The organism is Paranoxybacillus vitaminiphilus (assembly GCF_003259935.1).
GTDB classification, from domain to species: domain Bacteria; phylum Bacillota; class Bacilli; order Bacillales; family Anoxybacillaceae; genus Paranoxybacillus; species Paranoxybacillus vitaminiphilus.
Genome location: NZ_QLMH01000006.1, coordinates 1 through 57,671 on the forward strand (window position 1 = coordinate 1; position 57,671 = coordinate 57,671).

The window sequence follows — 57,671 nt, forward strand, 5'->3', positions numbered from 1 at the left end:
TTACACCCTGTTAAGCTGAATGTAGCTTAATGAAGAATAATGTTTAATAAAAAAATTTTAGTATGTTTGAATAAATTAAACATTATTCATAACCTACAGGCAAATTGAAAAGGGAGAACCTGTCATTGACAGTGAACGGCTAAATGTACGTTTAATTGAGAGATTAACCGTTTAAATAAATTGAGGTTTCCTTATAAGTGTCTGACCTTACGAGTAATCCCATAATAATCGTGTTCTTTATCCAATGTGATGTCCTATATATTATAGTTGTGGGGTCTGACCCTTGGCTTTTATACGAAAATGTCCCAAAAAGCCATCATAGTTATGTCCCTAAAAAGAAAACGGCCTGTGATACGCTTAATCATGAAGCAAGTCACAGCCCCATCCATTTTCATTCATCGTGGTGGCTGGTAAGTCATGGACGTTTGAGACATCCTCGTCAAAATAATAGAGCTCGTGATTGGCTTTGTTTCAAGCAGGCCGTTTTTTTCGGAAATGATGTTAATCAATTTACTTGACGTCTTTTATGATAGCGTATCTATTGACAGGTCTTCCCACTCCTCCGTATTGGATGTGGAGCTTAACCTGCTGGCATTTTTCCAGGTACTCTAAATAACGGCGGGCCGTTACCCTTGCAATGCCGACTCCTTCAGCTACTTCTTCGGCTGATACAGGGACGTTTTGTTGAATAAGGTAGTCGATAATGTTTTGCAGAGTGATGCTGTTTAATCCTTTCGGCAATTCGCCGTATGATTCTTGTTCATTTTGCAATAACAAAGAATCAAGCTCTGCTTGGGTAATTTTTTCTTTTGTTGTCAGCTTGCTTTGGAATGAGCGATAGTTTTCGAGCGATTGCTTCAATCGTTCAAATTTAAAAGGCTTCATAATATAATCAAAAGCCCCGTTTTGCAAAACACGGCGAACCGTCTCAATATCGCTTGCTGCTGTAATGGCAATCACATCAACAGAATGGCCTTCCATGCGGATTTGCTGCAATGTTTCCAATCCGTCCTGATTGGGCATGTAAATATCGATAATTACTAAATCAGGCTGAAGCGTTCTGATCATTTGAATGCCTTCCACACCATTTCCAGCTGTTCCAATAACCTTAAAGCCGCTTACGTTTTCAATAAACTGACGATTTACTTCTTGCACCATCGGGTCATCTTCAATCAGAAGAACATTGTATACCGCGTTCAATACTTACCCTCCCTCCTTACATATCGAAAGTAATAATAAATGTTGTTCCTTTATCCTTTTCAGATTGTATTTGAATCGTTCCATTGCCTTTTTCAACGATTTGTTTGACTAAATACAGTCCAATTCCGCGGTTGCTTGTGCTTTTCGTTGAAAATCCTTGTTCGAAAATAAAGGGTTTGTGCTGCTCGTCAATACCGCATCCGTTATCTTCTACGGAAAGAGATAAAATCTCATCATTTTGTTCAATACTTATGAACACTTCTTTATGAGGATTGTCTACATTTTTGAACGAATCAAACGCATTTTCAATTAAGTTTCCGAGAATAACAACAAAGTCGTGATGGTCCAAATGTTTAGGGAATTTTTTTAATTGGCTGTGTCGGTCAATGGTTACTTGGATGCCAAGTTCTTTACCGCGGCTAATCTTGCTTAAAAGAAGCCCCGAAATGCTTTCGTCTTTAATATTTTTGCTTAAAAAGCGAGTGATCTCCTCTTGTTCTTCTGTTACTTGAAAAACGTATTCGAGCGCTTTTTCTTTATGACCGAGCTGAATGAGACCGGCAATGGTATGCAATTTATTCATATGTTCGTGATTTTGGACACGCAAAGCGTTTACAAATGCTTTTACGCCGGTGAGCTCTTCAGCTAGTTTTTTTACTTCGGTGCGATCCTGGAAAATTGCCACGGCTCCAACCGTTTTATTGTTTACTTTAATAGGGATGCGGTTGCTGACAATATTTAAATTTCTCACTTGAAGTTCTTTGTTGTAAATCGGCTCATTAATTTGCAAGATCTCCGGCAAATGAGTATCCGGAATGACGGAACGAATGTTTTTTCCAATCACATCACCGTGAATACCGAGCATTTGTTTCGCTTTGTCATTAAAAATCGTAATTCGTTCTTCTGTATCGATGGCAATGACTCCTTCATGCATGGCGTTAAACGTTTCCGTGCGTTCCACTAAAAGTCTAGCAATTTCATGCGGTTCAAGATGAAACATTTGCCGTTTAATATGGGAGGCAAGGAGCCATGCACCCCATCCACCAAACAAAAACGAAAGACTAGCGGTAAGGATAATCTCTACTTTTAATGTAAGAAGCACCTCGATAAAATTCGGCAATTTATAGGCAGCGATGACAACGCCAATTTGTTTATGCTGCGGGCTCATAATCGGAGCAAAGGCACGAATGACTGTTCCGATTTCTCCTTTTGCTTTTGAAGTATATGTATGTTCAGCAAAAGCAGGCCCTTCGTCCGTCCCTTTCGATTTTAAACCGATCAACCGTTTAACAGGATGGGAGAGGCGCGTCCGCTCCATGTCAAGTACAACGATGTAATCAGCACCGTTAATGATCCGAATTCGTTCTACGACTTCGTTAATCGATTGCCGCTCCTTTTGTGTGCCGGTAATCCTTTTTTTAATTTCAGGCAATTCCGCAACGGTGCGGGCAGTAAGTAAGGAGCGCTGCTGCAGTTCTTCTTCTTTCGTATGAATGTAATTCCCGATTAAGATCATTCCGCCAATTAATAAAGAAAAGACGACAATAAAGAAAATAAGCGCAGAAATTTTCCAGCGAATCGATAATTGTTTCATTAGCAGAGATACCTCGTTTACTTGAAAAACTAGACTATAATTTTATTGTAATGATTTGATGAGAGATATGGTAGAATTTTCTTAAATCACAGAAAGAACGGTGTGGAATCAAGATGAAACGATGGTTTATCATAACGGGATTCATTGGTATCAGTGTTTTTCTTTACTTTGCAACTTATAAAAATGCTTCACAAACAAATATCGTCTTTGATGATGAACAAATAGGATTAGATGATCAAATTGTTATTTATTTCAGTCATGTCGTTGCAGAGAATACTCCAAAAGGATTAGCGGCGCAAAAGTTTGCCGAGCTTGTTGAAGAAAAAACAAATGGTCGTGTAAAGGTGGAAGTATTCCCAAATGGATTATTATATTCTGATGAAGAGGAAATGGATGCGCTTAGGCGCGGAGACGTGCAAATGATTGCACCATCTATTTCAAAAGTGACTAAATTGGTTGGTGAATGGAACGTTCTTGATTTGCCGTTTATATTTGAAAACTATGATGATGTTGAAAAAGTGTTTACAGGGAATACAGGGAAAGAATTATTATCCATGTTAGAGGGAACAGGAATTAAAGGATTGGCGTTTTGGAGCAATGGATTTAAGCAGATGATGAGCAACAGGCAGTTGCTGATTGAACCGAAAGATTTCAAAGGAATGCGATTTCGTATCATGCCAAGCAACGTGATTGAAAAACAGTTTCGCTTGCTGGGGGCAAAGCCGATTGTTGTTTCTTTTAATCATGTGTATCAGTCGCTGGAAAAACGAGAGTTTGATGGTCAAGAAAACACAATTTCGAATATTTATTCAAAGGGTTTTTATCAGTTTCAACCTTATATAACAGTTAGTAATCATGGCTATCTTGGTTATGTAGTATTAATGAACGAAAAATTTTGGAGAAGTTTACCTGAAGATATTCAAAAACAAATTGCTGCAGCTCTTAAAGAGACAATGTTATGGAATTTAAAACAATCCAAACAGCAGAATGAGCAACAGTTGATGGAGATGAAGAATAATCGCAACATACAAATTTATGAGCTAACGGATAAAGAGCGAAAGGAATGGAAAGAAAAGTTTGCGCCGTTATATAAGGAGTACGAAAAAAAGTTTGGCAGCAAGCTGTTGCAGCGAATTCAAGACGATAGAAGCTGAGGGGGCTCCCTTGGCTTTTTTTATTTTATAGGAGCTAAGCGAGCCGCCTTCGCTTTTCCTATGACCAAAATGAACAAAAAGACCATTATCACCATAATATTAAAATTTTCTTAATGTTCTATTAATATGGACTTTACAAAGGGGATATTTGAAAGCGTTATCAAGTGCAATAGAAAGGAGAGGGAGAAATGCGGATTAATTTTAAAAATTTGACAGTGCGAGTCATTATTGGAATTATTTTAGGGATTATTGTCGGGTTTTTATTTCCAGAGTTTGGAGCACAGCTGAAAGTGCTTGCCGATGTATTTATTAAATTAATTAAAATGGTGATTGCTCCAATTGTGTTCTTTACCGTTGTTATTGGTATTGGAAGCATGGGGGATTTGAAAAAAGTAGGCCGAATTGGCGGTAAAGCGTTACTTTATTTTGAAATTGTAACAACATTTGCTTTAGCGATTGGTATCGTTGTCGTCAACCTCGTTAAGCCGGGGGTGGGATTCAATACGAGTGCAGTAGAAGGGGGAGATATTTCGCAATATACGCAACAGGCGGAAGCAACGAATCATGGTGCCATTGAATTTTTAGTGAGCATTATTCCAGATAATATCGTTGCTGCGATGGCAAAAGGAGAGCTGCTGCCGATTCTATTCTTTGCTGTCTTATTCGGGTTAGCAACGGCAGCATTAGGTGAAAAAGCAAAACCGGTTATTCATCTATTTGAGCGTTTAACGGATATTTTCTTTGGTGTCGTTAATATGGTCATGAAGGTATCACCGATTGCCGCGTTTGGGGCAATGGCTTATACGATTGGTAAGTTTGGTCTTGGCTCTCTAGTTGCTCTTGGAAAACTAATGGCATCTGTCTACATTACGATGTTCCTCTTTATCGTGGTTGTTTTAGGCGCCATTGCCAAATATTATCGCTTTAACATCTTTAAATTTATCGCCTATATTAAAGAAGAAATCTTACTAGTATTAGGTACTTCTTCATCTGAATCAGCATTGCCGAAAATGATGGAGAAACTGGAAAAATACGGATGTTCAAAATCGGTTGTTGGTCTTGTCGTTCCAACAGGATATTCATTCAATCTTGATGGTACATCGATTTATCTTTCAATGGCAGCGATTTTTATTGCTCAGGCGTACGGTATCGATTTAACAATTTGGCAAGAACTAACATTATTAGGTGTGTTAATGTTAACGTCTAAAGGAGCAGCAGGTGTTACAGGTTCTGGTTTCATTACATTAGCGGCAACATTGGCAGCGTTTCCGATGATTCCGATTGAAGGACTTGCTTTGCTTCTTGGTGTTGACCGTTTTATGTCAGAGGCGCGCGCCATTACAAACTTGATTGGAAATGGTGTAGCAACTGTGGTCGTTTCAAAAATGGAAAATGAGTTCCATCCTTCAGTAGAAATGAAGTTACAGGAGACTAATATAACGGTGGCAAAATAAAGTGTAAAAACGGACAGCCGAAAAAAGCTGTCCGTTCTTTATGTTAAAACAAAAATCATCCTTAGAGGGATGTCACTTTAAAGAATGATAAATTTGACGTAGGCGTCAGATTTTTTCTTTAAAAAAGGTGTTGACAATTTTTTAGGTATAATCTAATATACCTATAGGGGTAATTACAAAAAGGTGGAATTTGATAATTTCTATTTAAGTTATATTTTTTGGAAACAATAATACCCTAATAGGTATAAAGAGAGGTGAGAAACGTGAAATAAATTTTTCCACAGCAAGTAGAGGAGTTACTTAAGCAAGGAAAAAATTTAAGCATTATTGATGTTCGCGGGGCGGAAGAGGTAGCTCATGGGAAAATTCCAAGTGCGCGTCATATCCCGCTCGGTCAATTAGAAAGCAGATTAAATGAAATTGAAAAAGATAAAGAACATATTATCGTGTGTCGTTCAGGCAACCGCAGCGGCATGGCTTGCGAGTTTTTAGCATCGCAAGGGTATGATGTCGTCAATATGATGGGCGGTATGCTTGAATGGACTGGAGAAATTGAATAATAAAGGGGGAAAAGGTATGCAAATCACAGTAAATAAAGTATTAGATGCAAAAGGATTATCATGTCCGATGCCAATTGTTAAAACAAAAAAAGCAATGGAAGAATTAGATCCGGGGCAAGTTCTTGAAGTACAGGCAACAGACAAAGGCTCCTTGGCAGATATTCAAGGATGGGCAAAAAATACGGGACATCAATACATCGGAACCATCGAAGAAGGAGATGTATTGAAACATTATCTTCGCAAAGCAGATGTTTCTGAAGCGGAAGAAGAAAAAAAGCATCCGTACGTGATTGATTTAAAAGAACTTGAGCGTAAATTAGAAAACGGCGAGAAGTTCGTAATTCTAGATGTACGCGAACAAGCTGAATATGCATTTGGACATATTCCGGGCGCCATCAATATTCCGCTTGGCGAGTTAGAAGCGCGTTTTACAGAGCTAAATAAGGATGACGAAATTTATGTCATTTGCCGCACGGGCAACCGCAGCGACTTAGCGGCACAGCAGCTTGCGGAAAAAGGTTTTACGAATGTTATCAATGTTGTTCCTGGCATGGTTGAATGGACAGGAGAAGTGGATAAATTTTAAAAATTGAAGGAGGAATTTTACAATGGCAAAAAAAGTAGCGATTATTGCGGCAAACGGAGGTTTATTTGATGCATATAAAGTATTCAACATTGCGACAGCTGCAGCAGCAACAGAAGCAGAGGTAGCGATTTTCTTCACATTTGAAGGTTTAAATTTAATTCATAAAGAAGCATATAAAAATCTTCCTCTTCCAGAAGGCAAAGAGCATTTCCAAGAAGGATTCCAAAAAGCAAACGTTCCTGCAATTCCAGAGCTTGTCGAAATGGCCAAAGAAATGGGGGTTAAAATGATTGCTTGCCAAATGACAATGGATGTGATGGGCTTAGAAAAAGAACATTTTGTTGATGGCATCGATGTAGGCGGAGCGGTAACGTTCCTGGACTTCGCAAAAGATGCAGATGTAACGTTAACATTTTAATAAATGATTAAAATGATGAAGGAGGAAAGCAACTAATGCAATCAGATAAAGTATTAGACGCGAAAGGATTAGCGTGTCCTATGCCAATTGTGCGCACAAAAAAGGCAATGGATGAGTTGGCATCCGGCCAAGTATTGGAGATTCACGTAACAGATAAAGGGGCGAAAAACGACCTTGCTGCCTGGGTGAAATCTGCTGGTCATGAAATGATTCAGTCAGCAGAGGAAGGGAATGTATTAAAGTTTTGGATTCGTAAAGGATAATTTTGCTTTACACAGGGTATCTACAGTGATTTAGATACCCTGTGTAGTATTAAAGGGGAGAAAAGGTATGGATTTCGGTTACATCATTACAATCTTTCTTATCGGCTTTATCGGTTCGTATATATCAGGCATGGTCGGAATTGGCGGTTCCATTATCAAATATCCGATGCTTTTATACGTTCCTCCTTTATTAGGATATACAGCACTCAGTGCACACGAGGTATCGGGAGTGAGTGCCGTTCAAGTATTTTTTGCGACGATCGGCGGAGTATGGGCTTACCGTAAAGGCGGCTACTTAAATAAGAAGCTCATTATTTATATGGGTACAAGCATTTTGCTTGGAAGTTTTATCGGCGGTTATGGTTCAAAACTTATGCCGGAAGAAACCATTCATATTATTTACGGAATTTTGGCAACGATTGCTGCCGTTATGATGTTTGTTCCGAAAAGAGGAGTTGACGATATTCCGCTCGAACAAGTGAAATTTAACAAATGGTTAGCAGCTCTGCTTGCTTTCGTTGTCGGTATTAGTTCTGGTATTGTCGGAGCGGCTGGGGCATTTATTCTTGTTCCGATTATGCTTGTTGTTTTAAAAATTCCAACCCGTATGACAATCGCTACTTCATTGGCGGTTACTTTTATTTCCTCAATCGGCTCAACAGTAGGAAAAATGACAACAGGTCAAGTTCCTCTTATTCCAGCGATGATTATGATTGTTGCCAGCATGATCGCTTCGCCGCTTGGCGCAAATTTTGGGAAAAAGGTAAATACAAAAGCATTGCAATGGATTTTAGCGCTGATTATTGTTGCGACATCCATTAAAATTTGGATAGATATTATCTTTTAAAATAATGGTTTGACACATAAAAATATTCGTGTTAATATACCTATAGGGGTATAAAATTCCGCGGATGAAGGAGGGAAATTCATGAAGCAAGTTACCGTCTATACAACAACGACTTGTCCATATTGCATCATGTTAAAAAATTATCTTAATGAACAAGGAATTCCGTTTAATGAAATTAACTTAAACTTTCATCCGGAAGCAGTGGAACGGGTAGTAAGAGCAACAGGACAGCTTGGTGTTCCACAAACGGAAATTGACGGCCGCTGGGTGATTGGCTTTAATCCAGAAGCAATTATGCAGCTATGGCGTTCTTAATAAATAAATTTTTTTTAAGATACAAAATACCCTATACAGTATATAAAGGAGGAAGAAAAATGGCTGTTTATGAAATGACTGCTGAAAAATTAAATGAAATGATTGTCAATAAGGAAGAATTTTTCTTATTTGATGTGCGCAATGAATCTGATTTCAACGATTGGAAAATTGAAGGTGAAAAAATCTCCTATTTAAATGTTCCTTATTTTGAATTAATCGATGGAGTAGAGCCGGTATTAGACAAAATTCCAACTGACAAAAAAGTTGTTGTCGTTTGTGCAAAAGAAGGTTCATCGAAAATGGTTGCAGAAATGTTATCCGAACATGGACGTGACGTGTTCTATCTAAAAGGCGGTATGAAAGCGTGGAGTGAATATCTTTACCCAGTAATTGTATACGAAGATGAAAACATGAAAGTATATCAATTCATCCGCGTAGGTAAAGGATGCTTATCTTACATGATTGTCTCAGGAAATGAAGCGTTGATCGTTGACCCATCCCGCTTTATCGATGTTTACAAAGATACGGCCAAGAAAGAAGGAGTAACGATTACACACATTGTTGATTCACATTTACATGCAGACCATATTTCCGGAGGTTATGAATTAGCAAAGCAAACAAACGCGAAATATTATCTCATGAAGAGCGAAGGGGCGGTATTTGAATTCGAACCGCTAGAAAACCATGACCGCATTGAATTTGAAAAAGTAAGCTTAGAAGTGTTGGCAATCAAAACACCTGGACATACACCAGGAAGCGTGTCGTTCTTTGTGAACAACAAATTGCTATTCTCAGGTGACACCATTTTTGTCAGCGGCTTAGGCCGCCCTGACCTTGGCGGCAAAGCGCGTGAGTGGGCAAAAGATCTTTATGATACAGTTTACAATAAAGTAGCAAAAATCGCTGATGATGTCATTGTATTGCCAGCACACTACGCGAACTTTGATGAAGAAGTGAACGAACGAGGTTATATCGGTAATCTGCTGGGAAACATTCGCGCAATGAATGAAGTCATGCAAGGCAAAAATGAAGAAGAATTCGTTGAGTATGTGGCGCAATCAGCTTCAACAGAAACACCGCCAAACTTTGAAGATATTATTGCGATTAACCGGGGTGTGAAAGAAGCAACTCCTGAGCAAAAACAAGAATTAGAAATTGGGCCGAACCGTTGTGCGGTTCATCACACTCATTAATAGTAAGAGTAGAGTTTAATTACAAAATGAGGCTGTCCTGCTATGTAATGAGACAGCCTCTTTCTAACGTCATAAAAATATGAAGAGGTGAAGGAAATGGCTGAGAAAAAAGATAAAACGACGATTATTCTTTTTAGCGGCGATTTAGATAAAGCGATGGCGGCATTTATTATTGCTAACGGTGCAGCTGCTTACGATCAAGAAGTAACGATGTTCTTCACTTTCTGGGGATTAAATGCTTTAAGGAAGGAAGAACATGTGCCCGTACAAAAAGGATTCCTTGAAAAAATGTTTGGCTGGATGATGCCAAGAGGCGCAAACAAATTAGGTTTGTCAAAAATGAATATGGCTGGATTAGGTCCAAAAATGATTAAGAATGTGATGAAAAAGCATAATGCACTTACATTGCCGCAATTAATTGAGATGGCAAAGGAACAAGGTGTGAAATTAGTCGCTTGTACAATGACAATGGATTTATTAGGCATTACGAAAGAAGAACTTATTGATGGCGTCGAATTAGGCGGTGTAGCTGCTTACTTAGGCGACGCCACAGAAGGAAAAGTGAATTTATTTATTTAACCTCGCTCAAAAAGCGGGGTTTTATTAATTATTTAGAAATGAAAGGTTGACATTTTTATAAATATTTATATATAATAAATCTTGAAATCGAGATTTATTATATAATTGTTTTTGTTCATATATCTCGATTCAGAGATTTATTAAATCATAATTTATGTTAAAAACCCATTTTAAGCAAGATACTAAATGTTTACATTTATTTTTAGGTGAAAGGAAGAAGAAATGATGATTGAAATATATCCAGCTGACGGACGCTATCATGCTGATCATGGCTGGTTAAAAAGCTATTTCAGTTTTTCGTTTGCCGAATATTTTGACCCAAGCAATATGAACTTTGGTCCCTTACGTGTATTGAATGATGATGTCGTAAAACCGCTGCGCGGATTTGGAGCGCATCCGCATCAAGAAATGGAAATTGTTTCGATTGTTCTTAGCGGCTATTTGCAGCATGAAGACAGCCTCGGAAATAAAGCGGTTACAACGTTTGGCGGTGTCCAGCGAATGTCGGCAGGCACAGGAATTGTTCACTCCGAAGTCAACCCTTCAGCGACAGAAGATGTGAATTTCTTGCAGATGTGGTTTTTGCCGGAAAAGAGCGGGTTAACGCCATCGTATGAGCAAACGAATTTCGCTGTTGCCAAGTTAAAAAATCAGCTGTTGCCCGTTGTTGCAAAAAATCCTGACTCTGAACAAATCGCTCATATTCATCAAGATTTGACGATCTATCTTTCCGATTTAGAAGCGGACAAAGAAATTGAATTCATCCAAGAAGAAGGACGTCGTATATTCCTTTTTGTCATTGAGGGAAGACTGGTGATCAATGGGGAGACTATATTAAATAAGCGCGATTCCGCCCGTATTACCCAGCTTCATAAATTAGCGTTGTCCACAGATTCAGGTTCACGTTTTATGCTCATCGATTTGCCGTAAGCGGCAATCGCTGAGTTCTATATAAAAAATGAACATAAAGGAGAGTGTGATTGATGGCAAATGTAAATTTAGCAATTATTTATTACAGCTCAACAGGAACAAACTATAAAATGGCAAAATGGGCTGAAGAAGCAGCAAAAGAGGCAGGGGCAGAAGTAAGGGTATTAAAAGTTCCTGAGCTTGCTCCGCAGGAAGCGATTGAGTCAAATCCGGCATGGAAAGCTCATGTAGAAGCGACAAAGGATGTTCCAACAGTAACGCACGATGATTTAGAGTGGGCAGATGCGATTATTTTCAGCGTACCAACACGTTTTGGCAATGTTCCGTCACAATTGAAGCAATTTTTAGATACAACAGGCGGATTATGGTTCCAAGGAAAGCTTGCCAATAAAGTTGTAAGCGCAATGGCTTCGGCAAGCAATGCACATGGCGGTCAAGAACAAACCATTCTGCAGTTATATACAACAATGTACCATTGGGGAGCGATTGTAGCTGCACCTGGTTACACAGATCCATCTATTTTTGCAGCGGGCGGCAATCCGTATGGCACTAGTGTAACAGTTGATCAAAATGGAAACATTGTTGAGAACGCAGAAGCAGCGGTGAAACACCAAGCAAAACGTACTGTTCAAGTAGCACAATGGGTAAAAGCCGGCTTGGCGCAATAATCGAGTTTCAGAAGAGGCTGACTCAAACACAAAGTGTCATACTTCATAACACAATATATAGGGAATGAATGGACTACTGTATATTGTGAAATGCACATGAGGTTAGACACTTATGGGTCGGCCTCTTCGTTTTTATATATTTTTTGCTTTTTGATGCGAATGCAAAGATAATAGAATTATACAACTTTGGAAAGGAGTGTTCGGATGAAAAGTATACAAGATTACGCCATTTTACATAATGGTGTTAAAATGCCGTGGCTTGGGTTAGGCGTTTACAAAGTAAAAAATGGCGATGAAGTTATTAATGCGGTCAAAACAGCACTTGAAGCAGGGTATCGCCACGTTGACACGGCCGCGTTTTATGACAATGAAGAGGGAGTCGGGCAGGCAATTAAAGAATCAGGAGTGCCGCGGGAACAAATATTTATTACCACAAAAGTTTGGAATTCTGATCAAGGCTATGAAACGACGTTAAAAGCGTTTGAAACAAGCTTAAAAAAAATAGGACTGGATTATATTGATTTATATTTAGTACATTGGCCTGTAAAAGGAAAATATAAAGAAACATATAAGGCGCTCGAAAAGCTTTATAAAGACGGCCTTGTTCGCGCGATTGGCGTGAGCAATTTCCACATTCATCATCTAGAAGATTTAATGGCCGAATGCGAAATAAAGCCGATGGTCAACCAAGTGGAATATCATCCTCGCTTAACGCAAAAAGAACTTCATGCTTTTTGTAAACAGCATCATATTCAGCTTGAAGCATGGGCGCCGCTCATGCGCGGCGGTTTGTCTGATGAACCAACTCTTTTAGAGATCGGCAAAAAATATGGGAAATCTCCGGCACAAATCATTTTACGCTGGGATTTGCAACATGAAGTAGTAACAATTCCGAAGTCGGTTACTCCTCACCGGATTAAAGAAAATGCCGATATTTTCGATTTTGAATTAACAGCGGAAGAAATGGAGAAAATCGATGCTTTAAATATGAATAAACGAATTGGTCCGGACCCGGACAACTTTGATTTTTAAGAGTGTTTATAGTTAAGAAAGCTTGTATCAAAGCTTGATGCTATATGCAAAGGAACTGACGTATTTTCGCGCCAGTTCCTTTTGTTGTGCAGAGTCTAAATAAAAATTTGGAAGTTGTAAGCGCATTAATATTTTACATACTAATAAAAGATAATACGTTTATACATAAGGCGTTGTGTTTGACGCTTTCACATCTGTAAAGTAAAATAATCTCAGTATAAACATATTTTTTTAAGTATGTTATACGATATTATGGAGGGTTATAAATGCTTTTTCATCCGATGGATTTCCTGATTTTTATCGCCTTTGGGATTTCTCTATGGGCGCAATTTAGAGTATCAGGGAATTTTAATGAATGGTCAAAAGTTCCCGCTTCTTCCGGGCTGACTGGGGCAGAAGTGGCTCGAATGATTTTGGATCGAAACGGTCTGCATCACGTTCCAGTTGAGCTCGTGCGCGGCACACTAACGGACCATTATGATCCGATTTCAAGAACGGTTCGCTTATCAGAACCTGTTTACTATGGTCGTTCAATAGCTTCGATTTCCGTAGCTGCTCATGAGGTTGGCCATGCTGTTCAGCACAAGCAGTCATACGGAGCGTTAGTATTGCGGCATCGTATGTTTCCGATTGTCAATTTCACATCAGGCATTGCGCCATTTTTATTATTGACTGGATTTATTTTTCACCAATTCTCATTGCTTGGGCTCGGGATTATCTTTTTCTCGTTTGCTGTGGCGTTTCAATTAATTACGCTTCCGGTTGAGTTTAACGCAAGTTCCCGGGCGAAAAAGTTTATGCTGGCGGAAGGCTTAATTCATAGCGGTGAGGAACGCGGTGTGAATAAAGTGCTTGGAGCCGCAGCATTAACGTATGTAGCCGCAGCTTTAATTTCTGTGCTCGAACTGCTAAAATTCGTCTTCATTTTTATGCAGGGAAACGAAGAGGAATAATAAATTTTAAGAAGAAACATGCTCTTAGGAGGTGTAGTCCGCACGCGGCTGGCGGGTGCGGAAGCTAATTGGAGATATTTAATTTATTCATGGTAGCTTTATTAATTGCGTTAACCGGCTTTTTCGTTGCTTCGGAGTTTGCCATTGTAAAGGTGCGCAGTTCGCGAATTGATCAGCTTATTAGCGAAGGGAATAAGCGGGCGGTAGCAGCCAAAAAAGTCATTTCCAATCTTGATGAATATTTATCAGCAAACCAGCTGGGAATTACGATTACCTCATTAGGTTTAGGTTGGTTAGGGGAGCCGACTGTCGAACGTCTCCTATTTCCGTTGTTTGAAAAAATTCATCTATCAGAATCACTTTCCCATCTTCTATCTTTTGTCATCGCTTTTGCAAGCATCACATTTTTGCACGTCGTTGTTGGGGAATTGGCGCCAAAAACATTGGCGATTCAAAAAGCTGAAGCGATTACGCTGTTGACAGCTAAGCCGCTTAGCTGGTTTTATAAAATCATGTATCCGTTTATATGGACGTTAAATAATTCAGCGAGAATTGTAACTCGTTTGTTTGGATTGAAGCCGGCATCTGAGCACGAAATCGCCCATTCGGAAGAAGAATTGCGCTTAATTTTATCGGAAAGCTATAAGAGCGGTGAAATTAATCAATCTGAATATAAATATGTGAACAACATTTTCCGTTTCGATGATCGCGTTGCCAAAGAGATTATGGTTCCGCGGAAGGAAATTGTTGCCTTTGATATTAATCAAACAGTAAAAGAAAATCTTCAAATTATTAAAGAGGAAAAATATACGCGCTATCCAGTGATTGACGGCGATAAAGACCACGTGATCGGTTTGATTAATATAAAGGAAGTGTTTACCGACTTAGTAACAAATCCTTCTGAAGAAAAGTCAATAAGAGACTATATTCGTCCAATTATTCAAGTCATTGAATCGATTGCCATTCATGATTTATTAGTAAAAATGCAAAAGGAACGCATTCATATGGCTATTCTCGTTGATGAATACGGCGGAACATCAGGTTTGGTAACAGTAGAAGATATTTTAGAAGAGATTGTCGGTGAAATTCAAGATGAATTTGACATCGATGAAACGCCAATGATTCAAAAAATTGATGACGATCATACGATTATCGATGGAAAAGTGCTTATTAGCGAAGTGAATGATTTGTTCGGCTTATCTATTGATGACACCGATGTAGATACCATTGGCGGTTGGATTTTAACAGAGCATTATGATATTAAAGTAGGAGACAGTGTACAAATTGATCGTTATTCTTTCAAAGTGCTCGAAATGGATGGCCACCATGTTAAAACGTTAGAAGTAACGAGATTGCCTGTGATAGAGAATCACGAACAAAACGAGGAAAATAGCGAAATAGCTGGAATGCATTATTAAAAAGCGCAGAGTTATCTGCGCTTTTTAATTTACTATGAAAAATAAGAACATAAATCGATGGCTTTTGTAAAGGCATCATCTTGAAATGGCGCAATGCAGGAAACCGACTCGTTTGTAATGGGGTGAAGAAATTCGATTTTCGCGGCATGAAGTGCCTGTCTAGATGTAAAATGGTCGGAACCACCGTAAAGTACGTCTCCGACGAGCGGGTGGCCGATATAACTCATATGAACGCGAATTTGATGAGTGCGTCCGGTATCTAAAGTGAGTTGAACAAGAGAGAGTTGTTCATTTTGAAAAAATTCCAATACACGATAGTGAGTAACCGCTTTTTCTCCTGTTTTTGATACTCTTCGTCTTGTTGGGTGGTGGCGGTCACGGCCGATCGGAGCATCAATCGTTCCTGTTTTTTTCTTCATAATTCCATGAACAAGCGCGACATATGTTCTTTTTATTTGTCTTTGTGCAAGCATGCGATCCAGCATTGCTCCTGCTAAAGCGTGTTTTGCAAACAAAATCGCTCCAGTCGTGTCGCGGTCAAGCCGATGAATATGGCGCACTTTTGTAAAAATTCCTTGACATTGCAAGTGGAAAGCAACTGCGTTCGCTAACGTATCTGTTTGTTCAGGAGTTGCTGGATGGACATCGACTCCGGCTCGTTTGTTAATCATTAATAAGTGGTCGTCTTCAAATAAAATATCCAGCTCGCTATATGTTGGTTTTGCACTAACCGGCTCCGGCTTGTATAACCAGATTTGCAAGCGGTCGTTTGGAAGAAGAGGAGTTGTCCATTTCACTTCTTGACCATTTACTTTGATTCCTTTGTCCATGCGCAGTTGATGAATGAGTTTTTTCGGAGCTTTCCAAACGTCTTTTAAAAAAAGTTCTATTGTATGTCCGTTCCAATTGGAAATAAACTCAACCCATTCTCCTTTTCTTTTCGTTATCACAGCGGTTCACCTTCGATTTTGTATAGTAAAAATTTGAAAAGCTTATTGAAAATGCGGAAACACTTACCATCATCATAACCAAAAAAATTATGTTACACTCATAATATCGTGTTGAGAAGTGCAACGTGAAAAAGGTGGTATGAGCATTGAAAATTGTTTATGCAGCAACAAAGGAACAAGAGGAATATATTAACTGTTTAATCAACTATTTTTACAGTAATATTTTCCCACACTGCTTCGATGACAGCGAAATTACAGTGTTTGAACATTTAGGAATACTGTCGCTGCAAGAAGAACAGATTAAATATAACGGCACGATGAAAGAGGCATTTGAAATTATCTCATCGCTTCAATCGTTAATAGCGGTTATTGAATCGCTAAAATCAAATCATATTCGTGAACACCATCGTAAGCTGTTTCAGAAAAATATTCGTTTGCTTGAGAGGTATGGTATCTCATTCCCGTTTTTAATTGAACAATTCACAAACAGGCGTAAAGCAGTTTTAAGTATGTATTCTCAACCTGCCAACCAATGGCTTATATAATGAGAGGCTGACCAAAAAAGCAAAGTGTCACCCCTCACATCCATCATATATAGGATATAACACTGGGTAGGATTGTGTGTGAGGTCAGACACTTATAGGTCAGCCGCTTTGTTATTGAATCGATTGAAACCAGTCGCGAAATACAGCTTCCTCTCGATAGCCGTCAATTCGTTTGACTTCTTTCCCGTCAACGTAATGAACAATCGTTGGCGTTCCTTCAATTTTGTACTTATCCCAGCCGTCTTCAAACTCAAGAAGGTTGAACATTTTTAAATCAATTCCCATTTCTTTTGCCAAAGGAACGACAATGGGTGTTGTTTTTTGGCAATGAGAACAAGTTGGACTATAAAAATAAACGGTAACGGTTTCTTTATTTTCAAGTTTCTTCTCTAATTCATCAGGCAAAATAATATTTTGATAGTTCGGATCATCAAGCTGTTCAATTGTAGCAGGATGAAGCTTTTCTTTTTTAAATGGATTGCCTTCTGCTTTTTCTTGCTGCTGATATGACGTCATAAATGCGATCGCAGCGAATAGTGCGAAAATAATCGCTCCGAAAATAACGATTTTTTTCACTTTAGTTCCCTTCTTTCATTTTCCGAATGATCATGCTGCTTAACACAGCAATGAGTATGAAGGCGATTAACGCAAGAAACGGAATGGTGATAAAACCAAGCCAATTAATATATTGCCCTGTGCACGGAACGATTCCGCATGAAATCGCATTATCTTGGAAAAACGGTACTTTTTGGATTAAATAATGGTACGTCGAAATCAACCCGCCGATGATTGACAGCACTAAGCTGTAGCGGGCAATGTCGTATTGTTTGCGAATCGCTGCCATTCCAAGAATAATGACTTGCGGGTACATAAAAATACGCTGAAACCAGCAAAGGTCGCAAGGAATAAACTTCATGATTTCTGAGAAATAAAGGCTTCCAAGTGTAGCGATGAGAGATATTCCCCAAGCAATGACAAGTAAATTTTCCAACGTCTTCTCGTTTCTATTCATATAAAACCCCTTATTGTTAATTGATGATGCCAATTTCATTATAGTTAATCAGCAGTTGTATGTAAAATATTTAACGAAAGAGATAAACAAAGCTGACTTAAAAAGCAAAATGTTCGTTTCCACCATACAAAATAATTGAATAAATAAGCGGTGTATATCGAATATGTGTGAATTGAGACACTTATGGACCGGATTGACGAGGCTTATATTCCATACAAAAGAATTATTTTCTAACTATAACCTGCGAAAAAACGGTGAAAATAATCGGTGAAAGGAGAGGATCACATTGAACAACAATACCGTTCAAAATATTATGACGACAAATGTGGCGACTGTTTCATCCAACCAAACGATTCAAGAGGCGGCGCAATTAATGAGCCAGCATAACATTGGGGCGCTTCCGGTTGTTGAAAACGGTCAAGTGAAAGGAATCATTACAGACCGCGACATTACGCTTCGTTCTACTGCACAAGGATTGAATGCTTCGACTCCTGTTTCTCAAGTGATGTCAACGAACTTAGTAACAGGAAGACCAGATATGAGCGTTCAAGAAGCAGCGAATTTAATGTCACAAAACCAAATCCGTCGTTTGCCAATCGTTGAAAATAACCAGCTTCGCGGGATTGTGGCATTAGGTGATATCGCAACAAACAGCGCTTATGACCAACAGGCGGAACAAGCGCTCACTAATATCTCCGAACCATCCAGCCCACAATTTTAACTTTTAAGAGGCTGACCTAAAGCAAAAGTGTCAGACCCGATAACCACAATAAACCGTGCATCATGTTTAAAAAATACATGATTATGGTGGAATGTGCGTGAGGTCAGACACTCTTATAGGTCAGCCTCTTTTCAATTTTTTGAAGGAATATATGATAATTGTAACGAATAACGTTAAAGAGTTAATGTTATGAAATTGTGGAGGGATTCAATTGAGCTGGAGACAAACATATGAATTATGGAGACAACATGAAAATTTGGACGATGAAATGAAAGCGATGTTAAATGAAATTAAAGACGATCCAAAGCTTCTCGAAGATTGCTTTTATAAAAATTTAGAGTTTGGTACAGGTGGTATGCGCGGTGAGATTGGTCCGGGCACGAACCGCATGAACATATATACAGTGCGCAAAGCATCTGCAGGATTAGCGCGATACATACAATCTTTTGGAGAAGAGGCAAAAAAGCGCGGGGTTGTCATTGCTTACGATTCCCGTCATAAATCACCGCAATTTGCGATGGAAGCCGCAAAGACATTAGCGACACATGGCATTCAAACATATGTATTTGACGAGCTGCGTCCGACGCCGGAGCTTTCATTTGCCGTGCGTTATTTGAACGCTTTTTCGGGAATTGTGATTACGGCAAGCCATAATCCACCTGAATATAATGGTTATAAAGTGTACGGGGAAGATGGCGGACAACTGCCGCCAAAAGCAGCTGATGAAGTAATCGAATATGTGAATCAAGTGGAAAATGAGCTGCTTATTGAAGTGGAGGATGAAGCGTTTTTAAAGGAAAAAGGCCTTATTAAAGTCATTGGTGCTGAAATTGATAAAGCATACATAGAAAAGCTAAAGACGATTTCTTTAAATCCGGGGCTTTCGCAGGAAGTAGATGTTAAAATCGTCTTTACTCCTCTGCACGGTACAGCGAATAAACCTGTGCGCCGCGGACTTGAAGCGCTCGGGTATAAAAATGTAGTAGTCGTAAAAGAACAAGAACTTCCAGATCCGAACTTTTCCACAGTGAAGTCGCCCAACCCGGAAGAACATGCTGCTTTTGAATTGGCAATAAAGGTTGGAAAAGAAATCGATGCAGATTTATTAATTGCGACAGACCCAGATGCTGACCGTTTAGGAATAGCGGTAAAAGATGAAAATGGCGAATATGTTGTGCTTACCGGAAATCAAACAGGTGGGCTTTTGCTTCATTACATTCTTTCGCAAAAGAAAGAAAAAGGGATTTTGCCGGAAAACGGCGTTGTTTTAAAAACCATTGTAACATCGGAATTTGGGAGCGACATTGCCGCTTCTTTCGGGTTGGATACGGTTAACACGTTAACGGGATTTAAGTTTATTGGTGAAAAAATTAAAGAATATGAACAAACGGGAAAATACGTATTCCAGTTTGGTTATGAGGAAAGTTACGGATACTTAATCGGCGACTTTGCCCGCGATAAAGACGCTGTTCAAGCCGCATTATTAGCAGTGGAAGTGTGTGCATTTTATAAAAAGCAGGGAGTATCTCTTTATCAAGCGTTAATGCAGCTATTTGCGAAATACGGTTATTACCGCGAAGGATTGCGATCATTAACATTGAAGGGAAAGGAAGGAGCAGAACAAATTCAAGCGCTTCTTGCATCGTTTCGCGACAATCCTCCAATGACCATGGCAGGCAAAAAAATCGTTGTGCGGGAAGATTACAAAACAAGCGAACGCATGGATACAAATGCAGGAACAAAAAGCATTATTACACTGCCTAAATCGAATGTATTAAAATATTTCTTAGAAGACGGATCATGGTTTTGCATCAGACCTTCAGGAACAGAGCCGAAAGTAAAATTTTACTTCGGCGTGAAGGGTGACTCTTTAGAAGATAGCAAACAACGATTGCAGCAACTCTCTTCAGCAGTGATGGGACAAGTTCAAAACTTGTTAAACGGAACAGCTGATAAGGCGTAAATGCCTTATCAGCTGTTTTTTACTCAGTTGCGTGCTGCCGGATCACGATTAACCCTGGCATGGTTGACACGTATTTTGCTAATTCTGTACAAGGCTTGCCAGAAAAGTAAAATTGGATGAAAGCAGAAGATATTGCCAATGCGGTGATTTATATGGCGAGCGCACCAAAATATATGCTCATTGATGAAATTGTGCTCCATCCATCCATTCATTCAAAACTATCCAATTGCCTAATTGAACAAAAAAGAAGCGGACTCATGATGATTTCTCCCTCCAATGGTTATCATATTGAAACGGAGGGAGCTGTCTCATTTTTGAGTCTGCCTCTTTTCATTTAATAAAAATTTGCGTACTGTTCATTCGCTACATGTTGTCCATTTAGTTCTAGCGCATGATCAATATAGCGAAGCAAAGCGGTCAAGCGTTTTTGGATGACGGAATAATCGTTTTCAAAGTTATAGGCATGAAGGAAATGCTCAATTTTTTTCGACAGCAAATCATCCTTCGTGCGCACCATTAAAATAAGCAAATTATCCCATTGGGAACGATGTGTATAATATAACGCTTTATCGTAGTCAATTGTGTTCAACTGTAAAAGCCTCCTTATAATGAGGAGATACTTTTAGTGTGTGATGAGTTTGTTGTTTTTTTCGTTGTAAATGTTGTACGAATTGGCAAGCGGGGTGACACAGAGAATTGTGTTGGATTGGCTAAAATTATCAGATGGATGTGTGTATAAAGCAGAGAATAATATGAACACTAACAATATGTAAAGTATTTATTCGGATGGGTCAATGTGCAGCAAAGAAGCAACGAGCAACAAGAAATTTTGTGACGCTAATATTGTCACTCACCATTAATATTATTTTGCTTTTATTCATAATTACTCTAAGTGAGCGTATCTACATTTGGTTTTACATAAATTCCTATTTTTTTACTGAGAAGTCTCCCACCTCTAAGCGAAGTGTAGGTGGGAGAGGTTCATTGCTGCGTTCTCAATCAAATTTACCAAATATTTTCGATAAATTTCGATGAGCGGCACAGGCATTTTCAAGTTGACAAAAGTTTTGGATGGCTCTTATAATTTAACGCAGAATTTATTTTTTGGTTTTTTGGGGGTGTGAGAGTGAATGATTTTGACTGAACGCCGCAAGCAATTTCTAAAAAAATTGGTCGACTTGTACCAAAAAACAAACGTGCCTGTTCATTATGAAATATTAGCGAAAGCTCTTGGTGTCAGCAAATGGACAGCATACGACATGCTGAAAGAACTTGAAAAACTTGGCTATCTCATCCGTGATTACGCTGTGAACCCCGGAGAGACAGGACGTTCCCAAATCGTTTTTCTGCCGACCGCCAAAGCTTCGAGCTTGTTCGAACAAAAACGTTCTGAAGTGATTAGTCTAGAAGAGTGGCATAAAGCAAAAACGAAAGTACTTGAGTTTCTAAACAGTTTAAAAGGGTGCAGCCTCAGCGATGCCGTTCAAAAGGTTTTGGATGAGATTCCGAAAGTGAAGGTTCGGGTTGCCTTCTGCGCATATATCATCGGGCTTTTTCTTGTTTACCTTCGCAAACTGGGCGGGAGAACCGAGGTGTTGATTAAAAGTCTTGTGCAAAACGCACCAACTGAAATGCGGATGACAATGTTTGTGGGAACCGTCCTTGGCACCATTATTCAAACAATGAACCACGAAATTGGAGTGGAGGTAACGGAGTTGGTTGGAAGGTATCTGAAATCGATTACCGATCTTTCCAATCATGAAAAGGAAATGCTCTCCGATTTTCTCAATGAAGCTTTAACATGATCTTGGTCAATGGTTTAAACCTTGACCATTTATTTGGTCAAGTTTTTTGGTTTTTTGTGTTATTTGTGTTTTTTATAAATAGAACGAGAGAGGGCATAATATATTCTCATAAACAAAAATGAAAACTTGTACTGATTTGGAGTGTTTCCAATAAATCCTATGAAGGAAGGACAAAATAGTCATTGAAAGCAGGCTTCGCTTTAGGGGGCGGAGCGCTACGCGGATTAGCCCACATTGGTGTGTTAAAAGTTTTAAAAAAACATCAAATGGAGGTCATAGTCATGATGGATTTTATCAAAAAGGGATTGGCGTTGGGATTAGGATTGGCCGTTACAAGTAAGGAACAAGCAGAAAAAATGGTTCATGAATTGGTGAAAAAAGGGGAATTATCTTTGGAAGAATCGATAGATATCATGGATCAGTGGATTCGTCAAAAGAAAGAAAGGAAAGTGGAATTACAACGCATCGTGCGTGAAGAGTTTAAACAAATGATGGCTAAATTGGATTTAGCCACAAAGGATGATATCAAAAAATTAGAACAACGAATTCAGCAGCTAGAAAAGGGAGACGAGTAAACAGGGGATGTCCCAAATGCAAAAGGTCAGGCCCACAACACAATATATAGGACATCATATTGGATAAATGAGCTTATATATTGTGAAATATGCGTGAGGTCAGACCCTTATGGGACATCCTCTTTGTTAAAGGGGGATGGATGGATGGCTGGAAAAAGGATGCGTCATATCAGTCGTTATCGTGATATTGCAATCGCTTTAGTTCGCAATGGATTTGGAATGGTGGTTGAAGAAATTGGTTTTGCTCAGTTTCTTTCTTTCCCTCAGCGACTATTTTTTGAAACGAAAGGAAAGGAACAAAAAACTACTGGTGAACGGATTAGGATTGTTCTGCAAGAGTTAGGTCCGACTTTTGTGAAATTAGGGCAAATCGCAAGTACGCGCCCCGATTTGCTTCCCGAAGAGATCATCCGTGAACTGGAAAAATTGCAGGACCGGGTCCCTCCGTTTTCTTTTCAAAAAGTGCGTGAAATTGTTGAAGAGGAGTTAGGAGGAGAACTGGGAGAAATTTTTCGTCATTTTGAGGAGTCTCCGTTAGCTGCCGCTTCGATTGGACAAGTTCATCAGGCCATTTTACGTTCAGGTGAAAAAGTGGCGGTAAAAATTCAACGTCCCAATATTGCCGCTGTTATTGAGACCGATTTGGAAATCCTCCAGGATTTGGCTGATTTGGCTGAACGCCGTTCGGAATGGGCGGCAAAGTATCAAATTCGCGATATGGTGGATGAATTCTCCAAATCCCTTCGAGCAGAGCTGGACTATACTATTGAAGCACGTAATACGGAAAAAATCTCAAATCAGTTTAGAAATGACCCTAACATCTATGTCCCAAAAGTGTTTTGGGAGTATTCTACTAAAAAAGTATTAACGATGGAATACGTTGAAGGCGTAAAATTCAGCGAGCTAGAGAAACTGAAGCAAAACGGTTACGACCTGAAAATTCTGGCGGAACGTCTAGCGAAAGGAATTTTTCACCAAATTTTTATTGAAGGGTTTTTTCATGGAGACCCTCACCCTGGAAATGTATTGGTACTACCTGGAGAGGTGATCGCGTTTATCGATTTTGGAATGGTCGGACGGCTTACTCCTGAGATGAAATATCATTTTTCTTCATTGGTTATTGCTTTGATGCGCCAAAGTACGGACGGGGTGATTAAAGCTATTCTTCAAATGGGATTGGTGCCTGATGATGTGAATTTAGTGCAGCTGCGAGACGATATAGACGAATTAAGGGAAAAGTATTACGATGTCCCATTAAGTCAAATCAGTCTTGGGGAGGCCGTCAATGACCTGTTTCGCGTAGCATTTCGGCACTCCATCCGTATTCCTGCAGAATTAACGTTATTGGGGAAGACGTTACTGACGGTTGAAGGCGTGGTTGAAAAACTGGATCCGGATTTTAGTATCCTCAACATTGCGGAGCCATTTGGGCGTCAGCTGTTAAAGGAACGATTGCATCCTAAAAATGTAACGGAAACGGTATGGAAGCGTGTTTCCGATTATGGAGAGTTACTGTTTGATCTTCCTAAGCACATGAAAGAATTAACCTCTTTGATCAAACGGGGGAGACTTCGTCTTGAGATCGACATCCCTGAACTGGATCTTTTTTTGCAGAAACTTGATCGAATCAGCAATCGATTATCATTTAGCATCGTTTTATTGGCTTTTAGTATCATTATGGTGGGGATCATTATTGGTTCTTCTATGGGCAGACAATCAACCTTATTGTGGAAAATTCCGGCGATTGAGATTGGTTTTGGTGTAGCGACACTGATGTTTTTGTGGCTGTTATATTCGATTTTTAAATCGGGGAGATTTTAGTCATTTGAACTATGTTGAAAAAAACGCATCGAACAACCAATCTTGAACTATCGCGACAGATTTAAATTAGTGAAAATGGAAGGAACGTATTGGGACATACAGAGTTGAGGAAAAAATGGGGTTTAGTCTTTGGTAACTTATTTTCAAAGAAAAAGAGGTGTTAGAAAATAATATAACACTTTTCTTGTTCAACTAGGGACATGATAGTGGAAGAAGGGGATTGCGTTATTAACAATGAATTGAATGATATTATTAAAAGGAAAATGAGGTGATAAATGGTGTCCCTTGAACTTGAATTTTGAGTTCATTCCGTCGCTTACTATCGAACAAGAATTAATAAAAGAAAAGAACCATAAGCTTTTGATTGATATTCAAGATAAACTTGAAATATTAGTTGATAATAGATGTTTTTTTACAGAACCTTCTCTTGCTCTCCTTGGAATTAGCAAGGTGGAGTAGAAAAGAGGATTTTTACTATTTTACAATGGAACACGATGAGGGACCTATTTTAGCATTTATTAATAAGGGAGAAAATAACTGGTCTTTGTTTTCCATTTGGCATTTGGCAAGTATTTATTTATTTTTAAAAGGATTGTTTCTTTTCGTTGTCAAATAATTTGTAGTAAATATTAGAAATTTAAAGGGGATATATGGCGGAATGGACGCGAAGGATTTGTTACGTATCATAGATGATGGCGAAAACGCTGAATTGGAATGTAAAGCAGCCAAAGGCGGTCTACCGAAAGATGTTTGGGAAACGTATTCTGCTTTTGCAAATACAAATGGCGGTATTATTTTACTTGGGGTTGAGCAAAAAGGACAAGAGTTTTACCCGGCCAATGTTGATGCAAAGAAATTAATGAAAGATTTTTGGGACGGAATCAATAATCCGCAAAGAATTAGTAAGAACATCTTAATGAATCGAAATGTGAAAATTATAGAGATTGATGGTAAAGAAGTCGTAAAAATTTATGTGCCCCGAGCTTCGCGAGAGGACAAGCCGATTTATATTGGACATAATCCTTTTACAGGTACGTATCGCCGGAATTATGAAGGGGATTATAAATGTACGAAAGAAGAAGTACAAAGAATGATCGCCGATCAATCCCCAACTCCTCAAGACAGCAAAGTTCTGCCAAACTATGGTTTAAATGATTTGAACTTAGAGTCGGTAAAAAGTTATCGAAATCGTTTTTCTTCCTTAAAACCAGACCATCCTTGGAACGGGTTAGAAATGAGAGAATTTTTATATAAAATTGGAGCCTTAGGAAGGCTACGCGAAACCAATGAGGAAGGACTAACCTTAGCTGGGTTGCTCATGTTTGGGGAAGAACGCAGTATTACGGAACATTTACCGCAATATTTTTTGGAATATCGGGAAAAGCGTTCGGATGTACCGGGAGAGCGATGGACAGACCGCATTATTTCTTCCGATGGTACTTGGTCAGGGAATTTGTATGATTTTTATTTTAAAGTGATCCGCAGACTAACGGATGATTTGAATATTCCTTTTCAAATGGAAGGGTTTTTCCGTAAAGATGATACAAGAGTACATGCAGCTCTTCGTGAAGCTTTAGTCAATACATTGGCACATGCTGATTACTACGGAAAACGCGGAATTATTATTGAAAAGGAAAAGGTATTATTTAGGTTTTCAAATCCCGGTGTCCTTCGTATTCCATTGCAACAAGCACTAAAAGGTGGGGTAAGTGATCCGCGAAATCCGACTATTTTTAAAATGTTTATGTTAATAGGACTTGGTGAACGGGCTGGATCTGGGATTGAGAATATTCATTTGGCATGGAAAGAGCAACATTGGACTACCCCGGAATTAATTGAAGAATTCCAGCCGGATCGCACGATTCTTACACTGCGAACAACTTCATTATTGCCACAGGAAAGTGTTGATTTTCTAAAAGCAGTTCTTGGAAATTATTATAAATGGCTGACAAATGACGAGGTATTAATTTTAGTGACCGCACATCAAGAAAATTATGTCACTAACACGAGATTGCAAAACCTGACAGATAAAAAGAGTGATGAAATAAGCAAATTATTATCTGGACTTGTGGAAAAAGGATATTTAGAACCTAATGGACAAGGAAGAGGTACTAAATATACGTTAACGGAAATGTTTCATCAAAAATCTGTAGGGAACTCCAGATATAATCCGATAAGCTCCGGACCTAACGTCGATAACTCCGGACCTAACGTCGATAACTCCGGACCTAACGAAAATGAACCGGCAAAAAATAGTGAACAAGTGCTATTAGATATTTCTGAAGTGGCAAGGAAGAAAAAGAGATTAAATCCTTCCGAAATGGAAGAGATCATTTTAAATCTTTGTACAATTAAGCCGTTAACGCTCAAAGAATTAAGCGAATTGCTTAATCGACAAATGGATCCTCTTCGTAAAAAGTACATTTCGCGATTACTTAAGGAAGGAAAATTAGAACTGCTATATCCGGAACAAGTGAATCATCCGAAACAAGCATATATGACAACATCTCTTTTTACAAACCAGCATTAGGACACTGAGTTCCTAATGCTGATTTATTGTTATTAGACAAATTTCCCTTCTCATATAGTTTTATAAATATTATGGGGGAGGGGTACGAATGAAGCTTGATGGGATTTGGATGGAATCCATTGAATTAGATAAAATTGTCCCCATATACGTTGAAGATGTTTCAAAAAGAGCAGTGGAGAAAATGGTAAAAATATTAGAGAGAGGATACCAGTTAAGCAGCCATGTTATTGTTGAAAAGGATAAAACGGAGGATAAATATTGGTTAGTCGCGGGGTTCCCAGAATACTTAGCATATAAAAAAATCAATGAAAAGCACAAAAGATGCCCAAGAATATTTTGCGTTATTCAGCGATACTCGAATGAGACGGAACAACGAATTAAGTTGTTAAGGAGGATGTTTTATCATCAAACAACAAATTGGTTAGACAAACATATGCTGATTGATCAAATGGTTAATGATGGAGTACAGGTTGCTACGATAGCTCGAAAGCTGGGAGTTACTCAAGCTGATATTGAAAATTATTTTGTCCATCCTAATATTCCTTTTGACATAATCAAACAAGCCCGTGAAAATGAAGGAAGTTTGCTAAACATAGAAAAAATTCGTAAATTGCCAATTACTTCAATGCTTAAACACAAGTTATATCAACGGGCAGTATTACCAAAAAGGCATCCTGCTCGATTAACAACAGATAAGTTACAAAAAATAAGTTACTAAAAAGGGATTATTTTAACGATTTAGGAAGAGAAGATCAATGGGAGATGTTGCAACAAGCCCTAGATTATAAGGGAACATTAGAGAATATATGGGATTTAGATATTGAAAAAAGATTGAAAAGAGTGGCTCAGGGGAAGTTAATATTAAAATTTACGTTCAATCCGGACTCCTATAACAATGACCTAAATTCTAAAGATCTTATGCATTAAATAGAATTTTAATAAAAATGCTTGGCGCTTAAAGTCAAGCATTTTCAACACTTTGAAGTGAGGATCAGTAATGTATCCTCACTTTTTATACTTTATCGATGGACATTGCGATTGTGTTAACATTAATTAAACATGAACAGACATCAGTTACGATGTTGCTGTAATAGTTCGTTTTTAAACAACCGATCTATGAATGTTTCATCATTTCCCTGTCTTTTTCATACATTGTGATAAGAGGAAAAGGGGGGAGATGTGGATGAGACCAGAGGATCAAAAGGCACTTGAATATGCGATTGCCGAGATTACGGAAATCGCGGAAGGCTTCGGATTAGATTTTTATCCGATGCGTTATGAAATTTGTCCTGCTGATATCATTTATACATTTGGAGCATACGGCATGCCAACGCGGTTTTCCCATTGGAGCTTTGGAAAGCAGTTTTTCAAAATGAAGCTTCATTATGATTTAGGATTAAGCAAAATTTATGAGCTGGTGATTAATTCGGATCCTTGTTATGCGTTTTTGCTTGATACGAATACCCTCATTCAAAACAAATTGATTGTTGCCCACGTGTTGGCGCACAGCGACTTTTTCAAAAACAATGTCCGCTTCAGCAACACGAAGCGCGATATGGTTGAAAGCATGGCAGCAACAGCTGAACGAATTAAGCATTACGAGCATCAATACGGCAAACAGGAAGTGGAAAAGTTTTTAGATGCGGTGTTAGCGATTCAAGAACATATCGACCCTTCGCTTCTTCGTCCAAAGCTTGCTTGGACGCTGGAAGATACGGAAGTATATGAAGAGGAAGAGACACCAAAACCGACCCCATATGATGATTTATGGTCACTTGAGGAGAAAAAGAAACCTTCTCCGCCACAAAGGAAAAAGAAAAGGAAATTCCCGCCGCAGCCGGAAAAAGACGTACTTCTCTTTATTGAAGAATACAGCCGCGAGCTAGAAGACTGGCAGCGCGATATTCTCACGATGATGCGCGAGGAAATGCTTTATTTCTGGCCGCAGCTCGAGACGAAAATCATGAACGAAGGCTGGGCATCCTATTGGCATCAACGCATCTTGCGAGAGATGGATTTGACGACCGATGAAGCCATTGAATTTGCCAAGTTAAACGCCGGAGTCATCCAGCCGTCACGTACAAGCATAAATCCATATTATTTAGGACTAAAAATCTTTGAAGATATCGAAGAACGCTGGAACAATCCAACCGAGGAAATGAAAAAACTCGGTGTGAAACCAGGTTCAGGGCGCGAGAAAATGTTTGAAGTGCGTGAACTGGAATCCGATATTTCCTTCTTGCGCAATTATTTAACGAAAGACCTTGTGATGCGTGAAGATATGTATTTATTCCAAAAGCAAGGAAAGGATTACAAAATTGTCGACAAGACCTGGGAAAATATCCGCGACCAATTAGTGAATATGCGCGTCAATGGCGGTTTTCCGTACATTACAGTTAACGACGGCGATTACTTGAGAAATGGAGAACTGTATTTAAAGCATTGGTACGAGGGAATTGAGTTGGACATTAAATATTTAGAGAAAGTGCTTCCGTATTTTCATCAGCTATGGGGCAGAGCGGTGCATATGGAAACAGTGGTAGAGAACAGACCAGTAGTGTTCACATATGACGGAAAAATCGTGCATCGGAAGTTTATATAATTGGGGAGAGCTGCTGAAGGAGAATTCAGCAGCTTTTATTTTAACTTGTTCATACGAATGGATAGTGGAAAGCAACAAGATATGTAAGAGGGATTTTGTTACAAAGAGAGAATATTTTCTTAATAACACTTATTGGGGGGAAATTATGTCTTTTCCAATCCTTGAAACCGAACGCCTTCATCTAATAGAAATTAATGAACAATATAGTCAACAATATTATGAGATTATGTCATTAGATGAAGTAACTAGATACTATGGCATGGAAAGTCTTAAGAGTGTAGAAGAAGCAGTGAAAATGATTGATTCTTTTAAAAATAACTTCTTAAGCAACCGCGGCATTCGATGGGGAATCATTCTAAAAGAAAATGAAGAATTTATTGGAACAGTAGGGTTGAATAATTTGAACCTTCCTAATAAACGAGCGGAAATTGGCTATGAAATACATCCTGATTACTGGAGAAAAGGTTTTACGTCTGAAGCTGTGAAAGAAGTGTTGCGTTATTCTTTTGAAGAGTTAGGTTTGTATCGAATCGGAGCTGTAACATATCCGGAAAACATTGCTTCATCTTCTTTATTAAAGAAATTAGGTTTTAAAGAAGAAGGGCTGTTACGTGGTTATATTTATCAAAAAAATCGCTCCAATGATACTTTCATTTTTTCTTTGTTAAGAACGGAATGGAAAGGAAAAAGCTGAGCAACAAATATAAATCATGATAACAATGGGACGAATAGTGTTCTATGTTCTAAATATGATGTTTATAGGGGCTGACTCTTTGCTTAGGGTCAGCCTCGCTTTTTTGTTCGATTAACAGGATAATTAAATAGCTAAAATTTGGAAATATTATGCGAGTAGGCATATCGAAAAGGGGAAGTATTTCATGATACAAGGATTAAAAGCAGGGCAAATCATTGAAATAACAGCGGCTATTCTTAGTGTTATTGGAAGCGCTTTTATATTAAGACACAATTTCATTTCATTGTGATTATTACCATATTTTTAGCAGGGGTTTACGCAGGTTGGAAAATAAAAGGCTAAAAAATTTCTTGTTGAATGAAGATATGCGATACTTTCAAACGGTCTCGCTTTTCTTTTTTATTCAATACGAAGCTCGTTGGAAAATATGTTATAGTCAAATAAAGTTACTTTGGTGTTTTGGGGTGTGTTATGTTTGCTAAAAGAATAGCTGCTGCGATCTTATCTTCTGTTGTTTTGTCAGGAGTGTTCGGTTTAATCGAATATGTTCCTGAATCAGAAAGAGATCCGAACGTGTTATACTTTTCATTTTTGGGTACATTTGTGGTTACGTTTATTTATTCTTTGCCTGTCTTTTTCATCGTCGGTATTCCAACTTCTATGCTGATTGATTGGATAATGAGAAAATCGCGCTTTCATAAGGCGAAGTACCTTTTGGAGCTTTTACTATATACATTGCTTGGAGCGTTTTTTGGTATTTTAGTTTTGGCCGTTTTCATTGAATGGAGCATGGAGGCTCTTAATGGTGCACTATTGGGCTCAATAGGTTCGATTCTGTATTTTTATGTCCTGTTATTATTACAAAAGTTTAACATTCGAAAAAATATAGGACAGAGCGGTGCAGGCGGTCGAAAATAAATCGGTGTTGTTCATTTGCAAAAATCGGACAGTGCAGAGGAAGCGTTTGTAGGAGATGGGGAAAAGCTGCTGAAAATGACATTCAGCAGCTTATTTTATTTTGCTAGTAATAAATGAAAGCATACGGAGATTGAACTAGCAAGTCAATGATATTTATTTGAAAATTTTGAAACAGATTTCGTTTTTCAACGTATATAAGATTAAAGAGTAGATCAAGTCTATATAAAATCGAAGGAGTGAAAAACAGTTTAATGTTTAACAATATTCGTAACATCTACATGTTAATCGCAGGCGGGTTTGTCGGGATCATTGTCTTAATTGCCGGGTTTACAACATGGTATACCGTTGATGAATCAGAACAAGCCGTCATTTTAACATTCGGAAAGATCGATGAAGAAGTAAGTACGCCTGGACTGCATTTCAAGCTGCCGTGGCCAATACAATCCGTCAATAAATTGTCAAAAGAAACCTTTAGTTTGCAGTTTGGATATAAAGAAGAAGGCGGGAAAGTTGTAGAAGAATATCAAAAAGATACAAAGATGATTACGGGGGATGAAAATATCGTTCTTGCGGACATGGTTGTGCAATGGAAAATTACAGAACCAGCGAAATTTTTATACCGTTCCTATGAACCAGAAAAAATCTTGTATAACGCTACATCGGCTTCGTTAAGAAGTGTAATTGGCAGTTCGAAAATTGATGACGCATTGACATCCGGAAAAGCGCAAATTGAAGCAGAAGTAAGAGAACTGTTAACGGCTTTAATTAAGAAATACGATATTGGTATTTCTGTACTGGCTGTCAAATTGCAAGATGTGGATTTACCAAATGATGAAGTACGAAAAGCATTTACGAATGTGACCGATGCAAGGGAAACAATGAACACAAAAATTAACGAAGCAAACAAGTATCGAAATAAACGTACAAAAGAAGCAGAAGGAGAAAAAGACGCGATTATTTCTCAAGCAGAGGGAGATAAAGTCGCGCGCATTGAGAAAGCTCATGGAGATGTCGCGAAGTTCAATGCATTATATGCGGAGTATAAAAACTCTAAAGAGATTACGAAACACCGTTTAATGATGGAAACATTAGAACAAGTATTACCATATACGCAAATTTATATTATGAATGATGATGGAAGTACATTGAAATATTTACCGATCCATCCTGTACCGAAAACTTCTTCGGTGAAAGGAAGTGGAGAACAGTGACCGACGCAACGAATGTAGTATCATTTGACGGCAACAAACCGAAACGGCCAAAACTATTTCGCTTTATCATTATGTTAGGCCTCGGGATTATTATCTTAGTGTTGATTTTAAGTAATGTCTATATCGTAAAAGAACATGAATACAAAGTTGTTCGTCAGTTTGGAGAAATTGTTCGAATTGATCAAGAGCCAGGATTGTACTTTAAAACTCCGTTTATCCAATCGGTTACAACATTGCCAAAAGCGCAAATGTTTTACGATGTAGCCGAAGCGGAAATTAATACGAAAGATAAAAAACGAATACTTTTAAACCACTATGCGGTATGGGAAATAAAAAATCCGAAAGAAATGATTCAAAACGCTCGTACATTAGAAAATGCTGAGTCAAAGATGGATGAGTTTATTTTCTCCATTGTTCGTGCCGAGCTTGGAAGATTGAACTATGACGAAATTATTAACGACGAAAAATCATCAAGAGGCAGCTTAAACGATCAAATCACAGAAAAAGTGAACGAACTTTTAGAACAAGATCGCTATGGCATTAACGTCGTCGATGTTCGAATTAAACGAATCGATCTTCCAACTGAAAATGAGCAGTCCGTATATAAGCGCATGATTTCGGAACGCGAATCAAAAGCGCAAGAATATTTATCGATGGGGGATGCGCAAAAGCAGCGAATTATCGCTCAAACCGATCGAGAAGTAAAAGAGATGCTAGCGAGAGCACAAGCGGATGCCGAACGAATTCGCGCATCAGGAGAACAGGAAGCGGCCCGCATCTACAACGAGACCTTTTCAAAGGACCCTGAGTTTTATGATTTTTATCGCACATTAGAATCATACAAAAAGGTCATTGGTGAAGATACGGTTGTTATTCTTCCTGCAGATTCTCCGTATGCGAAATGGCTTATCGGAGATACAGAGTAAGAGGCTGACATATTCGTCAGTCTCCTTTTATTGTTGGGCATTATGCTGGCACTAACGCATCTTGTGCGAGATGGGCTGAATGAGCAATGAAACGATTGAATTTGAATGTGATAGGATAAAAGATGAAAGTTCATCTTTAACTAGCGGAAGCATTACTTCAATAAGCAGGAGTAATGCTATTTTTGTTGAAGTAAGGGAAGTAATTTTCGGTGAATTTGTTTAGGAAAGGGGAAATTTTTTACCATGAGCAACATTTCAAAAACACCTAACCCGCCATATTATGCCGTTATTTTTACTTCGGAAAGAACAGAAGGAGACAATGGTTATCGTGAAATGGCGGAAGAAATGGCTCAATTAGCTTCTCAACAACCCGGATTTTTAGGGGTAGAAAGCGTTAGAGGTCAAGATGGGTTCGGAATAACGGTTTCTTATTGGGAATCGCTTGAGGCGATAAAGAATTGGAAAGAAAACTTGCGACATAAAGTCGCACAGGATAGAGGGAAAAGAGAATGGTACAAAAGGTTTGCGACAAGAATTTGCAAAGTGATAGTGAAAGTTAAGAACCGTTAATATTTATAAGGCAGTTGAAAACGATACTTCAAAAATGTATAAGAATTAGTTTAAATATCGTGCTAAAAATAAATTGAGTGTAAGATAGTTCAACAATGCCGTCATTTTATCAACTAAATAATGGGATCATCATGCTACAATGAGTATAAAAGCTTTTGGGAGGGATGGGGGAATGGAAAACTCTTCATTGAAAGAACATCTTTATTCACTGGAAGAACGGTTACTGCAACCTGATGTTCGTAAATCTGTAGAGGAACTTGAGATTCTACTTGCCGATGATTTTATAGAATTCGGAAGCTCTGGTCGTGTTTTCAATAAACAGCAAGTTATCGAGAGACTTCCAAATGAATCTACCATTCAAATGACGTTAATGGATTTTGAAGTGAAATTATTAGCACCAGATGTGGCGTTGACGACTTACCGTGTACTCAAACACAAAGATATGAAATATTCATTGCGCAGTTCGATTTGGAAGCTAAAAGAAGGAAAGTGGCAAATGGTCTTTCATCAAGGAACACCAACTGTTGCGCCTTAATAGTGCTGCCGCCTAGTTGGATAAAACAGATGACAACAGTGGACAATTACTGCATAAAAGGTGTAGGTGCATCGTATGATTCGCAGCTTTTATCTGATTAAACCGAGGTTAACGAAATCCGACATTTTTTATAAAGTTTATGTTACGAGTACGTCTTTTTATTTTATTAAAATCGGCGGTCAATTTCACAACCGTTATGCATACGAAAGGAAAATTCTGGTACTATTTGAAATTTTATTTTGGTATTGGTTTAAGAAAACAGAAAAGAAGCAAGCGGCTTTAGAAGCTGAATACGACAAAAAAGTAAATAATAACCAAATGGATGCTCTGTTGCAGAAAAAACATAACTTTTCTATCAACAGTACGGAAATCAAGGACATAGCCATAAATAAAGAAGCAACTTTTCATACGGGCTATGAGGATAATGGAACCATTTTATTTACTTTAACCAATGGGACGACGCATAAATTTATCATTCCTGAAACTGTCTCCCGTCCATCGATTAAGAAAAGCATTAAAGAAGCTCAACCGGAACTGCCTATCCAATATGATGAGGAAAATGAAGAAGAGGAACATAATGAATACACTCCCCAGCCGAAGGAAAGCACCTTGTCAGAACGAATTCGAAAATTAATATTTGGAGATTCTCTGCTTTCAGATTTACTTGATATTAATGCCAAACTAAGTCTATTCGGTAAAATACTCAATATTTTTTGGTTCGTACTTTTAATAATATCACTGTTAACCTCTTACTCTTCGCTATATTTGGCTAGAAGCTTGCCGATTGTAATCCTTGCATTCATTAGTATTATCATTTTGTTTCGCAAAGAGTTTGGATTGCAGCGTTACTTTCGGCTTACGATAACAGCCATTATGATGATGCTTTCTTATGAATGGATTGATTTACCTTCCTATCTAAAGCATGAATATAAAGTGGCGGAAGGGATCCCGAGTAAATTCGAATTTCACTCACCTAGGAGAGGCCCGGACTATTGGGAAGTCGAGGTCGAAGATGTGAATTTCTATATAGAAGAAGATCTCAAAGAGGAATTTTCAGATCGATGGTTTGTCATTCATTATCTGCCATACTCAAAGTTTATTCTTGATTATGAAATATTAACTCGCGAAGAAACGCGAAAAAAGTTACAAATGCTTAATGACTAAAGGACTTCTGTTTTATTTCACTCCCCTGGAAGAACGGAATTGCTTCCATAATCTGTGATGACGCGAAATGTGGCATAAGTGGCTAACGATTTACGATAGTTCAATAAGAATAAATATTTAGAAAAAGTGCTTCTTATCTATCAGTTGTCGGAACGCTCAGTGCATATGGAAACGATCGTGGAAAATAAGTTGTTGTTATCTACGTATGTTGGGAAAATGGTGTAACGGAAGTTTATGGAGAAAGCTGCTGAAAGAGAATTCAGCAGCTTTTATTTTTTATCTCGTCACTTTCTCTACAGTTGTTCCTATCAATGGCGCAAAGGGGGAGAGATGTGTCATCAAAGAGAGATAGCGTTTTCATCAGCAATACGGTAATTATTTTTTCCGCTTCTTTTTGCCTGGTACATTGCGATATCTGCCTTTTTAACTAGCATTTTTATTTCATTGCCATCAAGGGGATAAGAAGATATGCCGATACTTGTAGTGACAGATACGGAGTTGTTTCCAATAACAATAGGGGCTTGCAGTGTTTCAATCACTCTTTCGGCAATCTTGACGGCTTGTTCGTGGGAGATTCCTGGCAGCAAAATGATAAACTCATCTCCGGCGATGCGGGCTACTATATCATTGGCACGAACACATTTCTTCAGCCGTTGGGAAACCGTTTTAAGCAATAAATCCCCGGCTTCGTGTCCTAAAGTATCATTGACTTCTTTAAATCCATCTAAATCAAGAAACATAATGGAAAAGACAGTGTTCGCTTCTTTAGAATAATGTAAAATTTCGTCCGCATACTTGTTAAAAAGCCGTCTATTCGGCAAATGGGTTAACGGATCGTAAAATGCCAAATCATAAAGCTCTTTCCGCTTTTCATTTAATTCGGCGAGGGCAAGTTCAAGAGCTGTTTGTTTCTGCCGAAGTTTTTCTGCCAATAATCCAATCCCAAAGCCTAAAACAACGTTCGTAAAAGCGATTTGCCACGTTAAAGGAACGGTCCAAAACGAAAAATCGTCCCCAATATTATCGATCAGCTGGCTCAAAAAAAGAACTGTAATCGATAATAACACAGAAACACTTCCGCCCTTTTTGCCGAAAAAATAGGCAAAGATAAGAGTAGGAAGCAGACTAATAAACCAAATCGTCTCGGTGTAAATTTCCGTTATCAAATCATTAGGCGTATTAACTTCAACAAAAAAAGGAATAAAATAACTAAGGAAAATGACAACCCATAATTTTTTAGGGATATGATATAAATGATGAAAAAATTTATTTTTCGGCATCTTTCCCTCCGCTTTATAAATTCTTTAATAAATAAATATAGAGAATAATTGACGTTTTTCATGTAGGTATTTTGGATTATTTGTCATGCGTGGATGATAAGACAAATGATAAACCGTTGATTAGAATTATATCAGAAAAGAAACATATCTACTAATCAAATCGTTATACATACTTTGATTTTCTTTATAAGATATTGTTAACATCAGTAATCTGTCTGAATTAGAGAATAACATCTATTTTGATAAAGATAAGTACTTAGTCATATACTTTATTAGGAAGATAATAACCGATATCAATGATTTGCTGAGTATAAAAATGGTCACTCTAAAATATTCTAAAAAGAGACGAGAAGGCTCCCGGGATGTATCTAAATGAAAGTAGGAGATGCTCGCTTTTTTAGCAGCAAAAAACGAACGTATGTGCTATAATTAGGTTATCCTGCCCGGATTTCTTTTTAAAAATCGAAGAGGAAAAACTCTTTCACGTAAAATCTTCCACTATCTGCGTCCACCACTGACTGAAAAACGAAACATTTTAGCTATTGCTTTTATTTCTTCCGTTGGCTCAGCTATCGGAAAATCATGAAACTATGATACCAATTCATATAGAAAGAGCAACAGAAAAATTAGATAGGAGAGATTTTTGATGATTAAACGAATTGCAACTGTCGCTGTTTATGTAGAAGATCAGCAAAAGGCAAAAGAGTTTTGGACGGAAAAGGCAGGATTTGAAGTTATCGCTGAGCATCCAATAGGTCCGAATGTCTTTTGGTTAGAAGTAGCTCCAAAAGGTGCGCAGACAGCATTAGTCATTTATCCAAAAGCGATGATGAAAGATTGGAATGAGAGAAAGCCGTCTATTGTGTTTGAATGCGACGATGTTTTAGCAGCATACGAAACGATGAAAGCGAAAGGTGTCGAATTTTTAGGAGAACCGCAAAAAATGCAATGGGGTACATTTGTGCAATTTAAAGATATTGACGGAAATGAATTTGTGTTAAAAGGATAAGAACTAATTTTCAAATTTGTTCAAGTACAGCCATTAACAACAATGACCTGCTTCAATGAATGAGGCAAGGTCATTGTTGCTTTTTGTAAAGTACTCTTAATGATTTTGCATCTGTGAAGCGAGCAGCTCTGCAATGTCCTTTTCAAAATCTACAGGTTCTTCATTTGGTTCATATCGGCGAATCACGTTTCCGTTTTGGTCAATAAGGAATTTTGTAAAATTCCATTTGATTTCATCTCCAACTAACCATTCAGGGGCTTTGTCCAAAATCATCAGTTTTAGAATTTTTGCAGTTGGATTTGTTTCGTCAAAACCTCTAAAAGGCGCATTTTTCTTTAAATATTGGAATAATGGATGGGCATTATCGCCGTTGACTTCAACTTTTGCAAAAATCGGAAATGTCACACCGTAATTGAGCTGGCAAAAGGCAACGGCATCTTCATTGCTTCCAGGTTCTTGTTCGCCAAACTGGTTGCATGGGAAACCGAGAATTTCAAAATGATGATCACGATATTTTTCATACAGCTTTTGTAAGTCTTGAAATTGCGGAGTAAAGTGGCACTTGCTGGCGGTATTGACAATCAAAAGTACTTTTCCTTTGTAATCAGATAATGAGATGGTTTGACCGTTAGCCTTTTTTACTTCAAAATGATAGATGGACATATACTCATCCCCTTTATTTATATTTTCTACTAATTTATATTAATTATTATTTAATATGATTGAATTGTAAAATGATTTGCTTTAAAGTTTTCTTAAATTTTAATGAAGAATAAGAAAACGGGAGCGACTATACTTGACTTTTGTTTTTGTTGTAACTATAATAGTTACACGGAGGTTAATATATGAAGATCAGTAGCCGTTTCACAGTAGCCGTACACATTTTATCTTTGTTAGCATTTGAACCCAATGCACATTGCACTTCAGAATGGATTGCAGGGAGTGTTAACACAAACCCGGTAGTCGTTCGCAGAATTATCGGGAAATTAAAAAAAGCTGGTTTAGTCGATGTGCGTCCCGGAGCAGGAGGGGCCTATCTTTTGAAAGAGACAAAGGACATTACATTGCTTGATATATATCGGGCAGTGGAAGTAGTGGAAGAAGGGGAACTGTTCCAATTTCATGAGCAGCCTAACCCAAATTGTCCGGTAGGGGCGAATATTCAAGCTGTTCTTGAAATTATTTTGCTCCGCGCACAAGCGGCAATGGAAAAAATATTAGAAGAAATCAGTCTAGAAGAATTAGTCCATCATTTAGCGAAACAGATTAAACAAGGAAAACAGTAACTTAATTTTTTTTTAATATTGTTGTAACAAATTTAGTTACAACTAAGTACTACTGAAGGAAACCTCCATTTTTTGAAATAATAAATAATATAGAAAGGGATTAGTGGTTATTAAGTAGAAAATCTGCGCTTTAGCCGCATGATGTTTACGATGGTGTATTAAAATCAAATTTGATAAAAAGGTGGGAGTAGCAATGAGTAAAACCATTCATCCGGATGCCGCGATTGGACACGTTCATTTAATCGTGTCTAATCTTGAGCGTTCTACTCAATTTTATCGCGAAATAATTGGGTTTCAAATCTTAGCGACAGAAGAAAACACCGTCACGCTTACCGCTGATGGAGCGACACCTTTATTAGTGCTTGAGGAGAGAAAGGATGCGGTAGGAAAACCAAGAGGAACAACAGGATTATATCATTTTGCCATTTTAGTTCCGGACCGTGCAAGCCTGGCGCGTTCTCTTCTTCATTTGCTGCAAAAAGGCTATCCACTGCAAGGGGCATCTGACCATCAATTTAGTGAAGCAGTTTATCTTGCTGATCCGGACGGTAACGGAATTGAAATTTATGCCGACAGACCAAAAGAAATGTGGGAGAAAACAGAGAACGGTGAGTACAAAGGAGTTACCGAGCCGCTGGATGTAAACGGATTGCTTGCTGAAGCAAGTGATACTCCTTGGACAGGTCTTCCAAGTGGAACGCGAATCGGTCATATTCACTTGCATGTTGCTCATATTCATGAAGCAGAAACATTTTATAAGGATGGCTTAGGGTTTGAAATAATGATTAGAATGGGAAATCACGCGTTGTTCGTTTCGGCAGGCGGTTATCATCACCATATCGGACTGAATACATGGGCTGGAGTCGGTGCACCGCAGCCACCGGAGAATGCAGTCGGATTGCATTTATTTTCCATTATATTACCGAATGAGGATGAACTGAAAAAGATGGTTGAACAGCTAAAAAACATCGGAGTAACAGCTGAGTTTGCAGAGAAAACGGTACTTGTTAAAGATCCATCAGGTAATCAAATTCAACTGAAAGTGAAATAACATCATTTATTTTTTTAAATAATTATCTTTATTTAGAGATTTATTAAATAAAAATAATTTTAAGGAGGTTGTTTTTAGTGGTAAATAAACAAGATTTTGGAGGGCTCATTTTACGAATAACGTTAGGGATTATCTTTTTTGTGCATGGCATTGTAAAGTTTCAAAGCGGTATTGACAATATCGCAGGGTGGTTCAGCAGCATCGGGTTACCGGGGGTTATGGCATACGGAGTAGCTTTGCTTGAAGTCGTTGGCGGAATTGCTTTGATCATCGGACTAGGAACAAAACTCTTTTCTGTATTGTTTGCTTTGTTAATGGTCGGCGCGATTGTGAAAGTCAAGCTTGCCGCAGGATTTTTAGGCAATGGACAAATGGCAGGCTGGGAGTTCGACCTTGCGCTACTAGCGATGTCCATTTATCTTGCGCTGAGCGAACAACAGCCGCTTTCTGTGGACCGATGGATAAAAGCTAGAGCAGTCATTGATACAAATAAAAGCGCTTAATGGATACAAAAAAACACGTTAGATCCAGGGGATTTAACGTGTTTTTATTATTTTCATATGGCGCACAAGTTCTTCTGGCTTTTTGGAGCCAATAAGCAATTGTTTTCCGTTTTTGAGTTCAATGAGAACTCCCTTATTTCCCTTCATATTGTAAACCCATCCTTTTTTCGGATTCCAGCGGATGCCCCATCCTCCGTAGGATAGAGGATTGTATGTGCACGCTTCCGCCTGTTTTATGTCTTTATAAGGGAGAAAGCGGGAAACGAAAGGAGAAAAACGGACGTAGATACCATCTTCCCGAATTTCTGTAGTCAATTTTATCGACAGGAAGAAGGTTGGAAACAAAATTCCAAATACGACTAACAGAACCCACATTTCTGTATCACTGGCAGGATTCGCTCCAAAAGGGATATCGAATACGATTTGTTGAATTAATCCGTACCAAATCAATCCCGTAACGAGAATAACAGGCACAATAAAATACCATGGTGCCTTTTGTACTTCACGAATGTATACTTTCATAAACATCTCTCCCTTTTATTATTATATACGAATTTGGGAGTTTTTAGGTTTCTGATGTTTCGGCTCAAATTTGTCAGTTACAGAGAACATTTACTCAATAAACCACTTTCGTCTATATAAGTTCAGATTGAAAAAACGATACAAATAAGAGGATTAGGTTCGGACAAAAGAGAAGTTGAGACGTTTTATATACGTCGGAAAATCAATCTGCATTTATATACAATTCCGTTTAGAGGAGGAGACTTCTCGGAAAAAATGTTAAGCCATATTAACAAACGAATATTTATAAGTTTAATATTTTAATTGACAATGATAATCTTTATCAAATAAAAATTTAATTGATAATGATTATCGTTTTTGAAAGGAGGAACCGGGATGGCCAAATTAATGATGGTTTATACGAGTATGACTGGAAATACGGAAGAAATTGCAAACGCGATTGCCGAAGGAATTCAAGAAGAGGGAATCGATTTAGAAGTAAAGGAAGTTTTAGATGCTGATGCTAAAGAATTAGAAGAATATGATGGTATCCTTCTAGGTGCATATACATGGGGAGATGGAGAGCTGCCAGACGATTTCCTTGATTTTTATGATGATATGGATGAGTTGGATTTATCCGGAAAAAAAGCAGCTGTATTTGGTTCGTGCGACTCAAACTATGAGAAATATGGAGCAGCTGTTGATATTCTTATAGACAAACTAAAAGAGCTCGGTGCTGATGTTATTTTAGAGGGGCTGAAAATTGAATTAGCGCCAACAAATGAAGAAAGGGAAAAATGTAAAAATTTTGGGAAGCAATTTGTCCAAGGGGTGCTCGAGACAAAGAAATGTTAATGGATGGGGACAAGATATGTCTATGAAAGGGAGCTATATTTCCATTAAGACACTTACGGATGAGCATTTAGAAAAGTTTATGAATTGTTCATTTTTTATTATCAGGATGTATTAAAGACAATAAAACGGCAATACGATTGGGTTCAAATTACTCAGTATGTTGTAAGTCAAATAGTTAAGCAATTTTTTGCCGCACATCCTAAAGTGCGCTCTCCTCGTACATTGTTGCATCTGATTGAGCGAAAATGGAGGAAGGTAGGGATTCATTTTTTTGAATCTAAATGGCATTATGTATGAAGTGACGGCTAAAATGACTGATCACCTACTTAAAATGCTAATGGATAACAAAGATCTTCAACATCCTTTGTTTTTATATGAAAAGTTCCATGTATTCAATGAACAAATAGGCATTCATTTATCTATGGTATTAGACGTCGGTGAGTGGACCAATCAATCGTACATTTTACGGAAATTTTTCGTGTCTGACCAAATGGAGGCAGTTGAGGCTTTAAAACATATGTCCATCGTTGTGTCGCGGACGGCATTTCAAAAGCTTCCCGAAAAAATAGAGTTTTATTGTGTATTATCTGGAAAGGTATATGAGTATTTTCCTACAGAAAACGATTATAAAGATTCTGTAAATTATTTGTTATTAGTAAAAGAAGCGATGAAAGAGCCGAGTAATTATGTAAAAAGCTCGGCGGACAGGAGATGTGCGAGCTGTCCCCTTTTCTGTGTGGATTGCCCAAATGTTGGTGAACGGGAATTTACTGTTTATAGAAAATTAAACTAAGGGATTCATAATAGCAGGACCGTCTTGAGGAGTTATTTCGACAGTCTTTTTTATCCTGTTCTAATTGTCCGTAAGGCTCCTGCTTCTACAGGTGGGAGTTTTACGGATGCTAGAAGTGCGATAAGTTCAACTAACATCAGTGGGGGATGAAGTTATACTTTATTGCTAAGTACAATATGGATGTAATGGACAATGTGGGTTTTACAACTAGCATCATTTTTAGAGAAGGCGATTGATTAGGAAAGTTGATTGATTATGGGGTGTGTGCTAAAATTAACATAGATCATAATATCGGCAAGTTTTCTAGGGTTCCGTGGTTGTTTTAAGCAACCAGTCTGTGACCGAGAGAAAACGCACAGAATGAACTGTGTACACGGAGGGACAAAAGCCCGGGAGGAATGTCTTTATGGATATTTCTTTCGCGGCTTTTTTATTTTGATTGAAAGGAGCGCACTGATATGGCATGGGTTTATTTAATTATAGCGGGTATTTTTGAGATCGTGTGGGCGATTGCATTAAAATATACACTAGGATTTACACGGCTTGTTCCGTCTGTCATTACGATTGTGGGCATGATTATTAGTTTTTATTTTTTATCGCTGGCAACAAAAGTGCTGCCGATTGGAACAGCGTATGCCGTATGGACAGGAATTGGCGCTGCCGGAGCCGTTATTATTGGCATGGTATTTCTAAATGAACCTGTGAGCGCTTGGAGGATGATCTTTTTGCTGTTTATTTTGGTCGGGCTTATTGGGTTGAAGTTGACGTCGGGGCATTGAGAAAGCAAACGCTGATGTATAACTGTTTTTATGACATAACGGACTCCAACTGTTGCGCTATATTTTCACTTGTTTTTTCTGCTTTATTTTGTAACAGCCTTTTCTATCTGTTGAGCACAGGCTGCATCCGGCATTTCCTTTTTTGTGCAGCTTCACGCTCATTTCATTAAACATGCTTACCAAGTTTGATTTTTCCTGTTCGCTAAGTAAAAATTCCACCCCATATTGATATTGCTGTTGTGCCAAATCATGTCTTCTCTTAATCATTCCGGGTAATATAAGTTCTTTATGGCATACAGTCATTGTGAACTCAAACGTAACATCTGCACGCACCGGGATGTTTAAATTTGTTTCGAACAAAAGACCACCTGCGCTAATATTTTTAACACATACTAACGTTTTGCTTGTTTCAACGTTTTTTGTACCAATCTTTATAATCCGCATTTCTGTACATAAAGGTATACTAAAATCATGCCGAAAATATTGCCGTCTGTTTTGTATTTCTTTCATTTTGTCTTATGTCCTCCTCGTGTACATTAAGATTATGCCGGCCTATGGCTTGTTGTTTTAACGCATTAAATAACAAGAGAATATTAACAATCATACTAAAACAGCAGTGTATGCTCCGTGAGATATCAAGAGATAAGAATGATATGTGCATCGTGCCTTAATATTCTCTTTTCTATGAGGAAAAACAAGGTGTTTTTAGGGGATATGATGCTGATGCAGATATGGGTTCATGGAAGGAGTGATTCAGCAAATCTAGAGCCTCAATTTATATTCCTGTAAATATTCTAAATATTGTAAAAGTAAGTCCGCAATATGAACTTTTTCCTATTTTTCCATAAAAATAATTGACTTCTAGCCGAAAAAAATATATTATTAAAACGTAAAAGTGAATCGCCTATAAAGGGGAGTAGCTTTAACAGCAAAGTCGTCAGTTCAGGGATAAAACCCTCGGCTTTGTTGGCAACGGTGACGTTGTTAGCGAGACCTTTACCAGTGTGGGTAAAGGTTTTTTATATTTTAATGACCTTTGCCTACACGGTAAAGGTCATTTTCATTTAGGAAACAAAAAGGGAAGGTGAGGAAAGGACGTCGCGGTTATCGATTTCCTTAAACCGTTCTAGATGCATTGGGACTATATATCTAAATGAAGAGGAGGGAGCATTTTTATGAGAAAACTGTTTAAAAGAGTGCGCTTTATTTTAAAAATACGGCGGTTTATCCCTTTCCTTGCTGAGTTTTTCTTTTCAAAAGAAGTTTCCAATGTCAAGAAGTGGCTTTCTGTTTTATTTGTGGCTTTATATATGTTATTGCCATTAGATATCATTCCGGATTTCCTTGGATTTTTTGGCATTGTTGATGATGTTACGGTTTTTATGATGATTTTACAGCAAATTATCAAGATGGCACCTGAAAACTTAAAAAATAAATATGGCGTTTAATGGGTATGCTCATATGAGACCTTTTTTGACAAAAACACGTATTAAATAAATTTTGAAATAAATACTGAATAAAAAAATGAGGGAGGTTTTTCTAGTGGAATTATTTTCAGCTGAATTTTTCTCCGCACTTATCTCAATCATTATTATTGACCTTGTTTTAGCAGGAGACAATGCGATTGTCATTGGATTGGCGGCAAGAAATCTGCCGAAGCACCAGCAAAAGCAGACCATTATCTGGGGAACGGTCGGAGCGATTGTTATTCGCGCCTTAGCAACATTAGCGGTTGTTTGGCTGCTGAAAATTCCAGGATTGCTGCTTGTTGGCGGTGTGCTGCTAGTATGGATTGCTTACAAGCTTCTTGTTGAAGACAAAGGACATGAAGTGGAAGCGGGCAATAGTATGTGGGAAGCGATTCGTACCATTATCATCGCCGATGCTTTAATGGGATTGGATAACGTATTGGCAGTTGCCGGTGCGGCTCATGGAAGCTTTTTACTTGTTATTTTAGGATTGCTTATTTCTATCCCGATTGTTGTTTGGGGAAGTACGCTAATTTTGAAGTGGATCGAGCGTTTCCCAATCATCGTGACGATTGGTGCCGGGATTCTTGCTTGGACCGCATCGAAAATGATTGTTGGTGAACCATTTTTGAAAGAATATTTTGCTAATCCGTTTGTAAAATATGGATTTGAACTTCTTGTCGTTGCTGGTGTGCTTATCGTTGGGAAGATGAAAAAAGCGAAAGAACATAAAAAGGGGAATCTAAAAGAGGTATAAATAAGATGAGAAGATGACCCATAGGTGTCTGACCTCGCGCATTATCCATAATATATAGTGTTGTTCTTTAGAGTTATACACTATATATTTCATTGCGGGGCCTGACACTTTAGGGCCATCCTCTTTTTTACAATTCGTCAAATCCATTATCAATATGATTCACTTTCGTATATTGCCGTGATTTTTGTTCAAAGAAATCCGATTTTCCAAGGTCGACTTCTTCATACGCTTTAATCCAGCGAAGCGGGTTAGTGCGGTAACCGGCAAATGGACGTTCAAAACCTAGCTGATTGCAGCGGACATTAGTGTAAAATTTAATATAGTCGCTAAGGTCCTGAAGCGGAATACCTTCAATTTTATTGCCGATAATATAACCTGCCCATTCGATTTCCAGTTCTGCGGCTTTTATGAACGTTTGCTGGACAAATGAAGCGAATTCCGGCGTGTTATATTCTGGATACTCAAGCAATACTTCTTTAAAAATCTTTACAAATAAATCAACGTGTATTTGTTCATCACGGTTAATGTAATTAATCATGGTGCTTGTCGCGACCATTTTTTGATTGCGCGCTAAGTTGTAGAAGAAGGCGAAACCGGAATAGAAAAATAATCCTTCTAAAATGACATCATAGACAATGGACTTCAATAAATTTTTGACATTTGGCTGTTCTGCAAATTCTTTATATCCATTGGTGACAAAGTCATTTCTTTTGCGCAAAATCGGTTCGTTTCGCCAAAATTCAAACACTTCATCCTGCTTGCTTTTCGGTACAAGGCTTGATAGGACATAGGAGTATGAATGATTATGAATCACTTCCTGCTGCGCCAACAAAATCATTAATGCATTAATGCTGGAATCGGTAATATAATCGGCGACTCTGCCTGCATAATCGGTTTGAATGCTGTCAAGCAAAGCAAGGAGGCCGATGATTTTTAAAAACGCGTCCTTTTCGTCATCGGTTAATAGCGGAAATTGTTTAATATCTTGAGACATATTAATTTCAAACGGCGTCCAAAAGTTGGCGAGCATTCGTTTATATTTGGCAAATGCCCACGGATAAGCGATATCATTCCAGTTTAACACATTCGAACTTTTTCCATTGATAATCCTTGTTGAACGGTTTGGTGCTTCCGGATCCATAATGACTCTTTTTGCTAATAGATGTGACAAAATAGATTCCCTCCCAATCTTATTAGCTCGCGCATGATTCGCATTCGTCAATCATACTTGAAGTGGAACGGACATAATACGTTGTTTTGAATCCCAGTTTCCAGGCGGTGAGATGAATGTTCAGCAAATCTTTCGCTTTAATCGTGTTCATGACGTAGATGTTAAAAGAAATCGACTGGTCAACATGACGCTGTCGGGCGGCGTTTTGTTTGACGCTCCATAGCTGATCAATATGGTATGCCGATTTGTAATACCATGTCGTTTCAGCGTTTAAATCCGGTACAGTAACTGGAATTTTATAATCTTTCTTTTCTTCGGCATACACTTTTAAGAATATCGGGTCGATGCTGGCGGTGCTCCCGGCAATAATCGATGTCGATGCATTCGGTGCGACAGCCATAAGATAACCGTTGCGAATGCCGTATGTTTTGACTTGTTCTTTTAGAATATTCCAATCTAAATTACTTTCGGAATTTTTATACCCCCGTTTCTCAAAGTAAGCGCCTGTATGCCAGTCTGAACCTGTAAAGGAGGGATAGCTGCCTTTTTCTTTTGCCAGTTCCATGCTTGCTTGAATCGTTAAATACGCGATTTTCTCGTAGAGCTTGTCCGCGTACTCGACCGCTTCCTCAGACTCCCATCGAATCCCTTTAAGGGCAAGCAAATGATGCCAGCCAAATGTTCCAAGTCCAACGGCGCGGTATTTTTGATTCGTCAGCTGTGCCTGCAAAACAGGAATTTGGTTTAAGTCAATGACGTTATCGAGCATGCGCACTTGAATCGGGATTAAACGTTCAAGCACGTTGTCTGTCACTGCCCGCGCCAGATTAATAGAAGATAAGTTGCAGACAACAAAATCGCCAGGTGTTTTGACTGTAATAATTTTGCCGTCTTTTGTGTATTGCTGTTCCATTGTTGTCGGACTTTGATTTTGCGCAATTTCTGTACAAAGGTTGCTGCAATAAATCATACCTTGGTGAGAATTAGGATTTTTCCGGTTCACTTCATCGCGATAAAACATAAACGGACTTCCTGATTCTAGTTGGCTTCGCATAATCCCTTTCATAATTTCAATGGCTGGTACTTTTTCTTTTGATAAGTTGGGTTCGTTAACACACTGCCAATATTTTTCGCGAAAACTGCCGCTGCCGCGTTCTTCATCGTAAAAATCCTCCAGGCTGAAGCCCATCACTTTACGCACTTCATGCGGATCAAAAAGATACCAGTCACCGCGTTTTTCGACTTGTTCCATAAACAAGTCAGGAATGCAGACGCCGGTAAATAAATCATGCGTTCTTATCCGCTCATCGCCATTATTTAATTTCGCATCCAAAAAGGCAAAAATATCTTTATGCCATACATCTAAATAAACGCATATCGCTCCTTTCCGCTGTCCTAGCTGATCGACACTGACTGCCGTATTGTTTAGCTGCTTCATCCATGGAATGACACCAGAGGAAACGCCTTTAAAACCGCGAATGTCGCTGCCGCGGCTGCGGATTTTGCCAAGATATACGCCGATTCCGCCGCCTGATTTTGAAAGATTAGCAATATCTGTATTGCTGTCGTAAATGCTTTGTAGACTATCATCTACTGTATCTACGAAACAACTTGATAATTGACCATAGCTTTTTCCTGCGTTTGCCAAAGTAGGGGTTGCAACGGTCATATATAAATTGCTTAACGCCCAATAAGCTTCTTTCACTAAAGTAAAACGGAGATGTTTTTGTTCTTTTGCCATTAAGGTCATGGCAATGATTAAAAATCGTTCTTGTGGAAGTTCATATAAATTCCGATCGTAATCACGGGCTAGGTAGCGGTCAGCAAGGGTGCGGAGACCGATGTAAGTAAACAGCTTATCTTTTTCCGGGTCAATCAATTTTCCTAGTTCTATAATTTCTTCTTTTGTGTAGTCTTCTAAAATGGTAGAGCTGTAAACTCCCTTAGCGACAAGAGTTTTGATTAAATGATAGAAATCGCCGTACTGTTCTTCTTGGTGATAGCCGCGATTTTTGGCCGCTTCCTTGTATAATTTTTTTAAATAAATGTGAGCGCACACAAATGTCCAATCTGGTTCATTTTCGTCAATATAAGACAAGCCTTCTAAAATGAATAAGTTAGTGATGTTCTCAGCTGAAAGAGTGTCTCTGCTTTCAATCGCTTGTATGACTCTTTTTAAGTAGCTTTCTTTGTTTAGGTTTGGATAGTTTTCCGTTATTTTTTTTACAAACGAGATGAGCCGTTCACGTGAAAACGGTTCAGTATCTCCTTTTTCATTTATAATCATCGTTGTTTTTGTATGTAAGCTCATTTTCCTAGCCTCCCTGTATAAAATAAAAAATCCACTCATCAGGTTGAGTGGATCAAACGATAGTATAAAAAGGCTGTACTCATGGATAGAACATAACACAAACCCTTTTAAACCATCGTTTCATCTTCTCACCCCCCGAAGAATTTGAAACTTGGCAAGTAAGGCAGGTCTCCTGACTCGTGTTTCCTCCTACTCTGGATCCTTCCCATATATGCGCCGATAAAGCGGATCATATACAGTGGAATTTTCCATTTCGTCCACACATACAGTTGCGGGGACAGTTCTGGATTCGCACCAGATTCCCTATTAAGTCCGTTCGGACACCTTTACTTGCGGTTTTAACAACACTATATTTTGTTTTTGTTTTTGCAAAAAACACAATATATTGTGTTTTGATAAGTTAGGATAATCATATAATACTTTAATAGAAAATTCAACCATGTTTTTTGCGTGAGATAGAAAAAGAGGGAAGAAGGAAAATAGAAAGAGCAGCTGAACCAAAAAGAACACAATATATAGGACATAACAGTAAGATAAATTGTATATTATTGTAAAATGTATGTGAGATCGGACAATTTATGGCTTATCCACCTTTTCGCTGTTACTCAGAAACAGTTTTCGCCAATCATTTATGATTCATTACTGACAGCATTGGCAGTTAAATAAGATAGAGTAAAACGCCGAAAATTATTAATTCTATGGCATTCATAGTTATGTTTAGGATTATTTGACAAATAACCATGATATGTAAATAAACGATAAGTGAAAAATTTGACATGTTAGTCTGTAATTTTAGCATGTTAGTTTACGATTTTGTCATCTTAGATCGTTGTTTATTTAATTATTCAGAATTATTAGTATAATTCCTATAAGAGATGTATAAAGGAGGAACAAAAGACGTGAAAGCCATTAAATCAATTTTGCTTTGGGGAGCGATTTCTGTCCTTGGAGCAGTTGGATTTGCAGTACTAGCTTTGAATCGCGGTGAAAGCGTTAACGCAATTTGGCTAATTGTTGCCGCAGTTTGTGTGTATGCCATTGCTTATCGCTTTTACAGCAAGTTTATTGCGAATAAAGTTTTTCAGTTAGACGACAACCGAAAAACGCCGGCTGAAATTTTTAATGACGGAAAAGATTACGTTCCAACAAATAAATGGGTATTGTTTGGTCATCACTTTGCCGCCATTGCCGGTGCAGGTCCGCTTGTCGGTCCAATATTAGCGTCGCAGATGGGATATTTACCGGGCACGCTTTGGATTGTTGTCGGAGTTGTGTTGGCAGGAGCGGTGCAAGATTTTATCATCTTATTTGCTTCCATGCGCCGCAATGGAAAATCGCTCGGTGAAATGATTAAAGAAGAAATTGGTCCTGTGACAGGCTTTATTGCAATGCTTGGGATTTTAGGAATTATGATCATTTTATTAGCTGTATTAGCTCTAGTTGTTGTGAAAGCGCTTATAGGAAGCCCATGGGGAATGTTTACAATCGCGGCGACGATTCCGATCGCAATTTTCATGGGAATATACATGCGCTATATGCGTCCGGGACGGGTTGGAGAAGCCTCGATAATCGGTTTTGTATTGCTAATAGCTTCCATTGTTGCAGGTCAATATGTTGCGGAAAATGAAACATTGGCGAAAATGTTCACATTTAAAGGCGAAACAATTGCTCTTTTAATGATTGCATATGGATTTGTTGCTTCTGCATTACCGGTATGGCTATTGCTCGCTCCACGTGATTATTTAAGTACATTTTTGAAAATTGGTACAATTGTTGGGTTGGCGTTTGGCATTCTTATTGTTGCACCTGATTTACAAATGCCGGCTATTACGAAATTCGTTGATGGCACTGGACCAGTATTTTCCGGTAATTTATTCCCATTCCTATTTATTACTATTGCCTGCGGAGCCGTTTCCGGATTCCATTCTCTAGTTTCTTCAGGAACGACGCCAAAAATGATTGAGCGCGAAAGCCATGCCCGTCCAATTGGCTATGGTGCGATGTTAATGGAGTCATTTGTAGCGGTAATGGCGTTAATCGCTGCCTGCGTTTTAACGCCAGGAATATACTTTGCGATTAACAGTCCAGCAGCGGCAATCGGGCAAGATGTTGTGCAAGCAGCGCAGACCGTTTCATCTTGGGGATTTACGGTCACTCCTGATGATTTGAAAGAATTGGCAGATAATGTCGGCGAAGAAACGGTTTTGTCGCGTACAGGAGGAGCGCCGACGTTAGCGATTGGAATGGCCGTTATTTTATCGGATGTCATTGGTGGAAAAGCGTTAATGGCATTTTGGTATCATTTTGCGATTTTATTCGAAGCGTTGTTTATTTTAACAACGATTGATGCAGGTACACGTGTCGGCCGTTTCATTATTCAAGATCTTCTAGGTCATTTCTATAAGCCATTTGCGAAAACCGAATCATTGCCGGCCAATATTATTGCAACAACGTTGTGTGTACTTTCCTGGGGATATTTCCTATATCAAGGGGTTATTGACCCGCTTGGAGGAATTAACACGTTATGGCCGCTCTTCGGTATCGCAAATCAAATGCTTGCCGCGATTGCTTTATTGTTAGGAACAACGATTTTATTTAAAATGGGCAAAAAAGCATATGTATGGGTGACGCTAGTTCCGACAACTTGGATTTTAGTCGTAACGATGACAGCAGGGTTCCAAAAGCTATTCCATGACAATCCAAAAATCGGATTCTTAGCGCATGCAAAAGCATTTAAAGATGCGTTAAATGAAGGAAAGATTTTGACTCCAGCAGCCAACGAAGCACAAATGCGTCAAATTATTATGAACGACTATATTGATGCAGCACTTTGTGCGATTTTCATGCTTGTTGTTATAGCGATGCTTATTTCTTCTATCAACATGTGGATAAAGGTATTGAAAAATGGCGATGTACAATTAAAAGAAGCACCGTATATTCCACGCGATAAAGGAGATGGAGTGCAGCATTATGCGTAATCTCTTATCAGCGATTAAAAAGCACTACAAACAATTTATTGATTTGCTTGTCGGTGTGCCGAATTATGAAAAATATGTAGAGCATATGAAAACCCATCATCCAGGGGAGCCAATCAAGTCGCGGAAGCAATTTTTCTGTGAAGCGCAAGAGGCAAGATATAACGGAAAAGGCGGGAAAGTGTCCCGTTGCTGCTAAATGAATGAAAAAGGGGGACATCTAAAATCCCCCTTTTTTCTCTTTACATCAATGTGACTGGGATTTTTGGAGTTTTTTATATTGTTATTTGCATTCATTTCGTTAGCCATTCCTTGTTCGGTATGGCGCTTTGCAATCCAGTTTTTGTGACATTTGTCATGTGTCTGTTTTTATTAATATGTGCATTTTGTAAAGCAATTAAACAAAACATACGAGGGGGGATAAATAATGAAAGTATTAGTAGTTGGAGCAGGAGCTGTCGGCGGTTATTTCGGAGGACGGTTGCTTGAAAAAGGTGTTGACGTAACGTTTCTTGTCCGCAAAAGACGGAAGCAGCAACTCGAGGAGCGGGGATTAGTCATTAAAAGCATTCATGGCGATGTCGTTTTATCGCCAAAAACATTGCAGACAGGTGAAAAAGCGGACGATTTTGATGTTGTCATCTTTTCGAATAAAGCCTATCATTTACCGGAAGCGATTCGTGATGTAAAGCCATATGTCGGCGAGAAGACGCTCATTTTACCGTTATTAAATGGGATGGCGCATATGGAGCTGCTTTGGCGAGAGTTTGGACGGGACAACGTATTAGGAGGCCTCTGTTTTATCGAAACGACGTTAGATGCCCAAGGAACGATTATCCAATCAAGCCCATCCCATGACGTAAAATTCGGTGAATGGTCGGGAGAAATAACGGAACGGGTAAAAGCGCTCGAACAGTTGTTTTCTAATTGCAATGCCCGCTTTCGTTTAAGTGAGCGCATTGTAACAGATATGTGGCATAAATATTTATTTATTGCAACGATGTCCGGGGTAACGACATTATTCCGTGCTCCTATTGGTCCGATCCGTAACGGGGAGTATGGTCAAGAAATTCTTTTATCGCTGTTAAAAGAAATTGCTAGTGTTATGCGGGCACATGGGGCGCCGATTGACGAACAAATTGAAGCAAAGCAGCTGGCGCAAATGAACGAGATGATGCCGGAAATGAAATCTTCGATGCAGCGCGATATGGAAAAAGGGTATATGGTGGAAGCGGATCACTTGCAAGGGTATTTATTGAAACTAGCAAAGCAATATCAGATTGATACACCGCTTTTAAAAGCTGTTTATCATCATTTAAAAATTTATGAGCTGGGGAATCGTTATGATTCCAAACAAGCTACATAAAGGTGATGAAATTCGAGTTATTGTTTCATCAACCAACATGAGCATTCTTTATAAGTTAGATTTTATCAAAAAATGATTCGAGTCATTTGCATCTAAACACAAACTTTCTTCTTCGATTAAATCTTGTATTGAAGATTTACATGATTCGAATGTTAAAAGTGATTTTAACAACACTTGATGGAGTTAACATTTTTTCCGAGAAGCCTCCCTCCTCAAAGCGAAGTGTAGGGGGAAGAGGTTCAATTACAATCAAGTTATTAATACCCACTAGAAAAATGGCTGTCTCAAAAAAGGGTCATATCCAATCATAATATATAGGACATAACATTGGGTAAGAACACTATATATGATGGATTACTTGTGAGGTCAGCCCCTTATGAGACAGCCTCTTCTTTTGTTTTTATGAAGTTTTTAGCGAAAAGTAATAAAAATGTTTTTGAAATGTCAACTTTCTCTTTAAACTTAGTACACAGTATATTACCATAATAATTGTGTATCGTTTATTATAGGAAAATGGTTTTGAAAGCGATTTGAATGAAAGAGGAGGATATTGCTTTGAGTAAAGCCTGGTGGAAAGAAGCTGTTGCTTATCAAATTTATCCGAGGAGCTTTATGGATTCCAACGGCGATGGAATTGGTGATTTGCGAGGAATTATGCAAAAGCTTGATTATTTAAAGAACCTTGGAATCGATGTCATATGGATTTGCCCGATTTATAAATCGCCAAATGCCGATAATGGCTATGATATTAGCGATTATCAGGCAATTATGGAAGAGTTCGGAACGATGGAAGATTTTGAATTGCTGCTTGAAGAAATTCATAAACGCGGCATGAAAGTCATTCTTGACCTTGTAATTAACCATACAAGCGATGAACATCCATGGTTTATTGAATCGCGTTCATCAAGAGATAATCCGAAACGTGACTGGTATATTTGGCGCGATGGCAAGGACGGAAAAGAGCCAAATAACTGGGAAAGCATTTTCGGTGGTTCAGCCTGGGAATATGATGAAAAGACAGACCAATATTATTTGCATGTGTTCGCAACGAAACAACCTGATTTAAACTGGGAAAATGAAGAAGTTCGCCGCGCGCTGTACGACATGATTAATTGGTGGTTAGATAAAGGAATCGATGGATTCCGCGTCGATGCGATTTCACATATTAAGAAAAAACCAGGACTGCCAGATTTGCCAAATCCGAAAGGGCTCGACTATGTTCCGTCTTTTGATGGACATATGAACCAAGAAGGGATTATGGATTATTTAAGAGAGCTCAAAATGCAAACGTTTGCGCATTATGACATTATGACAGTCGGTGAAGCGAACGGGGTGAAAGTCGAACAAGCGGAAGAATGGGTCGGCGAAAAAGACGGTATCTTTAATATGATTTTCCAATTTGAGCATTTAGGGCTTTGGGAAAAAGGAACAGATGGCGGAGTCGATGTTCGCCGGCTAAAGCGGACGCTCACAAAATGGCAAAAAGGATTAGAAAACCGCGGCTGGAATGCTCTATTCCTTGAAAACCACGACCAGCCCCGCTCTGTTTCGACATGGGGAAATGACAAAGAATATCTTGTGGAAAGTGCGAAGGCGCTTGGTGCGATGTATTTTCTTATGCAAGGAACCCCATTTATTTATCAAGGACAAGAGATTGGCATGACGAATGTTCGTTTTGAGAGCATTGATGAATACGACGATGTCGCGATGAAAAATTTTTACCGCATTGAAACAGAAAAAGGGCGCTCTCATGAAGAAATTATGGAAATTATTTGGAAAAAAGGGCGCGACAATTCACGCACACCGATGCAATGGTCTGCGGAAGCTAATGCTGGTTTTACGACTGGAACACCGTGGATGGGTGTCAACGAAAACTACAAAGAAATTAATGTGGAAAAACAATTAAAAGATCCTAACTCTGTTCTAAACTTCTATAAAAAAATGATTCGCCTTCGCAAGGAAAATGAAGTTTTTATTTATGGAGCATATGATTTAATTTTGGAAAAAGATAAAGCGATTTACGCTTACACAAGAACACTTGGAAACGAAAAAGCGGTGATTATTGTCAATATGACGGACAGACCGGTTCTTTACCGTTATGATGGAATCAAATTGTCCTCTGAACATTTAGTGCTGCAAAACTATGATGTAAAGCCGCACAAAAATGCGACGCGCTTTAAGCTGAAGCCGTATGAGGCGCGGGTGTATTTATTTAAAATTGAAGATGCTGCTCACTAAACCTTTTTTCTATTTATTGTTTGGACTATATTTGTGTTTTTGGCCGTATGAAATTTCATCCCTTCTTTCAATTCTATAATTAAAAATAAATCGCTACCGTTAAAGGATTTTTTGTGTTGTTAATGAATATGTTTAAGGGAGCATACATGAACAAGGGGGAATGAGCATGGATATTCGCTATCCAATCGGCAAGTTTGTTCAACCTGAAATATTTGTTCAGGAAGATTTAAAAAATTGGATTGATGATATCAAGATTTTTCCCAAACAATTACAGGAAGCTGTGGACGGTCTTGACACGGAACAATTAAATACCCCCTACCGCGAAGGAGGATGGACGGTTGCCCAAGTTGTGCATCATCTCGCGGATGCCCATATGAACGCGTTCATTCGCACAAAGCTGGTGATCACAGAAGATCTTCCTACTGTAAAACCTTTTGAAGAGAACGACTGGGCGGAAACGGCTGAGGCCAGTTCTTTTCCTATTGAAGCGTCTCTTAAATTGTTAGAAGGGCTTCATGAGCGCTGGGGAGCTTTGCTTGAATCATTAGAGCCGGAACAGTTTCAGCGCAAGCTTTATCATCCGATACTAAAAACGGCAATGAATTTGTACACATGTGTGGCGATGTATGCTTGGCATGGGAAACATCATGTGGCACATATTAAACATTTGCGAGCACAAAAGGGATGGTAACAAGATAGAGGCTGACCTAAAGCAAAAGTGTCCGCCCCCGCAACCACCATATATTCTGTGGCTGTGCGTGAGGCCAGACACTTATCGGTCAGCCTTTATCTTCGCGAATGCACTTCATATATCGCAAATTTTAAATAGTCTCCTTCATCGGCGGCAAGCAGCTTCGGATGATCATACCCTGCGCCGCTCCAATGAATTTGCCGCAAGATTTTTTTCGCATCAAACGCTGCTTCTTTGATCATCGCTTGGAACATGTCTGGATGAATGTGATAGGAGCAGCTTGCCGTCACAAAAAAGCCGCCGTCTTTTACAAGCTTTAAGCCGTTTAAATTAATGTCTTTATACCCGGCCAGCGCTTTTGGAACGGCATGTGCCGATTTCGCGAAGGCCGGCGGGTCGATAATAACAATGTCCCACTTTTTCCCTTCCTGCACGGCTTCACGTAAGTAGTCAAACGCATTGGCAACGACAAAATCGACGTTGGTAAAACCATTTAAAGCCGCATTTCGCTTTGCCGTTTCGATGGCATGTTCGGAAATGTCAACAGCTGTTACATGTTTGGCGCCATATAAACATGCGTTTAGCATAAACGAACCTGTATGCGTAAAGCAATCAAGCACGGTTGAATCTTTTGTAATTAACGGTTTGATCGCCGCGCGATTTTGGCGCTGATCAAAGAAAAAGCCCGTTTTTTGTCCGTTTTCAATGTCGACAATATATTTGACGCCGTTTTCTTCAATTTGCACTTCCGTATCGCATTGTCCGTACCAAAATCCTTTTTCCTGCTCCAATCCTTCCAGTTCGCGAACATATACGTCATTGCGCAAGTAAATCGCTTTCGGATTAAATACTTCAAGCAACCCTTTTAAAATCCAGTCTTTTCGTTTTTCCATGCCGAGAGAAAGGATTTGCACAACTAAGACGTCTTCG

General features: G+C 38.6%; 59 protein-coding genes, 3 pseudogenes and 2 riboswitches (1 of these 64 running past the window's edge). Of the genes and pseudogenes, 49 read left to right on the forward strand and 13 right to left on the reverse strand.

Annotated elements, in window-relative coordinates; genetic code table 11:
* Positions 1 to 510: 510 nt before the first annotated feature.
* The gene (locus tag B0I26_RS08625; RefSeq protein WP_281268694.1) at positions 511 to 1,200 is read right to left on the reverse strand and encodes a response regulator; all 690 of its coding nucleotides are present in this window, start codon (positions 1,198 to 1,200) and stop codon (positions 511 to 513) included.
* A 16-nt stretch (positions 1,201 to 1,216) separates the two neighbouring features.
* Positions 1,217 to 2,794, reverse strand: coding sequence for an ATP-binding protein (locus B0I26_RS08630; protein ID WP_111645049.1), 1,578 nt, complete (start codon positions 2,792 to 2,794; stop codon positions 1,217 to 1,219).
* A 113-nt stretch (positions 2,795 to 2,907) separates the two neighbouring features.
* On the opposite strand from B0I26_RS08630, the gene B0I26_RS08635 reads away from it, so the two are divergent.
* From B0I26_RS08635 to B0I26_RS08705, 15 genes are all read left to right on the forward strand, one after another.
* A complete protein-coding gene (locus B0I26_RS08635) occupies positions 2,908 to 3,948 on the forward strand; it encodes a TRAP transporter substrate-binding protein (protein WP_111645050.1) in 1,041 nt (346 codons plus the stop codon).
* 188 nt (positions 3,949 to 4,136) lie between these two features.
* Entirely contained in the window at positions 4,137 to 5,402 is a 1,266-nt protein-coding gene (locus B0I26_RS08640; RefSeq protein WP_111645051.1) for a dicarboxylate/amino acid:cation symporter, read from the forward strand.
* Positions 5,403 to 5,674: 272 nt separating this feature from the next.
* A complete protein-coding gene (locus B0I26_RS08645; protein ID WP_111645052.1) occupies positions 5,675 to 5,962 on the forward strand; it encodes a rhodanese-like domain-containing protein in 288 nt (95 codons plus the stop codon).
* Positions 5,963 to 5,978: 16 nt separating this feature from the next.
* On the forward strand, positions 5,979 to 6,548 hold the full coding sequence (locus tag B0I26_RS08650; protein WP_111645053.1) for a sulfurtransferase TusA family protein: 570 nt from the start codon (positions 5,979 to 5,981) through the stop codon (positions 6,546 to 6,548).
* 22 nt (positions 6,549 to 6,570) lie between these two features.
* Positions 6,571 to 6,966 (forward strand): DsrE/DsrF/DrsH-like family protein, encoded by a 396-nt coding sequence (locus tag B0I26_RS08655; RefSeq protein WP_111645054.1) that lies wholly within the window; start codon positions 6,571 to 6,573, stop codon positions 6,964 to 6,966.
* A gap of 35 nt (positions 6,967 to 7,001) precedes the next feature.
* Positions 7,002 to 7,229, forward strand: a complete 228-nt coding sequence (locus B0I26_RS08660; protein WP_111645055.1) for a sulfurtransferase TusA family protein — start codon at positions 7,002 to 7,004, stop codon at positions 7,227 to 7,229.
* A 67-nt stretch (positions 7,230 to 7,296) separates the two neighbouring features.
* The gene (locus B0I26_RS08665) at positions 7,297 to 8,076 is read left to right on the forward strand and encodes a sulfite exporter TauE/SafE family protein (protein ID WP_111645056.1); all 780 of its coding nucleotides are present in this window, start codon (positions 7,297 to 7,299) and stop codon (positions 8,074 to 8,076) included.
* Between the two features lie 81 nt (positions 8,077 to 8,157).
* Positions 8,158 to 8,391 carry a glutaredoxin family protein gene (locus B0I26_RS08670; protein ID WP_111645057.1) on the forward strand — a complete coding sequence of 78 codons (234 nt, stop codon included), beginning with the start codon at positions 8,158 to 8,160 and terminating at the stop codon, positions 8,389 to 8,391.
* A 59-nt stretch (positions 8,392 to 8,450) separates the two neighbouring features.
* Positions 8,451 to 9,584 carry an MBL fold metallo-hydrolase gene (locus B0I26_RS08675; RefSeq protein ID WP_111645058.1) on the forward strand — a complete coding sequence of 378 codons (1,134 nt, stop codon included), beginning with the start codon at positions 8,451 to 8,453 and terminating at the stop codon, positions 9,582 to 9,584.
* 96 nt (positions 9,585 to 9,680) lie between these two features.
* Complete coding sequence (locus tag B0I26_RS08680) at positions 9,681 to 10,163, forward strand: DsrE/DsrF/DrsH-like family protein (protein ID WP_111645059.1); 483 nt, start codon at positions 9,681 to 9,683, stop codon at positions 10,161 to 10,163.
* Positions 10,164 to 10,388: 225 nt separating this feature from the next.
* The gene (locus tag B0I26_RS08685; RefSeq protein ID WP_111645060.1) at positions 10,389 to 11,093 is read left to right on the forward strand and encodes a pirin family protein; all 705 of its coding nucleotides are present in this window, start codon (positions 10,389 to 10,391) and stop codon (positions 11,091 to 11,093) included.
* A gap of 53 nt (positions 11,094 to 11,146) precedes the next feature.
* Complete coding sequence (gene wrbA, locus B0I26_RS08690; RefSeq protein WP_111645061.1) at positions 11,147 to 11,761, forward strand: NAD(P)H:quinone oxidoreductase; 615 nt, start codon at positions 11,147 to 11,149, stop codon at positions 11,759 to 11,761.
* 204 nt (positions 11,762 to 11,965) lie between these two features.
* Positions 11,966 to 12,793, forward strand: coding sequence for an aldo/keto reductase (locus tag B0I26_RS08695; protein WP_111645062.1), 828 nt, complete (start codon positions 11,966 to 11,968; stop codon positions 12,791 to 12,793).
* A 266-nt stretch (positions 12,794 to 13,059) separates the two neighbouring features.
* Positions 13,060 to 13,746, forward strand: coding sequence for a zinc metallopeptidase (locus tag B0I26_RS08700; RefSeq protein ID WP_111645063.1), 687 nt, complete (start codon positions 13,060 to 13,062; stop codon positions 13,744 to 13,746).
* Between the two features lie 89 nt (positions 13,747 to 13,835).
* Entirely contained in the window at positions 13,836 to 15,164 is a 1,329-nt protein-coding gene (locus B0I26_RS08705) for a hemolysin family protein (protein WP_409991419.1), read from the forward strand.
* A 32-nt stretch (positions 15,165 to 15,196) separates the two neighbouring features.
* On the opposite strand, the gene B0I26_RS08710 is transcribed toward B0I26_RS08705, so the two are convergent.
* Positions 15,197 to 16,111: an RluA family pseudouridine synthase gene (locus B0I26_RS08710; RefSeq protein ID WP_111645227.1), complete on the reverse strand. Its 915-nt coding sequence runs from the start codon at positions 16,109 to 16,111 to the stop codon at positions 15,197 to 15,199.
* A gap of 149 nt (positions 16,112 to 16,260) precedes the next feature.
* Here B0I26_RS08710 and B0I26_RS08715 point away from each other — a divergent pair, with 149 nt between their 5' ends.
* On the forward strand, positions 16,261 to 16,659 hold the full coding sequence (locus B0I26_RS08715) for a YhcU family protein (RefSeq protein WP_111645065.1): 399 nt from the start codon (positions 16,261 to 16,263) through the stop codon (positions 16,657 to 16,659).
* Positions 16,660 to 16,770: 111 nt separating this feature from the next.
* Here B0I26_RS08715 and B0I26_RS08720 read toward each other — a convergent pair whose 3' ends face one another.
* Together B0I26_RS08720 and B0I26_RS08725 are read right to left on the reverse strand one after the other, a co-directional pair.
* The gene (locus B0I26_RS08720) at positions 16,771 to 17,235 is read right to left on the reverse strand and encodes a thioredoxin family protein (RefSeq protein WP_111645066.1); all 465 of its coding nucleotides are present in this window, start codon (positions 17,233 to 17,235) and stop codon (positions 16,771 to 16,773) included.
* Position 17,236: 1 nt separating this feature from the next.
* Entirely contained in the window at positions 17,237 to 17,671 is a 435-nt protein-coding gene (locus B0I26_RS08725; RefSeq protein ID WP_111645067.1) for a disulfide formation protein C, read from the reverse strand.
* Between the two features lie 313 nt (positions 17,672 to 17,984).
* Between B0I26_RS08725 and B0I26_RS08730 the strand changes: the two genes are divergently transcribed.
* The 3 genes and pseudogenes from B0I26_RS08730 to B0I26_RS18920 all read left to right on the forward strand — a co-directional run.
* Positions 17,985 to 18,392 (forward strand): CBS domain-containing protein, encoded by a 408-nt coding sequence (locus tag B0I26_RS08730; protein ID WP_409991420.1) that lies wholly within the window; start codon positions 17,985 to 17,987, stop codon positions 18,390 to 18,392.
* A gap of 211 nt (positions 18,393 to 18,603) precedes the next feature.
* Positions 18,604 to 20,355 (forward strand): phospho-sugar mutase, encoded by a 1,752-nt coding sequence (locus B0I26_RS08735; protein WP_111645069.1) that lies wholly within the window; start codon positions 18,604 to 18,606, stop codon positions 20,353 to 20,355.
* Positions 20,356 to 20,399: 44 nt separating this feature from the next.
* Positions 20,400 to 20,570 (forward strand): annotated as a pseudogene (locus B0I26_RS18920) (SDR family oxidoreductase); the annotation flags it as partial.
* 119 nt (positions 20,571 to 20,689) lie between these two features.
* Here the strand turns inward: B0I26_RS18920 and B0I26_RS08745 are convergent.
* On the reverse strand, positions 20,690 to 20,944 hold the full coding sequence (locus B0I26_RS08745) for a YhdB family protein (protein ID WP_111645070.1): 255 nt from the start codon (positions 20,942 to 20,944) through the stop codon (positions 20,690 to 20,692).
* Between the two features lie 541 nt (positions 20,945 to 21,485).
* On the opposite strand from B0I26_RS08745, the gene B0I26_RS08750 reads away from it, so the two are divergent.
* The 16 genes and pseudogenes from B0I26_RS08750 to B0I26_RS18975 all read left to right on the forward strand — a co-directional run.
* Positions 21,486 to 22,160, forward strand: a complete 675-nt coding sequence (locus B0I26_RS08750; protein ID WP_111645071.1) for a LexA family protein — start codon at positions 21,486 to 21,488, stop codon at positions 22,158 to 22,160.
* A gap of 284 nt (positions 22,161 to 22,444) precedes the next feature.
* Positions 22,445 to 22,735 carry a phasin-related domain-containing protein gene (locus tag B0I26_RS08755; RefSeq protein ID WP_111645228.1) on the forward strand — a complete coding sequence of 97 codons (291 nt, stop codon included), beginning with the start codon at positions 22,445 to 22,447 and terminating at the stop codon, positions 22,733 to 22,735.
* Positions 22,736 to 22,879: 144 nt separating this feature from the next.
* Entirely contained in the window at positions 22,880 to 24,556 is a 1,677-nt protein-coding gene (gene ubiB, locus B0I26_RS08760; RefSeq protein ID WP_111645072.1) for a 2-polyprenylphenol 6-hydroxylase, read from the forward strand.
* Between the two features lie 291 nt (positions 24,557 to 24,847).
* Positions 24,848 to 25,172: pseudogene (locus B0I26_RS19090) on the forward strand (DUF7878 domain-containing protein).
* Positions 25,173 to 25,214: 42 nt separating this feature from the next.
* On the forward strand, positions 25,215 to 27,086 hold the full coding sequence (locus tag B0I26_RS08765) for an RNA-binding domain-containing protein (RefSeq protein ID WP_111645073.1): 1,872 nt from the start codon (positions 25,215 to 25,217) through the stop codon (positions 27,084 to 27,086).
* 88 nt (positions 27,087 to 27,174) lie between these two features.
* Positions 27,175 to 27,804, forward strand: a complete 630-nt coding sequence (locus B0I26_RS08770) for a hypothetical protein (RefSeq protein ID WP_245934746.1) — start codon at positions 27,175 to 27,177, stop codon at positions 27,802 to 27,804.
* Positions 27,805 to 28,269: 465 nt separating this feature from the next.
* The gene (locus B0I26_RS08775) at positions 28,270 to 29,688 is read left to right on the forward strand and encodes a SpoVR family protein (RefSeq protein ID WP_111645074.1); all 1,419 of its coding nucleotides are present in this window, start codon (positions 28,270 to 28,272) and stop codon (positions 29,686 to 29,688) included.
* Between the two features lie 145 nt (positions 29,689 to 29,833).
* Positions 29,834 to 30,382, forward strand: a complete 549-nt coding sequence (locus tag B0I26_RS08780) for a GNAT family N-acetyltransferase (RefSeq protein ID WP_111645075.1) — start codon at positions 29,834 to 29,836, stop codon at positions 30,380 to 30,382.
* 471 nt (positions 30,383 to 30,853) lie between these two features.
* Positions 30,854 to 31,300, forward strand: a complete 447-nt coding sequence (locus B0I26_RS08785) for a hypothetical protein (RefSeq protein WP_111645076.1) — start codon at positions 30,854 to 30,856, stop codon at positions 31,298 to 31,300.
* Between the two features lie 278 nt (positions 31,301 to 31,578).
* Positions 31,579 to 32,511, forward strand: coding sequence for an FtsH protease activity modulator HflK (gene hflK / locus B0I26_RS08790; RefSeq protein ID WP_409991421.1), 933 nt, complete (start codon positions 31,579 to 31,581; stop codon positions 32,509 to 32,511).
* Positions 32,508 to 33,437, forward strand: a complete 930-nt coding sequence (hflC, locus tag B0I26_RS08795; protein WP_245934747.1) for a protease modulator HflC — start codon at positions 32,508 to 32,510, stop codon at positions 33,435 to 33,437. Before hflK ends, hflC begins: the two co-directional genes overlap by 4 nt.
* A gap of 79 nt (positions 33,438 to 33,516) precedes the next feature.
* Complete coding sequence (locus B0I26_RS18260; protein ID WP_181502815.1) at positions 33,517 to 33,660, forward strand: hypothetical protein; 144 nt, start codon at positions 33,517 to 33,519, stop codon at positions 33,658 to 33,660.
* Between the two features lie 20 nt (positions 33,661 to 33,680).
* Entirely contained in the window at positions 33,681 to 34,007 is a 327-nt protein-coding gene (locus B0I26_RS08800; RefSeq protein WP_111645078.1) for an antibiotic biosynthesis monooxygenase family protein, read from the forward strand.
* Between the two features lie 172 nt (positions 34,008 to 34,179).
* Positions 34,180 to 34,542, forward strand: coding sequence for a nuclear transport factor 2 family protein (locus B0I26_RS08805; RefSeq protein ID WP_044748885.1), 363 nt, complete (start codon positions 34,180 to 34,182; stop codon positions 34,540 to 34,542).
* Between the two features lie 75 nt (positions 34,543 to 34,617).
* A complete protein-coding gene (locus B0I26_RS08810; protein WP_111645079.1) occupies positions 34,618 to 35,706 on the forward strand; it encodes a hypothetical protein in 1,089 nt (362 codons plus the stop codon).
* Positions 35,707 to 35,817: 111 nt separating this feature from the next.
* A pseudogene (locus B0I26_RS18975) lies at positions 35,818 to 35,931 on the forward strand (SpoVR family protein); the annotation flags it as partial.
* A gap of 113 nt (positions 35,932 to 36,044) precedes the next feature.
* On the opposite strand, the gene B0I26_RS08815 reads toward B0I26_RS18975, so the two are convergent.
* Complete coding sequence (locus tag B0I26_RS08815; protein WP_111645080.1) at positions 36,045 to 36,986, reverse strand: GGDEF domain-containing protein; 942 nt, start codon at positions 36,984 to 36,986, stop codon at positions 36,045 to 36,047.
* A gap of 646 nt (positions 36,987 to 37,632) precedes the next feature.
* On the opposite strand from B0I26_RS08815, the gene B0I26_RS08820 reads away from it, so the two are divergent.
* Positions 37,633 to 37,995, forward strand: coding sequence for a VOC family protein (locus tag B0I26_RS08820; RefSeq protein WP_111645081.1), 363 nt, complete (start codon positions 37,633 to 37,635; stop codon positions 37,993 to 37,995).
* A gap of 96 nt (positions 37,996 to 38,091) precedes the next feature.
* Here the strand turns inward: B0I26_RS08820 and B0I26_RS08825 are convergent, their stop codons facing one another.
* Positions 38,092 to 38,658 carry a glutathione peroxidase gene (locus tag B0I26_RS08825; protein WP_111645082.1) on the reverse strand — a complete coding sequence of 189 codons (567 nt, stop codon included), beginning with the start codon at positions 38,656 to 38,658 and terminating at the stop codon, positions 38,092 to 38,094.
* A gap of 182 nt (positions 38,659 to 38,840) precedes the next feature.
* On the opposite strand from B0I26_RS08825, the gene B0I26_RS08830 reads away from it, so the two are divergent.
* The 3 genes from B0I26_RS08830 to B0I26_RS08840 all read left to right on the forward strand — a co-directional run bounded on the left by B0I26_RS08830 (position 38,841) and on the right by B0I26_RS08840 (position 40,835).
* Positions 38,841 to 39,281 carry an Rrf2 family transcriptional regulator gene (locus B0I26_RS08830; protein WP_111645083.1) on the forward strand — a complete coding sequence of 147 codons (441 nt, stop codon included), beginning with the start codon at positions 38,841 to 38,843 and terminating at the stop codon, positions 39,279 to 39,281.
* Positions 39,282 to 39,474: 193 nt separating this feature from the next.
* Positions 39,475 to 40,332 (forward strand): VOC family protein, encoded by an 858-nt coding sequence (locus tag B0I26_RS08835; protein ID WP_111645084.1) that lies wholly within the window; start codon positions 39,475 to 39,477, stop codon positions 40,330 to 40,332.
* A gap of 77 nt (positions 40,333 to 40,409) precedes the next feature.
* Complete coding sequence (locus B0I26_RS08840; RefSeq protein ID WP_111645085.1) at positions 40,410 to 40,835, forward strand: DoxX family protein; 426 nt, start codon at positions 40,410 to 40,412, stop codon at positions 40,833 to 40,835.
* A gap of 33 nt (positions 40,836 to 40,868) precedes the next feature.
* On the opposite strand, the gene B0I26_RS08845 is transcribed toward B0I26_RS08840, so the two are convergent.
* On the reverse strand, positions 40,869 to 41,357 hold the full coding sequence (locus B0I26_RS08845) for a DUF6141 family protein (protein ID WP_245934748.1): 489 nt from the start codon (positions 41,355 to 41,357) through the stop codon (positions 40,869 to 40,871).
* A gap of 375 nt (positions 41,358 to 41,732) precedes the next feature.
* On the opposite strand from B0I26_RS08845, the gene B0I26_RS08850 reads away from it, so the two are divergent.
* From B0I26_RS08850 to B0I26_RS08860, 3 genes are all read left to right on the forward strand, one after another.
* Positions 41,733 to 42,191 carry a flavodoxin gene (locus B0I26_RS08850; RefSeq protein ID WP_111645086.1) on the forward strand — a complete coding sequence of 153 codons (459 nt, stop codon included), beginning with the start codon at positions 41,733 to 41,735 and terminating at the stop codon, positions 42,189 to 42,191.
* 271 nt (positions 42,192 to 42,462) lie between these two features.
* Complete coding sequence (locus tag B0I26_RS08855; RefSeq protein WP_146612803.1) at positions 42,463 to 42,984, forward strand: hypothetical protein; 522 nt, start codon at positions 42,463 to 42,465, stop codon at positions 42,982 to 42,984.
* Positions 42,985 to 43,276: 292 nt separating this feature from the next.
* Positions 43,277 to 43,382, forward strand: a riboswitch (guanidine-I (ykkC/yxkD leader).
* A 60-nt stretch (positions 43,383 to 43,442) separates the two neighbouring features.
* On the forward strand, positions 43,443 to 43,763 hold the full coding sequence (locus B0I26_RS08860) for a DMT family transporter (protein ID WP_111645088.1): 321 nt from the start codon (positions 43,443 to 43,445) through the stop codon (positions 43,761 to 43,763).
* A 57-nt stretch (positions 43,764 to 43,820) separates the two neighbouring features.
* Here B0I26_RS08860 and B0I26_RS08865 read toward each other — a convergent pair whose 3' ends face one another.
* Positions 43,821 to 44,273 (reverse strand): PilZ domain-containing protein, encoded by a 453-nt coding sequence (locus B0I26_RS08865; protein WP_111645089.1) that lies wholly within the window; start codon positions 44,271 to 44,273, stop codon positions 43,821 to 43,823.
* A gap of 665 nt (positions 44,274 to 44,938) precedes the next feature.
* Here B0I26_RS08865 and B0I26_RS08870 point away from each other — a divergent pair.
* Both B0I26_RS08870 and B0I26_RS08875 read left to right on the forward strand, forming a co-directional pair.
* Complete coding sequence (locus B0I26_RS08870; protein WP_111645090.1) at positions 44,939 to 45,211, forward strand: YkvA family protein; 273 nt, start codon at positions 44,939 to 44,941, stop codon at positions 45,209 to 45,211.
* A gap of 94 nt (positions 45,212 to 45,305) precedes the next feature.
* Entirely contained in the window at positions 45,306 to 45,989 is a 684-nt protein-coding gene (locus tag B0I26_RS08875; RefSeq protein WP_111645091.1) for a TerC family protein, read from the forward strand.
* A gap of 127 nt (positions 45,990 to 46,116) precedes the next feature.
* Here B0I26_RS08875 and B0I26_RS08880 read toward each other — a convergent pair whose 3' ends face one another.
* Positions 46,117 to 47,160: a ribonucleotide-diphosphate reductase subunit beta gene (locus tag B0I26_RS08880; RefSeq protein WP_111645092.1), complete on the reverse strand. Its 1,044-nt coding sequence runs from the start codon at positions 47,158 to 47,160 to the stop codon at positions 46,117 to 46,119.
* Positions 47,161 to 47,182: 22 nt separating this feature from the next.
* A complete protein-coding gene (locus B0I26_RS08885) occupies positions 47,183 to 49,471 on the reverse strand; it encodes a ribonucleoside-diphosphate reductase subunit alpha (protein WP_111645093.1) in 2,289 nt (762 codons plus the stop codon).
* Positions 49,472 to 49,616: 145 nt separating this feature from the next.
* Positions 49,617 to 49,815: riboswitch (cobalamin riboswitch) on the reverse strand.
* Positions 49,816 to 50,370: 555 nt separating this feature from the next.
* Here B0I26_RS08885 and B0I26_RS08890 point away from each other — a divergent pair.
* The 5 genes from B0I26_RS08890 to B0I26_RS08910 all read left to right on the forward strand — a co-directional run bounded on the left by B0I26_RS08890 (position 50,371) and on the right by B0I26_RS08910 (position 56,741).
* Complete coding sequence (locus B0I26_RS08890) at positions 50,371 to 52,449, forward strand: carbon starvation CstA family protein (protein WP_111645094.1); 2,079 nt, start codon at positions 50,371 to 50,373, stop codon at positions 52,447 to 52,449.
* Positions 52,442 to 52,645 carry a YbdD/YjiX family protein gene (locus B0I26_RS08895; RefSeq protein ID WP_111645095.1) on the forward strand — a complete coding sequence of 68 codons (204 nt, stop codon included), beginning with the start codon at positions 52,442 to 52,444 and terminating at the stop codon, positions 52,643 to 52,645. The genes B0I26_RS08890 and B0I26_RS08895 overlap by 8 nt, the downstream gene beginning before the upstream one ends.
* A 228-nt stretch (positions 52,646 to 52,873) precedes the next feature.
* On the forward strand, positions 52,874 to 53,812 hold the full coding sequence (locus B0I26_RS08900; protein ID WP_111645096.1) for a ketopantoate reductase family protein: 939 nt from the start codon (positions 52,874 to 52,876) through the stop codon (positions 53,810 to 53,812).
* Between the two features lie 555 nt (positions 53,813 to 54,367).
* Positions 54,368 to 56,050 carry a glycoside hydrolase family 13 protein gene (locus tag B0I26_RS08905; protein ID WP_111645097.1) on the forward strand — a complete coding sequence of 561 codons (1,683 nt, stop codon included), beginning with the start codon at positions 54,368 to 54,370 and terminating at the stop codon, positions 56,048 to 56,050.
* Between the two features lie 160 nt (positions 56,051 to 56,210).
* Positions 56,211 to 56,741: a YfiT family bacillithiol transferase gene (locus B0I26_RS08910; RefSeq protein WP_111645098.1), complete on the forward strand. Its 531-nt coding sequence runs from the start codon at positions 56,211 to 56,213 to the stop codon at positions 56,739 to 56,741.
* Between the two features lie 95 nt (positions 56,742 to 56,836).
* Here B0I26_RS08910 and B0I26_RS08915 read toward each other — a convergent pair whose 3' ends face one another.
* On the reverse strand, positions 56,837 to 57,671 hold the 3' portion of the coding sequence (locus tag B0I26_RS08915; protein ID WP_111645099.1) for a class I SAM-dependent rRNA methyltransferase. The gene runs 350 nt beyond the window's last position; 835 of the gene's 1,185 nt are visible here — the last part of the coding sequence; its start codon lies off the right edge, out of view — the gene reads right to left on this strand; the stop codon is at positions 56,837 to 56,839.

Excerpts from the sequence above, each read along its gene's own strand:
- B0I26_RS08750 (WP_111645071.1), top strand. The coding sequence starts at position 21,486 with ATGATTTTGACTGAACGCCGCAAGCAATTTCTAAAAAAATTGGTCGAC.
- B0I26_RS08730 (WP_409991420.1), top strand. The coding sequence starts at position 17,985 with ATGACGACAAATGTGGCGACTGTTTCATCCAACCAAACGATTCAAGAG.
- B0I26_RS08640 (WP_111645051.1), top strand. The coding sequence starts at position 4,137 with ATGCGGATTAATTTTAAAAATTTGACAGTGCGAGTCATTATTGGAATT.
- B0I26_RS08705 (WP_409991419.1), top strand. The coding sequence starts at position 13,836 with ATGGTAGCTTTATTAATTGCGTTAACCGGCTTTTTCGTTGCTTCGGAG.
- wrbA (WP_111645061.1), top strand. The coding sequence starts at position 11,147 with ATGGCAAATGTAAATTTAGCAATTATTTATTACAGCTCAACAGGAACA.
- B0I26_RS08860 (WP_111645088.1), top strand. The coding sequence starts at position 43,443 with ATGGCATGGGTTTATTTAATTATAGCGGGTATTTTTGAGATCGTGTGG.
- B0I26_RS08820 (WP_111645081.1), top strand. The coding sequence starts at position 37,633 with ATGATTAAACGAATTGCAACTGTCGCTGTTTATGTAGAAGATCAGCAA.
- B0I26_RS08755 (WP_111645228.1), top strand. The coding sequence starts at position 22,445 with ATGGATTTTATCAAAAAGGGATTGGCGTTGGGATTAGGATTGGCCGTT.
- B0I26_RS08700 (WP_111645063.1), top strand. The coding sequence starts at position 13,060 with ATGCTTTTTCATCCGATGGATTTCCTGATTTTTATCGCCTTTGGGATT.
- B0I26_RS08805 (WP_044748885.1), top strand. The coding sequence starts at position 34,180 with ATGGAAAACTCTTCATTGAAAGAACATCTTTATTCACTGGAAGAACGG.
- B0I26_RS18260 (WP_181502815.1), top strand. The coding sequence starts at position 33,517 with ATGAGCAATGAAACGATTGAATTTGAATGTGATAGGATAAAAGATGAA.
- B0I26_RS08830 (WP_111645083.1), top strand. The coding sequence starts at position 38,841 with ATGAAGATCAGTAGCCGTTTCACAGTAGCCGTACACATTTTATCTTTG.
- B0I26_RS08780 (WP_111645075.1), top strand. The coding sequence starts at position 29,834 with ATGTCTTTTCCAATCCTTGAAACCGAACGCCTTCATCTAATAGAAATT.
- hflK (WP_409991421.1), top strand. The coding sequence starts at position 31,579 with ATGTTAATCGCAGGCGGGTTTGTCGGGATCATTGTCTTAATTGCCGGG.
- ubiB (WP_111645072.1), top strand. The coding sequence starts at position 22,880 with ATGGCTGGAAAAAGGATGCGTCATATCAGTCGTTATCGTGATATTGCA.
- B0I26_RS08655 (WP_111645054.1), top strand. The coding sequence starts at position 6,571 with ATGGCAAAAAAAGTAGCGATTATTGCGGCAAACGGAGGTTTATTTGAT.
- B0I26_RS08630 (WP_111645049.1), bottom strand. The coding sequence starts at position 2,794 with ATGAAACAATTATCGATTCGCTGGAAAATTTCTGCGCTTATTTTCTTT.
- B0I26_RS08865 (WP_111645089.1), bottom strand. The coding sequence starts at position 44,273 with ATGAAAGAAATACAAAACAGACGGCAATATTTTCGGCATGATTTTAGT.
- B0I26_RS08885 (WP_111645093.1), bottom strand. The coding sequence starts at position 49,471 with ATGAGCTTACATACAAAAACAACGATGATTATAAATGAAAAAGGAGAT.
- B0I26_RS08895 (WP_111645095.1), top strand. The coding sequence starts at position 52,442 with ATGCGTAATCTCTTATCAGCGATTAAAAAGCACTACAAACAATTTATT.
- B0I26_RS08835 (WP_111645084.1), top strand. The coding sequence starts at position 39,475 with ATGAGTAAAACCATTCATCCGGATGCCGCGATTGGACACGTTCATTTA.
- B0I26_RS08870 (WP_111645090.1), top strand. The coding sequence starts at position 44,939 with ATGAGAAAACTGTTTAAAAGAGTGCGCTTTATTTTAAAAATACGGCGG.
- B0I26_RS08800 (WP_111645078.1), top strand. The coding sequence starts at position 33,681 with ATGAGCAACATTTCAAAAACACCTAACCCGCCATATTATGCCGTTATT.
- B0I26_RS08770 (WP_245934746.1), top strand. The coding sequence starts at position 27,175 with ATGAAGCTTGATGGGATTTGGATGGAATCCATTGAATTAGATAAAATT.
- B0I26_RS08900 (WP_111645096.1), top strand. The coding sequence starts at position 52,874 with ATGAAAGTATTAGTAGTTGGAGCAGGAGCTGTCGGCGGTTATTTCGGA.
- B0I26_RS08725 (WP_111645067.1), bottom strand. The coding sequence starts at position 17,671 with ATGAATAGAAACGAGAAGACGTTGGAAAATTTACTTGTCATTGCTTGG.
- B0I26_RS08695 (WP_111645062.1), top strand. The coding sequence starts at position 11,966 with ATGAAAAGTATACAAGATTACGCCATTTTACATAATGGTGTTAAAATG.
- B0I26_RS08810 (WP_111645079.1), top strand. The coding sequence starts at position 34,618 with ATGATTCGCAGCTTTTATCTGATTAAACCGAGGTTAACGAAATCCGAC.
- B0I26_RS08670 (WP_111645057.1), top strand. The coding sequence starts at position 8,158 with ATGAAGCAAGTTACCGTCTATACAACAACGACTTGTCCATATTGCATC.
- B0I26_RS08910 (WP_111645098.1), top strand. The coding sequence starts at position 56,211 with ATGAGCATGGATATTCGCTATCCAATCGGCAAGTTTGTTCAACCTGAA.
- B0I26_RS08815 (WP_111645080.1), bottom strand. The coding sequence starts at position 36,986 with ATGCCGAAAAATAAATTTTTTCATCATTTATATCATATCCCTAAAAAA.
- B0I26_RS08675 (WP_111645058.1), top strand. The coding sequence starts at position 8,451 with ATGGCTGTTTATGAAATGACTGCTGAAAAATTAAATGAAATGATTGTC.
- B0I26_RS08665 (WP_111645056.1), top strand. The coding sequence starts at position 7,297 with ATGGATTTCGGTTACATCATTACAATCTTTCTTATCGGCTTTATCGGT.
- B0I26_RS08635 (WP_111645050.1), top strand. The coding sequence starts at position 2,908 with ATGAAACGATGGTTTATCATAACGGGATTCATTGGTATCAGTGTTTTT.
- B0I26_RS08785 (WP_111645076.1), top strand. The coding sequence starts at position 30,854 with ATGTTTGCTAAAAGAATAGCTGCTGCGATCTTATCTTCTGTTGTTTTG.
- B0I26_RS08845 (WP_245934748.1), bottom strand. The coding sequence starts at position 41,357 with ATGAAAGTATACATTCGTGAAGTACAAAAGGCACCATGGTATTTTATT.
- B0I26_RS08825 (WP_111645082.1), bottom strand. The coding sequence starts at position 38,658 with ATGTCCATCTATCATTTTGAAGTAAAAAAGGCTAACGGTCAAACCATC.
- B0I26_RS08680 (WP_111645059.1), top strand. The coding sequence starts at position 9,681 with ATGGCTGAGAAAAAAGATAAAACGACGATTATTCTTTTTAGCGGCGAT.
- B0I26_RS08775 (WP_111645074.1), top strand. The coding sequence starts at position 28,270 with ATGAGACCAGAGGATCAAAAGGCACTTGAATATGCGATTGCCGAGATT.
- B0I26_RS08685 (WP_111645060.1), top strand. The coding sequence starts at position 10,389 with ATGATTGAAATATATCCAGCTGACGGACGCTATCATGCTGATCATGGC.
- B0I26_RS08850 (WP_111645086.1), top strand. The coding sequence starts at position 41,733 with ATGGCCAAATTAATGATGGTTTATACGAGTATGACTGGAAATACGGAA.
- B0I26_RS08660 (WP_111645055.1), top strand. The coding sequence starts at position 7,002 with ATGCAATCAGATAAAGTATTAGACGCGAAAGGATTAGCGTGTCCTATG.
- B0I26_RS08650 (WP_111645053.1), top strand. The coding sequence starts at position 5,979 with ATGCAAATCACAGTAAATAAAGTATTAGATGCAAAAGGATTATCATGT.
- B0I26_RS08765 (WP_111645073.1), top strand. The coding sequence starts at position 25,215 with ATGGACGCGAAGGATTTGTTACGTATCATAGATGATGGCGAAAACGCT.